Source organism: Leucobacter sp. cx-328 (genome assembly GCF_014530035.1).
Taxonomy (GTDB): Bacteria; Actinomycetota; Actinomycetes; order Actinomycetales; family Microbacteriaceae; genus Leucobacter.
In genome coordinates, this window is record NZ_JACVMX010000004.1 from 1 (window position 1) to 56,973 (window position 56,973).

The following is a 56,973-nucleotide window of genomic DNA, read 5'->3' on the forward strand; positions in this document are numbered from 1 at the left end:
ATCACGCAATGGGTGGTGTTACTGATTTCCGGCACGGTTAATGGTGCCGGGGTAAGACGGTCCTTGTTTAGGGGCGTGTTTATGCGGCTAGATCAGGATTCGTTACACACGTTTTGTCCTATAACCCAGTTCCCGTCCATATGCAACCTGCCTTCGATATGGCATGTAGTGCGAGATTCCGCATATCTACGGCCGATTACATATCCAGGGAAGATCATTGAAATCACGCGCGACACTTCGAAAGCCACGGCCGATTTTGCGCGACTCGAATCGACCGTGTTAGAGTATTCCTCGTTGCCAAATACGGGAACATGCGCCTCTAGCTCAATTGGTTAGAGCATCTGACTCTTAATCAGAGGGTTCGGGGTTCGATTCCCCGGGGGCGCACAAGCAGGGCGAGATCTTCACGATCTCGCCCTTTTTGGTTACTGCCGCGTCCCGGCTGCGAACAATCGCACACCAGACCACCTCACCAAACTTGGAATCAGCCTTGAAGCTGACCAGAACGATGCACGAATGTCGCGGAGCATGCCATGCTCTGATCATGAAGTGCCCGAATGATGGTTCCACCCTGGTGATGTCCGAACGTCGAAACGTTGAAATCGACTACTGCCCTGAATGCCGCGGCATCTGGCTCGACCGTGGCGAGCTCGACAAGATCATCTCCCAGGTTGAGGCCGCAAGCGCATCTGCTCAGCTCACTACTCCTGCACAGTCGCCGCAGCAGCCTCAGTCACAGCCGCAGTCGTACCAACAGCGTCAGCCGACCTACGACGACCGCGGGTACACGAAGCCACGCAAGAAGCAGAGTCCTTTCGAACTGCTTGGTGACATTTTCGGTTAATTCTTCGCCAACCTTCGGTAAACCGAAGATCTTGCATACACAGAGCCTCGTCTGCGGAAACGTCTCGTTTCATGCGCATGACGGGGCTCTGTGCTGCTGCAGGTCAGGTGTCCCAGCGGCATAATTGACTCAGCACTTATACACACCCAAGCAATCAATAACTCCGGCGCGGTAGGCTTCGACCATGACCGCCTACTCCGAAGATCTCGTATTCGCGCTTGAGCTCGCCGACCTCGCTGATGCGATCTCGCACGAGCGTTTCCAGGCCGCTGACCTCACGATCGAAACCAAGCCGGACCGCACGTTCGTCACCGACGCTGACAAAGCTGTCGAAGACGCGATCCGCGCCCGCATTGAGGCAGAGCGCCCTGAGGATAGCTTCTTCGGCGAAGAGTCTGGCCGCACCGAGCGTGGTTCACGCCGCTGGGTGATCGACCCGATTGATGGCACCTCGAACTTCTTGCGCGGAGTCCCCAACTGGGCAACCCTCATCTCACTCGAGGTTGATGGTGTTCCCACGGTTGGCGTCGTTTCGGCACCTGCCTTTGGCCAGCGGTGGTGGGCCGAGACCGGTGGCGGCGCTTGGGGCTGGCGTCGCGGCGAAGAGCCGCGTCGTCTGCAGGTCTCCGGCGTTGAAGGTATCGAGAACGCGTCGCTCAGTTTCCAGAGCATCGAACAGTGGGACCTTGCCGGCTATCTCGATCCTCTGATCGCGCTCACCCGTGCCGTGTGGCGCGACCGTGCGTACGGCGACATGTGGTCGTACATGATGCTCGCAGAGGGCCTCGTTGATGTCGTTGCCGAGTTTGATGTCAAGCCATACGATCTCTCCGCGCTCGTGCCAATCGTGCGCGAGGCTGGCGGCACGTTTACCGATATCACCGGCGCTGATTCCGCGTGGAATGGCAGCTCGCTCGCAACCAACGGCAAGGTACATGAGGCCGTCCTCGACGTCGTGACCCGCGCGAAGGCAGCACAGGCATGAGCCGCACGCCGCAGGCCATCGCTCCCGCGCCGCGTACCGTGATCGCAGCGGCACTGCTCGACGCGACCCTGGTCGTGATCTTCGCCGCGCTCGGGCGTAGCAGTCACTCGCGTGATGCGACCGCGCTCGGGCTCCTAGAGACCGCTTGGCCGTTCCTCGCTGGTCTGGCGATCATGTGGCTGATTGTGCGTGCTTGGCGCGCGCCTGGTGATGTGATCCGCACTGGTGTTCCCATCTGGTCAGGCACCGTGTTGTTCGGCATGCTGCTGCGCGCGCTCACCGGCGCCGGGACAGCGTTCTCCTTCGTGCTCGTTACGATCACTGTGCTCTGCCTGTTCCTCGTCGGATGGCGTCTGATCTCGACGCTCATTCGTCGCCGTCGCGCATAGCCCGCATTCTGGTACTTCCCAGTAGCAAGCTGAAAGAATAGCGATATGCAGCAAACCTCGCGCCTTCCGCACGTCGTGCGTGGGTCTGCTGCTGCCTTTTGCGCAACCTTTGTCGCCTTGCTGTCACACGTTTCTGCTGGCGGCGAGATGCCAGGTCTGCTCGGCGTGGTCGTGCCGCTTGCTTTGTCGCTGTTCGTGAGTGTGCTGCTCGCAGGCAGGCGCTTGTCAGTCATACGACTGGGAGTGTCAGTCATTGCGAGTCAGACGCTCTTCCACTCGCTGTTCGTGCTGGGCACTGAGCAAGCCGGCATGGTTGGCGGATCAGGACACCAGCACTTCGTCACCGCAGACGCGCTCCCCGCGCCGTTCCTGAGCGATGCCACGGTGACCCTGTTACATGGCGATGCTCTGATGTGGGCTTCCCACGGGCTTGGCGCTGTTGCAACCGTGGTATTCCTCACTTTGGGAGAGCGAACTCTCGACGCCCTGCGGTCTCTCACACTCCGCACTGCTCAGTGGCTGCGTCACGCGCTTGTTCCTGCCGTTCGTCCGGTTCTGATCGCCGCACCGATCCGCGCACCGCGCATCGCGACTGCGCGCTGGACCGTGCTTGACGAGCTGCGCGCCTTCGCACTGCACCGCCGTGGACCACCATGCCTCGCGGGGTTCGCAGCGTAAGACTGCGCTCTACCCCGCTCTTCCAGCACTATCATTTTTCGCGCCCGCCAGGTCGGGCGCATTCGGCCTGCCCTTGTGCGGCCGATGATTCGCAGGTTGAAAGGCGAAAACACATGAACAAGTTCAAGACTCGTACCGCTCGCGTATCCGTAGTGATTGGCGCAGCACTGCTCGCGCTGACAGGTTGCAGCGGGACCGGCACTGATGCCAACGCAGATACAAAGCAGGAAGCAACTGCGAAGACCCAGGCCGACGCAGTGAAGCTCCACGATTTCTGGCTCAAGGCGTCAGACAAGGGCATGACCGGCGCATTCGGCACGATTGAGAACACCTCGGGCGAAGAGCTGCAGATCGTTTCAGCGAAGTCCCCGCTGTCAGACGACGTAGAGCTGCACGAGACCGTCGCTGACGGCTCAGGCAACAACGTCATGCAGGAGGTGAAGGGCGGCTACAAGATTGCTGCACACGGCAAGTTTGAGCTCGCTCCCGGTGCCAACCACATTATGCTGATGGACCTCAAGCAGGCTGTCCCGGCTGGCGAAGACGTTGAGTTCACGCTTGTGTTCTCTGACGGCTCCGAGCATACCTTCAACGCAATGGTGAAGGACTACGCGGGCGCTAAGGAAAACTACCGCGACGAAGACGGCACCACCAGCCATGAAGACATGGAGATGGACCACGGCTCGATGGAGCACTAAGTAATCACCGCGGTGGGCGGATCGGCAATTCGATCCGCCCACCAGTGCGGTCCGGTGATAAACCTGAACGCACCCGAAGCTTTCATTGTTACCATCGAAAACCCACGCGCCGCGCCCGCCAGAGCCACGCGCATTCCTCGGAAACAATTTACGGAAGAAGGAGGACGCATTGTCGAAACGTGCACCGCACAAGCTCGTCACCGTGCTGCTCGCCTTTTTCCTGTTTACACCGACGTTCTGGGTCATCGACATTCTTGAAAGTGTCGCGGCCGCGCCGAGTTCCGGTGCTACGACGCAAACGCTGCGTTTCGACGAGTCACGAACTCAGAAAGAGTCGCTCGAGAAGTCGGCAGCGAGCCTGGTTGGTGAGCCAGACGATGCTGACGATGCCCCAGACGCTGAGCCTGCTGACGACAAAGCCTTCTCCGGCCTCACCGAAGATGATCTCGGCTTTATCGCGCCGCAGGCCGATACCGCCGTCGCAGCTTCTGGCTTTGGCGCCCAAGCCCACTCGAACGACCATGGTCCCGTGCACTGGACCACGCCAGAGGTGCGTCTCCCCTACCTCACGCCGGGCGAACGCGTGCAGCTCGGGCGCCTGCTGATGCCGGCGCAGCCCGTCGCTGAAGTTCCCACCACCCCACCGTTGATCGCTGCCTGAGCACCGCGCACGCGCCGCCCAAGCGTCCGTGCGCCCGTTGCTCACACGACAGTCCCTGTCGCGCGGCATTGCCGCAGCATCGAACGGAAATTTATGCACGCCCAGCGTCCAACAGAAACCCTCCACGTCTCTGACATCGACTCGGCACTCACACGCCGCCAGCGCCGCCGCACCCGCCGCCGCCGAGTCACGATTACTATTGCGAGCGTCCTCACCGGCGCACTCGTCCTCACGGGTGCCGGAATCGCACTCGCCTACAAGAATTTCAACGACAACATCTCACGGTCTGACTTCTCGCTCCCCCTCGTCGACGATGTGCTCGACGACGCCGGTGAACAGAACATTCTCATCATGGGTATGGACTCACGTCTCGATCAGAACGGCGACCCACTCCCCGCTGAGGTCTACGATGCGATTCGCGCAGGTGATGAGAGCGACGGCGGATACAACGCAAACGTCCTCATGCTCCTGCACGTCCCAGAAGACCGCTCGAAGGCCGTTGGCATTTCGATCCCCCGCGATGACTACGTTGAGATCGTGGGTGCTCCCCTCGGCGTCGAGAACTCAAAGATCAAGGAGGCGTACGGCCTCGCGCTCCAGCAGCGCATGAATGATCTCTACGAAGAGGATTCCGGCCTCAGCGACGATGAGATCTATCAACAAGCCCGTGCCGCGGGCCGCCAGGCACAGATCGAGACTGTTTCTCACTTCCTTGGCGATGTTCGCATCGATCACTTCGTTGAGATGACGATGGGTGGTTTCTACCACGTCGCGCAAGCTGTCCAACCGCTCACGGTGTGCCTCAACGAGGCGACGGTCGATACCTACTCCGGCGCCGACTTCGGGGCAGGCGTGCAGGAAATCGATGCCGAACAGGCGATGAGCTTTGTACGCCAGCGCCGCGATACGAGCGAGGATGGCCCGTTCCTCACCGACCTTGACCGCTCGCGCCGCCAGCAGGCATTCATGATCTCGCTCGTTGACAAGATCAACACCCAGAGCACGTTCACTAGCCCGAAGAAAATCTCAGCGCTCATGGACGCCACGACGACCCACGTCGCGCTTGACACGAACTTCGACGTACTGAAGTTTGTGAAGATGGCACGCGAGGTGTCAAAGACCGGCGTTGAGTTTGTCACGCTCCCGATCCTTGAGTTTGACATGATCGACGGCTCGTACGTGAACACCGTTGATCAGGAACAGATCCAGCAGATCGTCGCAGCCATCTTCGCTGGCACCTACTTTGATGGCAGCTATCTGGCTGACACGTCATCCGGCGGTGATGATGCCGACGAATCCGCGGCCGACGAGTCGTCAGAAGATGACTCCGCGGTGTCTCCCGTTGAGCCTCCGGCGTCCGCTTCCGCGCCAAAGACCAATGAGACGGGACTTCCGGTGTACGACAGCTGGGACGACCCGATCCGCGCCGGCGCTATTCCCTGCGTGAACTAAGCCGCGCTCAATGGCACCCACGCGTCAGCAGCGGATCTCGCTGCCCGCGGCCCAGCCTTCCCGGTTCGCACTCGTACCGGCGCAGGCTGGGCCGCTGCGCTCGCTCGCAATCGTCCTCGTGGTGGTTGTGCTGCTTCTGGTCGGAATTGGCGTTGCTATGGTCCAATCGGCTGGCCAGGTGGTCGCGATCGCGAACGGCGCAAACCCATGGTCGGGGGCGATCCGGCAGGGAGGGTATGCCCTCGTCGGCATCCTCTGCATGGTCCTGCTCAGCCAGGTCTCGAGCCGCACGATGCGGAGGTACGCGTGGTGGCTCCTCGGCCTCGGATTCCTTCTTCAAATACTCGTCTACACCCCGCTCGGGTACGAGGCGGGTGGCAACCGCAACTGGCTACAGCTTGGACCGCTCTCGACCCAACCAGCGGAGTTCATGAAGTTCGTGCTCCTCATCTGGGTCGCGACCGTCCTCACCGCGAAAGAACCGCTTCTACGCCGCTGGCAACACGTGTGGATCCCCGTTATCCCAATCGTCGCGCTCTCCATGTTCATCAACGTCATCGGTGGCGACCTCGGCACGCTCATGATCCTCGGCGCTTTGATCTTCGGCTGCCTGATCTTCGCGCAAGTTCGCGCGCGGATCCTCGCAGGCATCGCCCTCCTCGGCGTCGCCGGCGTCGCAATCATGACCCTCATCAAGCCAAACCGTGTCTACCGGTTGACCCATTTCTTCGAGGTGGACTGCCTCACCGATCTCGAGCATGCAATGGACATGTGTTGGCAGTCACTCAACGGGTTTTGGGCGCTGTCAGCTGGCGGCATCTTCGGTGCGGGATTCGGGAACTCGAAGGCCAAGTGGCAATGGCTCCCCGAAGCGGAGACCGACTTTATTTACGCAATCATTGGCGAGGAGCTCGGACTCATCGGAACACTCGGTGTGCTCGCCCTGTACCTCGTGCTCGCTGTCGTGTGCATCGCGCTGATCAACCGGTTCACGTCCACTTTCGCGCTGATCCTTACCGGCGGAGCAGTGGTGTGGATCTCCACCCAGATGATCGTCAATATCGCTGTAGTGCTCGGCTATGCACCGGTACTTGGCGTGCCACTGCCGTTCGTCTCTGCCGGCGGTACGTCGCTCATCTCGACGCTGTTGTGCGTGGGTGCGGTGCTTGCCTGCGTTCGGGAGGAGGCCGCGTTAGTCGCTTTTGACGAGCGAGAGGACGGCGAGGACAGCGAGGTGGTCGCTCTCGCCAACGATGAAGGCTTCCCCGCCGCGCGACGCGAGGCCGCGTTCGAAGATGTGGTCGATCCGCGCCACAGGAAATGACGCAGGCCACGTGAAGGAAATTCCCGGAGCTGCTTGCTTCGCTTCCACAAGGTGCTCGCGCACCGGGGCGAGGGCTGGGTCGGTCGTTGCCGAGTTGAAGTCGCCGAGCGCGACAACGCTGTTGGTCTCGTCTGCGGCAATCTCCTCACCTAAAGCGGCAAGCATCCCGTCTCGGTCGGCTTGCTCTCCGGGGCGGAACGACGCGGCGTGCACGACATAGACGCTGACTATTCCGGCATCGGTCTCGAGTTTTGCGTTGAGCGCACGCTGCCAGCCGAGGCCGAGCTCGAGCGGATACGCGTCGATGATCGGGACGGTGCTCCAGAGACCGACTGTACCGACGAGGTATGAGTACGGGTGTGAGTCTTCGAGCGCGTCTACCGCGAGTGCTCGTGAATCTGCGTCGAGTTCGGTGAGGGCGATGACGTCTGCTCCGTGCTCGGCGAGGGTCGTCGCCGACACGTCTGCGGTGCCAGAGCCTGCTTCGACATTCTGGCTCGCAAAAACCAGATCAGTCGCGGGGTCAATGCTTCCTGCGGCTTCGGGTATCCACGTTACCGCGGGCGACACTGCGAGTGCCCAGACCACAACAGGCGCGATCACGAGCCACCACTTCCAGCGGAGCGTGAAGGCAAAGATGAGGAGCAGGGCGACCACGAAGCCGAGCCAGGGCAGGGCAACCGCGATTCCGGCGCCGATGAAGCCAGGCATTCGACCAAGCAGAACGACCGCGATCAATAGCAGGCTGAACACCACGACGAATGCGCCGCCAACGCCGATCCTCTTCCGGCTGCGCTTGCGTCCGCGCGATCGCTTCTCCCCGCTCGGGGCGCCCGGGGCGCCCTGCGGTAGATATAGCGATTGTGCCGACATTTGAGTCAGCCTAGTGGAGCGTGGCTATGATTTTTCTTGGTGCGCGAGGGCTCCGGCAGTTTCTGAGAAAGTTCAATGGGTCAGCTGTAGCCCGACGTACTATTCAGCGCGAAGCGGCACGAGCCCAACGTTCAGAAGCGAAGCAGCGCCAAGAATGGAAATTGCTCGTAGTACCTTCATGTTTCCTCCTGGAGATAGAGATGAATCCAATACTCCGAGGAGCCTAAGTTTCCTCGACTTATGCAAGTCAAGCAGTAGCGAGGAGCGTGACTCGAACTGATCGATTTGGCTGCGAAAGCCCATAGCCAGGCCTAGCGTCAGCGCAAACCGGACATGTGCCCGGAGTTACCCCCTCGAGAAGCACCATTTCTCCCGAAAACCATAGTTTCTACGCGCAGAAAGGGTCGATCTCGGCAGAAAGTGCCGCTTTCGCGGGGTTGGCAGCCCGCCAACCCCGCGAAAACAAAAACCGCCGACGCCCCAAGTTTCCAAGGGGCACCGGCGGTTTCCGCGGTAAATCTGTGCGTGATGCGAGCTCCAGTGGAGCCGCGGGGAATCGAACCCCGGTCCACTTCGACAATTCCATGTCTTCTACGAGCGTAGTTTGTGCAGACGTTCTACTCGGCCCCGTTCTTTGCCACAAACATCTAGAACGACAGGCCCAGCATCAGTGAAAGTCCCGATTCGCCCTGACACTCAACGAACCAGCAAGCCCTCTAAATGACGCCAGGAAACCGGGGCGAAGGCATACCCGGCCTGACGGACTCGGTCTCGTGCTTAGGCAGCGAGAGCGAAGTCGGTGCGCTTAGCGTTTGCACCTGTGTTTTGCGAAGGGCGTTAACGAGATAACTCCGCGTCCTCGGCCCGCTTCCCACGGTCTTAAATCGACGTGTCGAAACCGATCGGCCCCGTATCGATCACGCACCAGGGGCGCGGATCTGAGGCACTCGCATCATGCACTGTTGAATTACCAAGTTCTGGGCAAGGCCCAGGTTTCGGGCCGAAGCCCTGCCGACCGAAGCCGACTCCGAGCAATGCCCGGCATTACAGGATAGCAGCTCGAAGCTACTCCCCCATACGGTTTTTGTCGCGCATTGCGCGATCCGCCTCGCGCTTGTCCTGACGCTCACGGAGCGTCTGGCGCTTGTCGTATTCCTTCTTACCTTTAGCAAGAGCAATCTCGACCTTTGCGCGGCCGTCCAAGAAGTACAGGCGGAGCGGAATGATCGTCATGCCACCCTCGCGGGTCTTCTGGTACAGCTTGTCGATCTGCTGACGGTGCAGCAGCAGCTTGCGCTTACGTCGCGGCGAATGGTTGGTCCACGAGCCGTTCAAGTATTCCGGGATATACGCGGTGTCGAGCCACGCCTCCCCCCGCTCGATGAACACGTAGCCGTCGACAAGCGACGCGCGTCCCATACGAAGCGACTTCACCTCGCTACCGGTGAGGACCATTCCGGCCTCATAGGTATCGATGATGTGATACTCGTGGCGCGCCTTCTTGTTCGAGGCGATGAGCTTCTCGCCAGTCTCCTTAGGCATGGATAAGACCTTATACCTTGAGATAGCGGGTGATTGCGATCTTTGCCGCAATCGCCGAAAGAATCACACCTGCACCGATGAGAATTGGCGGCACAACGAGGGCCTGATCCATCGTGATGTAGCTCGTGAACGGCACCTCGGTAACGAGGAAGCCCTGCACGAAGAACTTCACAATGGCAAGCGAAGCTGCGCTCGCAAGGACCGCACCGATAAGCGATGCGATCACACCCTCAAGGATGAATGGCGTTTGAATAAAGCCGTTTGACGCGCCAACCAAGCGCATGATGCCAATCTCTCGACGTCGTGAGTACGCCGAGAGGCGAATCGTTGTCGAGATCAGCAGCACTGCAGCGACAAGCATCAGACCAGCAATGGCAATCGCTGAGTAGCTCGCGACGCCAAGGAACAGGAAGATCCGGTCGAGCAAACTGCGCTGATCAGAAACGCTCTGCACACCCGGAATGTCCGAGAACGCTTCCTGGATGATGTCCGACTTTGACGGATCACTGAGGCGGATCCAGAAGGTCTGATTCAGCTGGTCCGGGGTCGTGATGTCGACGATCGGGTTGCCCTCAAACTGCTTCGTGAACTCTTCGTATGCCTGATCGTGGTCGACGAAGAACGTCTCCTCGATGTGCGGCGCGAGAATCTCGGAGTCGAGCGCTGCTTGCACGGCATCGATGGTCTCTTCGTTGGCGTCGGTTCCGTCACACGTCGAGCTCTGATCGAACGAGGTACAGAGGTAGACAGCTACCTGCGCACGGTCATACCAGAAGGTCTTCATCTGGCTGATCTGCAGCTGCATGAGCACCGCGGCGCCAACAAAGGTGAGCGACACAAACGTCACGAGCACGACAGAAATCGCGACGGAAAGATTACGGCGGAGGCCACTCCAGACCTCGCCCATTACGAGTCTAAATCTCATCGAACCGGCCCCACATCCCGCTGATCATCTTCATCGCGGAGACCGAGGTGCTCTGCGAGGTTTCCGGTTTCTGCCATCTGCACTGGATCAATGCTGTCACCCGGTTCCAGGAACGCCGGGATACGACGTTTCGGTGCGGGTGGCGCACCTGGCGACCCTGCGCGGATCGTATCGTCAAGCGGATCGGACTCGGGCTGCGCCGCGGGCTGTGCATGGGGCACAACGGGGGCAACCGGAGCAGCGGGCGCTGGCACGATCGGCTGCATTGCCAGATCGGTGTCAGCATCAGCATCCGTAAAGGGTGCGGGAGCGGTAGGCGCCGCAGGCTCCGCACCCGCATCGGGAGCGAGGTCGAGCGCCGGTGCCGGCGTAGCCAACGACTGGAGGTCAAGGTTTGCGTCGGGGCCAAGTGCAGCGCGAACGACCTCTTCGGGGGCGCGCAATGCCTGTGCGGTCTCTGACGAGAGATCCGCGATCGGAATGGATGCAGTTTCGCCGTAGCCGCCACCCATTTCGTCACGGACGAGCACGCCCTGCGAAAGTTCGATCACGCGCTGGCGCATGATGTCAACGAAGGCAGCTTCGTGGGTCGCCATCACCACAGTGGTGCCCGCAGCATTAATCGCTTTGAGGAGCTGCATAATGCCAAGACTCGTTGCCGGGTCGAGGTTACCGGTCGGCTCATCTGCAAGCAGAATCGCAGGCTTGTTCACGATCGCACGCGCAATCGCGACGCGCTGCTGCTCACCACCAGAGAGTTCGTGCGGGTAGCGCTTCGCCTTGCCTGACAGGCCAACCATTTCGAGCGTATCGGGCACGGCTTCCTGAATGAAACCGCGCGACTTTCCAATCACCTGAAGTGAGAAGGCTACGTTGTCGTACACCGTCTTGTTGGCGAGGAGCTGGAAGTCTTGGAAGACCATGCCGAGGCCACGACGGAAGTACGGAACCTTACGCGAGGAGATTCGGCGCAGGTCCTGACCAGCGACATGGATGGAGCCTGACGTTGGCTGGTCCTCACAGAGGATGAGTCGCAAACAGGACGATTTTCCAGAGCCCGATGCGCCCACAATGAACACGAATTCGCCGCGCCCGATATTGATACTCAAGTTATCGAGCGCGGGCTTCTGCGTTCCGCGGTACTTTTTGGTGACGTTCTCAAAGAGGATCATGACGTTCCTGACGATACGCGGAGCTTGCTGGAGGTGGGCTGAGGCGCGCTGTAACTCAGTCGTTTTTCGTCAGCGAGCGCCAACGAATACCTGCGGCGATGAAGCCGTCGAGATCACCATCGAAGACAGCATCTGGCTGCGACGATTCGTGACCTGTGCGCAAGTCTTTCACGAGCTGCTGGCCGTACAGGAAGTATGAGCGAATCTGATCGCCCCAGCTTGCGGTCACTGAACCAGCAAGTTCTTTCTTCTTCGCTGCTTCCTGTTCTTTCTGGAGCAGGAGCAGGCGGGTCTGCAGCAGGCGCATCGCTGCGGCGCGGTTCTGGATCTGCGACTTCTCGTTCTGCATCGAGATCACGATGCCGGTCGGAAGGTGCGTGATGCGGACCGCCGAGTCAGTCGTGTTGACCGACTGCCCGCCGGGACCCGACGACCGGTACACATCAACACGGATGTCGGTTTCGGGAATATCGACCTCGGTTGCTTCTTCAAGCAACGGAATGACCTCGACACCTGCGAAGCTCGTCTGACGCTTATCTGCCGAACCGAACGGGCTAATGCGCGCAAGGCGGTGCGTGCCAGCCTCAACGGACAGCTTGCCGAACGCGTATGGCGCGTCAACCTCGAAGGTCGCAGACTTAATGCCAGCGCCTTCCGCGTACGAGGTGTCAAGCACCTTCGTTGGGAAGTCGTGGTCCTCTGCCCAGCGCAGGTACATGCGCAACAGGATCTCTGCGAAGTCGGTTGCGTCGTCGCCACCTGCACCAGAGCGGATCGTGACAACCGCAGAACGCTCGTCGTACTCGCCAGAGAGCATAGTCTGCACCTCGAGGTCCTGCAGCGCGGTTTCGAGCGCCGCCAGTTCCTTCATGGCTTCCTGCTCGGACTCGGCATCTTCCATCTCGACCGCGAGCTGCGCAAGCACCTCAAGGTCGTCGATCCGCGCTTCGACGCCACGCAACTTCTTCACGCGCGCCTGACGGTGCGAAAGACCACTCGTGACCTTCTGCGCAGCAGCGGGATCGTCCCACAGGCCAGGGGCAACGGCCTGCTCCTCGAGTTCTGCGATCTCGCGATCGAGTTTCTCGAGGTTGGTGACCTCTGCGATGTCTGCATAGGTCGAGCGGATCGCGCGAACGCGTGCGTTGAAGTCAATGTCGAGCATGATTGTTCTAGCTTACCTGCAGCAACGCCCCCGTACTCCTCTGTATATGAGGGGCACGGGGGCGCTTACTGAGCGGGATCCGCCGAATTAGTCGTCGATCGGAACCTTATTAAAGCCCGTGACCGGCTGGATCTCATCGAATGCCTGGACCTTGCGCTTGAATCCGCGCGTCAGCCACAGCAGGTAGATGAAGCCGATCGCAGCCCACGCCAGACCACCAATGAGTGCGTCGACGTGGAGATTTGCCCAGAGGATACCCGTCAGCAGCATGCCGATACCCGGCATCAGGACGAACTTGAAGAAGTCGCCAGGAGTCTTGTAACGCTTCTGGCGGATCGCGAACCACGCGATCACCGAGATGTTGACGAACGAGAATGCGATGAGCGCACCGAAGTTAATGAATGCCGCAATCATCTCCAGCGTGAACGCAATGGCGAGCATGCACACGAGGCCGGTCAGGATGATGTTAAACGTCGGGGTGCTGGTCTTGGGGTTGATGTACCCGAAGACCTTCTTCGGGAGCACGTTGTTACGGCCCATCACGAGGAGCATGCGCGAGACCGATGCGTGCGATGCGAGACCAGATGCGAAGGTCGCTGCGAAGCCCGCTGCAGTGAGGACTGCCTGCAGCATGCCGCCACCGACCTCCTTGCCCATGAGCGGAAGGGTCGAGTCCTCGATGTACTGCATATCGCCACCCGGCGCGAAGACTTCCCAGTCAGGGAATCGGAGCTGCGAGAAATAACCAGCGATGAGGAAGATTGCGCCACCGATGAGCACAGTGAGGAGGATTGCGCGCGGAACAATCTTCGGACTCTTCGCCTCTTCGACATACATGGTGACCGCGTCAAAGCCGATGAACGAGAAGCAGACAATGGTCGCGCCGGTGAGCACAGCGCCCATCTGCACACCGTCGTGGAAGAACGGATCCATCGAAGCAACGGTGCCAACGCCTTCGCCAGCTGCGAGCTGGCCCCAGACCATAGCAACGAAGACAGCCATGACCACGATCGAGAAGACGAGCAGGATCATGTTGAGGTTCGAAGTACCGCGCATCGTGAAGTAGATGACACTGGTGGTGATGATGCAGTACCCAACGACCCAGATCCAGCCGGGGGTGCCTGGGAATACAGCTTCAAGGTAACTACGAATGATGAGGCAGTTCACCATCGGAAGGAGCATGTAGTCGATGAGCGCTGTCCAGCCGACCATGAAGCCGACGTTCGGGTGGATCGATTCGCGCACGTAGGTGTAGGCGGATCCCGCACTCGGAATTGCGCGAGACATCTTGCCGTAGCTCGAAGCGGTAAAGAGCATCACGACAAGCGCTACGAGGTACGCCATCGGCACCACGTTGTTCGTATCACGTGCAACCATGCCGAACGTATCAAAGACCACGGTCGGAGTCATGTAACCAAGGCCGAGACCCACAATGGCCCAGAGGCCGAGGTTCCGCTTCAGGTTTGCTCGCTGCGTCACTGCAGGAGCCAGTCCTTTCGCCATTGTTCTCTCCTTTAAGAACGTGTGCGACATACGTCGCTCAAAATGGGAACAGAGTTACCCTACTCCCAAAAATGAACAGGGCTGGTCGCATCCGATGGATACGCCAGCCCTGCCGAAGATTATTCAGCGACCCGCCGAATGCGTCATGCCATTCTTGCGAGTTTCTTCTTCTTGTTGATGCCAACCAGCTGCACGATGACTACGAGGAGCAGCGCGCCGAGGAAGACAATCGATGCGAGAACGTTCGCCTGTGCGGGAACACCCTTCAACGCCGAGATGTAGATGAACTTCGGGAACGTGGTTGCTGTTCCTGAGTTGAAGTTCGTGATGATGAAGTCATCAAAGGAGAGCGCGAAGGAGAGCAGCGCCGCACCGATGATGCCTGGGAGCAGCATGGGGAAGGTGATCCGCCAAAATACCTGCATGGGCGAGCCATACAGATCGCGGCCGGCTTCCTCGAGCGCGGGATCAAGGCTCGCTACTCGAGCCTTGACCGCCACCACCACGTACGAGATGCAGAACATCGTGTGCGCGAGGATGATTGTGCCAATGCCCTTCTGCACGCCAGCGAGCAGGAACTGCGCTGCAAGGCCCGCGCCAAGAACAACCTCAGGGGTTGCCATTGGGGTGAAGAGCAAGAGGCTAACTGTTGAGCGTCCCTTGAAGTGGTATCGCACGAGCGCAATAGCGATCAGTGTGCCGAGAATGGTCGCAATGACCGTCGCGACGACACCGATCAGAATGCTGTTGCCAAACGCGGTACACACCTGCGGTGCACCACACGGATTCTGCCAGTTCTTCAGCGTGAAGCCACGCCACAGAATATTGTTACGACCAGCGTCGTTGAACGAGAACACAATGACGTGCACGATCGGAACGAGCAAGTAAACCAGCGTGATGGTCGCGATGACCGGCACGAATGCCTTGCCAAGACTGAAGTTTTTCACAGCAGATCCTCCGCCCCGCTCTTACGCACGTAGGTTGCAACAAAGATCAAAATAATCACCATCAGAATGATCGAGAGCGTTGCAGCCATCGGGTAGTTCTGCGTTTGCAGGAAGTTTGACTCGATGACGTTACCGACCATGGTTGTCGAGGTACCACCGAGGAACTCACGCGATGCATTGACATAGTCACCCGACATCGGGATGAAGCTCAGCAGCGTACCCGAAACGATGCCCGGCATCGACAGCGGCAGCGTCACCTTGCGGAACGTCGTCGCCGGCGATGCGTACAGGTCTGAGCCTGCCTCGAGCAGTCGCAGGTCAAGCGCCTGCAGCGACGAGAACATCGGCAGCACCATGAACGGAATGAAGTTGTAGACCAGACCGAAAATCACCGAGAAGTGAGTTCCGATGAGGTCACTCGGGAGAATTGACTTCCACGCGAGGGTACGCAACAGGAAGCTAATGAAGAAGGGCGCCACTACGAGGATGAGCAGGATGCCCTGCAGCATCGGCTTCGAACGCACCTTCACACCAATGAGGTATGCCAGCGGATAGCTGATGATGAGACCGATAATCGTCGCGACGATCGCGTACACGAACGACCGCAACAACTGCGGCCAGTATTCCTGGAGCGCAGCCCAGTAGTTCGAGAACTGCAACGCAGCGACGTATTGACCAATGCCACCGCTGTCGGCAGGAGCCTGCAGTGACGTGATCGCCAATTGGATAAAGGGTGCGACAAAAAAGAGCAGCATGTATGCAATGCCCGGTGCAAGGAGGATCAGGGCGATCCAACCACGCTTCTGCGGGGATTGCTCTACTGCCTTTGTCTCGCCTGAAAACGCGGTAAAGGCCATGGTGAGGAGCTCCTACTCAGCGAGTGCTGCCTGCGTCGCGATTGCTCGCGTCGAGAACTCTGTTGTGAGGGCGCCCGTGTCCAGGCGATCGTCGAGCAGACCAAAGGTGTGTTCGACGAGCCAGCTGAGCCACACGGTGTCACCGAGCGACGCCGCGGGGCCAGCTTCGACGTTTTGCGCGAAGACCTGTACCGATCCGAAGACCCCTGACTCGACCGTGTACTGCGTACTCACGCCGATGAAGGAGACATCGGTGATCACGCCAGGGCCGAGCACGTTGGTTGCAGCGTCGTGGCTCGACGGCTGCTCGCGGTGCAGACGAAGCTTTTCTGGGCGAACGCCAACCGTGATGTCCCCAGCATCGCGTTGGCTGCGATTGCGCGGAACCGAGATTCGACTGCCAGCGAGATCCGTGTGAATCACGGTGTCGGTGGTGCCAGCGACCTTCACGCTGAACAGGTTCGACTGTCCGAGGAAGTTCGCAACAAACACCGTCTTTGGCAGCTCGTAGAGTTCCTCAGGGGCACCCTTCTGTTCGATTCGGCCCTTGTTCATGACGGCGACGGTGTCAGCCATCGTCATCGCTTCTTCCTGGTCATGCGTCACGTGAAGGAAGGTGAGACCGACCTCCTGCTGAATTGACTTCAACTCTTGCTGCATCTGGCGACGGAGCTTCAGATCGAGCGCGCCGAGCGGCTCATCGAGCAACAGCAATGCCGGACGGTTCACCACAGCGCGTGCGAGGGCAACGCGCTGCTGCTGGCCACCCGAGAGCTGTGCCGGCTTGCGATCCTGTACGTGGTCAAGCTCCACTAGGCGCAGGGCGTCCCGTGCCTTTGCGAGCGGATCGCCAATCTTACGTCGACGCAAACCGAACGCGACGTTCTCAAGGATCGTCATGTGCGGGAACAGCGCGTACGACTGGAATACGGTATTGACGGGACGCTTGAACGGCTTCAGGTCGGTGACGTCCTTGCCACCGAGCAGAATCCGGCCTTCCGTCGGGTCCTCGAGACCAGCAACCAGGCGAAGCGTCGTCGTCTTGCCACAACCCGAGGGACCGAGCAGAGCGAAGAACGATCCGGCCGGAATGGTCAGGTCGAGGTTTTCAATCGCGGTGAATCCGGGGAAACGCTTCTGGATCCCGACAAGTTCGAGATCCGCGCCCTTTTCCGCGAAAGTATTGATGTTTGCCATTATGTATGCAGCCCTTACAGCCCCAGGACGTTCTGGAACGCGGTTGAGTATTTCTTGTCTTCTTCAGCTGACAGTGTGCGGAACGAGTGCAGGTGCTTCCAGTCAGTTTCCGTTGGGAAGATGAGCGGGTTTTCTGCATTCTCGGGGTGAAGTTTCCGCATGGCCTCCTGTGTGCCCGCTACCGGGGGCACGAAGGTGACGTAGTTTGCGACGTCGGCCATAACTTCAGGCTGGTAGTAGAAGTTGATGAGTTCTTCCACTCGCTTCTTAGCCTCTGGGTCTGTGCCGTTCGGTACTGTGAACGAATCAGCCGCAATCATGCCACCCGACTCGGGGATCTCCATCGTCCACTTCGGCCCGTCGGGCTCCTCAGTGTTCATCATGATGACGTCACCAGTCCACGCCATCGCAACGAGTGTGTCACCGGTCTGGAGATCCTGCGTGTAGGAGTTACCCTTCACATTCTTGATCTGGCCACTCTGTAGACCGTCGTCGAGCCATGCGAGAGCCTCGTCGTATTCCTTGTCGCCCCAGTCGCCAGAGGGATCGTACCCAAGGCCGGCAAGAATCATGCCCATGGTGTCGCGCATCTCGGTGAGCACGCCCACCTTGCCCTTGAGCTCGGGCCGCATAAAGTCGTTGAGCTCTTTGATCCCCTTCGGCACCGCTTCTGTGTTCCACACCCAGCCGGAGGCGGGAAGCTGCCACGGGATGGTGAACTCACGGCCAGGATCAACGTCGAGCGCATCCCACTGCGCCTCCACCATGTTGCTCTTCACGTTGGGAAGATTCGCGTAATCAAATTCCTGGATCTGATTGGCCTCGAGCAGACGCGCATTCATCCAGTCAGTGAACGTGATGACGTCGTATCCGGTGTACTGGTTCTGCTTGAGCTGATCTTTGATCTTGCCGTAGAAGGTGTTGTTGTCGTCGATGTCCTCGATGTAGGTGACCTTCATACCCGTCTCCTCTGCGAAGCGGTCGAGCGACGCGAAGCCGCCCGTCTCTTCATCGAAGTCGAGGTAGTAGGTCCAGTTGCCCCATGTGACGCCATTTGCGTCATTCCCGCCGGCGCAAGCGGACAAGCCGAGTGTGCCGAGGCCTGCAGCTCCGAGCATCGCTCCTTTGAGCAGGCGGCGACGATCCATTTGTGCGCCGCGGATCATATTGACGACGTTCTTGACCATTGGGTCTTCTGGCATGCGATTCACCATTTGGGTCTCCTTTGACTCATATGTTGTGCACGTCTGTCTCGCTGTATGTGCACTGCGCGAATCAGCATTTTCATTGCTAACTCACGCATGTTGAATATTTCACAGTTCGCAGGCCAATACCAGGGTGGAGTATCGGTGTTGTCGAATTAGACACAAAACAGTTATCAAACTCGCATCTCATGCGTGAAGGAGCGGCATTCTTCCGCAAGTTCCACTCATTCACTTGCGCGTAGGCAAAAAAGGCGCACCCTATAAGTACGGCTCCATTCGGCCAAAGTTCAGGCTGCAGTTTTTCCTGTGAACTTTCCAAATTGCCTGAATTTCTCGGCATCAGCTTCGGATTCCTTTGCTTTTTTGCTTTCCGACTGACAGAATCAGTGGTGTGGGTACTAAACGAGCCACTCTGGCACTCGATTCGACTTCGAAAGCGATCATTGAGCAACTTCAGCTCGATGGTCGACGTTCGTATGCCGAAATCGGAAAGGCAGTAGGTCTCAGCGAGGCCGCTGTCCGTCAGCGTGTGCAGAAACTCACCGATGCCGGCGTCATGCAGATTGTTGCAGTGACAGACCCAATGCGAATCGGCTTCCACCGACAAGCAATGCTCGGCATACGGGTCTCAGGCGACACCAGGGTCGTCGCCGATCGACTCGCAGAAGTGCCAGAAGTGAGTTACGTCGTGCTCAGCGCGGGTTCCTTTGATCTTCTTGCCGAGGTAGTCTGCGAAGACGATGATGCACTTATCGAGTTGCTGAATGACACCATTCGCCAGCTCGAGGGCGTTTCATCGACCGAGACTTTCGTCTATCTCAAACTCAACAAACAGAAATACGACTGGGGAACACGATAACCATGTCTTTCGATCCAACTGCAGCGGTCGACACTGCAGCTCTCCAGGCTTCGGCCCGGAAGCACATGTGGCCGCACTTCACCAACCGTAAGGTGCTCAACGACGGTATCCCCGTCATCACCCGCGCCGAGGGCCACCACATCTACGACGCAGCAGGCAAGGGCTACATTGATGGCCTTGCTGGTCTCTTCGTTGTGAACGCAGGCCACGGCCGCGATCGCATCGTTCAGGCTGCTGCAAAGCAGATGAAGCAGCTCGACTTCATGCCGATCTGGTCGTACGGTCACCCCGCAGCAATTGAGCTGTCGGAGCGTCTCGCATCGTACGCACCCGGCGAAATGAACAAGGTCTTCTTCACCACCGGCGGTGGCGAAGCTGTTGAGTCGGCGTTCAAGCTGGCTAAGCACTTCTGGAAGATCAAGGGCCAGCCGATGAAGCACAAGGTCATCTCGCGCTCGGTTGCCTACCACGGCACGCCGCAGGGTGCTCTTGCTATCACCGGTATCCCCGACATGAAGAAGTTCTACGAGCCGCTGACCCCCGGTGGTCACCGCGTTCCTAACACGAACTTCTACCGTGCCGATGAGATGGGCGCTCCCTCGAACGACATCGAAGCGTTCGGCCAGTGGGCAGCTAACCGCATCGAAGAGGCTATCCTCTTCGAGGGCCCCGAGACTGTTGCTGCAGTCTTCCTCGAGCCCGTACAGAACTCGGGTGGCTGCTTCCCGCCTCCCCCCGGTTACTTCAAGCGCGTTCGCGAGATCTGCGACCAGTACGACGTCCTCCTCGTTTCGGATGAGGTCATCTGTGCTTACGGTCGTATCGGCGACTTCTTCGCTTCGAAGGCACTCGGCTACGAGCCCGACATCATCACCTCGGCAAAGGGCATCACCTCGGGCTACGTGCCCCTCGGTGCAATGATCGTTGCTGACAAGGTGTCGGAGGTCTTCAACAACGAGGACAACACCTTCTACCACGGCTTCACCTTCGCAGGTCACCCTGCGGCAGCTGCAGCAGCACTCGAGAACCTCGACATCTTCGAGGAAGAAGACCTCAACGGCCGCGTACGCGAGAACAGCCCGCTGTTCCGTGCAGAGCTCGAGAAGCTTCTTGACATCGACATCGTCGGTGACGTTCGCGGTGAGGGCTACTTCTTCGGTATTGAGCTTGTCAAGGACAAGGCAACCAAGGAGACCTTCAACGAAGCTGAGTCGGATCGCCTCCTCCGCGATTACCTCTCGCCCGCTCTCTGGGACGCAGGCCTGTACTGCCGCGCAGATGACCGTGGAGACCCCGTCATCCAGCTCGCTCCCCCGCTGACCATTGGTCCGGCAGAGTTCGCTGAGATCGGCGGCATTCTCCGTAGCGTTCTGAAGGACGCTTCGTCGAAGATCTAATGATCTGGAGCTAAATTGGAGTAATCCGATTTGCTGCGCGAGCGCCCCCACCACTTTTGTGGTGGGGGCGCTTTGCTGTATCCACGCAACGCGCTCAAACAGGGAGTCAATAGGGGCTACATATCACTAGGCTAGGTACGTGTTCGGTGAGTTTTCTAGTACCCAGTGGGATGCACTTGCATTTGTGTATCTTGGCTTCGCTCTCATGGCAGGAATGATCGTGCGCAAGCGGGTGCCAGTCCTGCGGCGCTTGTACATCCCAGGCAGCGTCATTGCAGGCTTCTTGATCTTGCTGCTCGGCCCCCAAATCATCGGGCGGTTCACCGGCGGGTGGAGCTTGTTCCCGGAGCGGGCGCTGCACATCATCGAGTTACTCCCCGGCCTACTCATCAACATCGTGTTCGCTGGCATCATGCTGGGCAAGTCTCTACCTTCGTTCAAGCAAGTCTGGAAAGAAGCCGCCCCGCACGTAATTCTGGGCAGCGTGTTTTCCTTCGGCCAGTTTGCGCTTGGAGCACTCGCAGTCGTCTTCATCCTCACTCCGTTCTTCGGCCTCAATCCGGTCGCAGGGTCCATCTTGGAGATGTCGTTTGCGGGCGGCCACGGCACGATCGCAGGCATGGGCGGCATCCTAGAAGAAGCAGGCGCTCCGGAGATCGTCGATGTGGGTCTCGGACTCGCGACCATCAGCATGCTCACCGGAATCATCGGTGGATCGCTGCTCGTCAACTACGCGATCCGCAACCCCAAAATTCCGGTCGCGCGTACTGCGGATGATCGCACCCCAATTACCTCGTCACTGAGCAAGGTCAAGCCGAATTCGGGTGACCAGGTCGACAACAAGGGCGGCCTTGGGTCTCTCTCACGCAGCTTCGGGGCGATCGCCATTGCCATCGCTCTCGCGATCGTGATGCTGTATACGCTTCGTTGGATTTTGAACCTCGCCGGTTCGTCAGCCCTCGATAACTTCCCACTCTTCCCCTTCACCGTTATTGGCGGCTTCCTCGTGCAGCTCGTGCTCTCGAAGGTCGGGCAAGAAGCCATCCTCGATCGCCGTACGATCAATGACATCTCGGGGCTCGCGCTTGATCTCCTCATCGCGGCAGCCATCGGCACCATGTCACTGGCCGCGCTCGGTGCGAACTGGGTGAGCCTCGTGATTCTCACGATCATCGCATTCGCGTGGAGCGTCTTCGGAATGCTCTGGCTTGGACCGAAGATCCACCGCAAGAACTGGTTCGAGCATTCGATCGCTGACTACGGTCAGTCGCAGGGCAATGTGGCGGCCGGGTTCATTCTCGCTGACATGGCGGATCCGGCACATGAGACGACCGCAGCTCGCGCATACGGCTACAAGCAGCTCATCTATGAACCCTTGCTCGGCGGCGGCATTCTCACGGCCTTCGCCGTTCCAGTGATCCTCTCAATCGGATCATTGTGGTTTGGCCTTGCGAGCATCGTGATCACGCTGCTTCTCATTCTCTGGGGCGTAAAGCGCGGTCGCAAGCCCGCACACCTCGCGGCGTAGCACACAGACGTTCAGGCGCTTTCGCAGGGCAGGGGCCGCTCTCATTTGGGAGCAGCCCCTGCCCTGCGTTGGAGCGTCATCAAACGGCGATCACCTCTGCCGATATGAGCAAAACGACCCGAAGATACAACAACGCCCCGGGCTCGGAAGCCACGGGGCGTTGTTCAGACAGTCCGGCGATCACCGGAAGTCAGAAGCTACTTATCGGCGGAGGCCGAGACGCTCGATGAGCGAACGGTAGCGGGTGATGTCAGTCTTCTGGAGGTAGCCCAGGAGACGACGGCGCTGACCAACGAGGAGAAGGAGGCCACGGCGCGAGTGGTGATCGTGCTTGTGGTCCTTGAGGTGCTCGGTGAGATCCTTGATGCGCTTGGTGAGAAGTGCAACCTGGACCTCGGGGGAACCCGTGTCGCCCGGAGTGGTTGCGTATTCTTCCATGATCGCCTTCTTGACGTCTGCTGCGAGTGCCATGGAGATCCCCTTTCGATTGCTGCGCGGCGCTAGTAACAGAATGTTCTAGCTCTCTTAATCCGCGGCCGTTATTACGGCAACCTGACTACCTTACCACTATTTAGCACGCTACTCACCTCACTAGGCTCGAGGCATGGCATACCTGACGCCCACAGCACTCCAAGCCGCCCTTCCCGAGCTTGAATCACTCGCCGCAACACTCGCCCGCGAGGCAGGAATCGAGGCTATGCGTATGCGCGCCGAAGGCGTGAGCGTTGCCGCGACGAAGTCGAGCGACATCGATATCGTGACCTACGCTGATCGTGCGACCGAGGCACGCATCACTGCCGCGCTCCGTGCGGCACGGCCAGATGACGGCATCCTTGGCGAAGAGGGTGCCTCCGCAGAAGGCGCAAGCGGCATCACCTGGGTTATTGACCCGATCGATGGCACCGTGAACTATCTCTACGATCAGCCGGCATACGTGGTGAGCATTGCGGCGACCGTCGCTGATCCGCTCGCCTTCGCTGATGGTCGCCGTGCGGTCGCGGGTGCGGTGTATGCGCCACGCTTTGATGAGCTCTTTTCGGCACACACTGGCGGCGGATCGCGTCTCAACGGTTCCGTTCTCAACGTGAGTGACGTGGCAACGCCCGCCCACGCACTCGTCGCCACTGGCTTTGGCTACACGGTCGAACGAAAGCACGAGCAGCTTGTGCTGCTCACCCGGCTACTCCCAAGGATCCGCGATATTCGACGTCTCGGGGCGGCAGCGTACGATTTGTGCTCACTCGCTGCTGGCCGCGTGGATGCCTTTTACGAGAAGGGACTGCAACCGTGGGACTACGCGGCTGGCGCCCTCATCGCGAGCGAGGCGGGCGCAATGATTCTCGGTGCCGATGAGCAGACGGCTCCTGGCGAACCGCTGTTGTTTGCGGGAAACGAGACACTCGTCACGAAAATACGAGACATCGTTCGCGGTCTCTGAGAGACTGCTTGGGCAGTACAAAGTATCTCCAAAGGAGGAGACATGCGAAGTGAGCCTAACGATCCCATCATCGCCAGCCTGGTGCGGGCAGCAAAGTCCCGGCAGGTCAGCCGTCGCCAGCTGTTCACCGGTCTCGGTGTTGGTGCTGCAGCCCTCGGAGCAACGTCGCTCACGGGTTGCGCGGATGCGAGCGGCAAGGAGGGACAGATTCGCTGGGCGAGCTGGACCTACTACCTGGATTTCGACGAGGACACCCAGGACTACCCCACGCTCAATGCGTTCATCGAGAAGACCGGCATTGATGTCCAGTACTTCGAGGACGTCGACGACAACAAGACCTTCATCGGCAAGATCAAGGATCAGCTGAAGCTCAAGCAGGACACCGGTTACGACCTGTTCACGCTGACCGACTCATCGCTCGTACGCATCTTCGAGCAGGATCAACTGCTGCAGTTTGACCGCGCGCTCATGCCTCACGTCGAGGCTGAGATGATCGACATCTTCAAGCACGCGACGTTTGACCCGAATCGCGAATGGGCTATCCCCTTCCAGGGCGGCATGACCGGCCTCTGCTACAACGCGCAGCTGTACCCGAAGGGTGTCAAGACCGTTTCGGATCTCTGGGCAGCAGACCTCAAGGGCAAGATCAGCCTGCTCTCAGAGCAGGACGACACCCTCGGTCTCATCATGCTCGAGCAGGGCGTCGACATTGCCGGCGAATGGGGTGACGACGAGTTCAACGCTGCGCTCGCTGTCGTTGAGGAGCAGATCGCTCGCGGTCAGGTCTTCAATGTGAAGGGCAACTCGTACACGCAGGACTTGCAGAACGGCAGCGTGCTCGCCGCGATGTGCTGGTCGGGCGATATCGCAATGCTCAATGAGGAAGCCGGCGAGGAGATCTGGAAGTTCGTGGTCCCCGAGTCGGGCTCCCCGCTCTTCATCGACTCGTTCTGCATGCCAGAAACCGCAGTTCCCGTCGACGACATCCACAAGCTCGTCGATTACTACTACGAGCCTGAGGTCGCGGCGCAGGTCGCGGAGTACGTCCAGTACGTGACCCCGGTCAAGGGTGCACGCGACGCGATGGCAAAGCTGAACCCCGAGATGGCAGACAACCCGCTCATCTTCCCGGATGAGGAAATGTCAAAGCGCATCTACGACATGCGTTCGCTCTCCTCACAGGAGGACAACAAGTTCGCCCAGGCCTACCAAAAGGTGCTCGGCAACTAGCATTGCAGGCGCACCAGGATGCGCCTCAGTAGCTACTCGTGCCCGGCTGGGGAGCGTCGTTGCTGTCAGAAGCAGCACGATCCTCCCAGCCGAGCACGAGTTCGCCAAGCTGACCCGCAAGGGCCTTCAGGGCGAGCGGATCGCCAGCAGCCCCAACGGCCACTCCGAGCAGGAATGTGCTCAGCGGCGCCGCAGGACGAGCCACGTTTCGCGCGATGAGCTTCGCCGCGTGCAACACGATACGCGTGGTCTCGGTGTCGAGCTCGACGTTGTCATCGGTCACGCCGATCTCGGCCGCCGCAGCCGCCAACCATTCGTCGAGTGCTGCCGGTGGAAGATGCTTGCTGTCAGACATTCTCTACTCCTCCTGTTGCTGCGGTGCGTTCCGTTTCTGCCGCCCGCTGTGCTGCCGCAAGGTCTGCCGGCGTATCGATGTCGGCCGTGGCCGCCGCCGAAGCATCGAGCCACCGCACGTCGAGCGCGCCGGTCACCGCGCGCAACGGTAGGTTCACGACGCTTCCCTCGCGAGCTTCGACCTCAGCGACTGCGGCATGAAGCGTCCTCACACAGTAGTTTCCGGCGAGCCACTGCGGACGCCCGTCGGGATCTGTGAGGACAACTGCCTCGCCCTCGCCCAAATCCGCGTCTGTGAGCAACGCTACGACCGCTGCCGGCCGCACGAGATCACACGCGAGCACGAGTACCCGATCGGCGGTTACCCGAGGCAGAGCGGCCGCCAGTGCCGCGAGCGGCCCACCAAAGGCTGGCTCCTCACGTACCCCGATGCACCCGTCTGGCACCACTGCTGCCGGACCAGCCACAATGACCTCCGACGTCACCGCACCACCGCGCACGGCAGCAATCACCCGCGCGAGCAGCGTTTCCCCGCCGACCACCACGCGAGCCTTGTCTGCGCCGAGGCGGGATCCGCGCCCACCCGCGAGCACGATCGCACTGAGCGAAGCATGCGCGCTCACACTGCACCTCCGACGAGAATCACGTCCACGACATCGCCCGCGCGCACATCGCCATGTTCGGGTGGCACGAGCGCGTAACCCGCGGCACCGCCGCCGCTGCTAACCGCGTGCGAGACTCGACGCTCATGCACGGCCGGCACGCACTCGAGCCCGGCTTCGCTCGCTTCCAGGCGGATCGGCAGCACCTGCAGCCGGCCACGCGATCCGCGCCAGTCAACGCCAGCGCGCACGGGCACCCGCACGCGATCGACGACCGTCCGCCCCTGCATCCGCAGGAGGGCCGGCCTGACAAACAGTTCGAACGAGGTCGCTGCGCTGCCGGGGTTGCCTGGGAGCGCGAAGATCCATGCACCACCGGCCAGGCGTCCAGCACACTGCGGCTGACCGGGCTTCACAGCAACGCGCACGGCGCGCACTTCGGGTTCGGCAGCAAGCGCAATGCGCACGATGTCGTGCGCGCCTGGACCGACGCCGCCGGTCGTGATGATGACGTCCACCTCGCTGGCGAGGTGGCTGATCCGCGCCCCGAATGAATCTGGGTCGTCTGCACTCACGGCGTGCACGATGGCCCCGATTCCGGCTTCCGCGAGCAGGCTCACGATGAGGAGCGAGTTTGACTCTGAAATCTGGCCTCGGGCGAGCTGGGTTCCCGGCGCCTGTAGCTCCGAGCCAGTCGCAATCACGGCGACCCGGGGCGCGCGGTGCACAGCGACACTCCCCACACCAGCGGCGGCGAGCGCGGCGATGCGCATGGCGGTGAGCGGATCTCCCGCAGCAGCGATGGACATGTCAGCCGTCACGTCTTCACCGCGGCGCCGCACATGAGCGCCCGGCCTTGGGACAGCACTGAACGACACCGAGTCGTGCGCCCACTCGCCTGGCCCGTCTTTGCCAACTCCAGCCTCTACCGGAACGATTGCGTCTGCGTCTGTGGGCAGCGGCGCCCCGGTCATGATGCGGACACACTCCCCCGGTGCGATCGCGGGATCAGCGGCGCTACCCGCTGCCACCTCGCCGATGATGCGCAACCCAACCGGTGCTGTCGCGCTTGCCGCGGCAAGGTCGACGGCGCGCACGGCGTAACCGTCCATGGCCGAGTTGTCCCACAGCGGCAGGTCGTGCTGCGCAGCGACGTCAGCAGCGAGTGTTCGGCCGTGAGCCTCACGGAGCGGGACGGACTCGACGGACAACCGTGGAACCTCAGCGAGGATCCACTTGAGGTGATCCGCCGCCGGAATAAGGGATTCTGTACCCGCCATCGCGTTCTCCGCCCGTTTGAGCCGATATTGGCGCCTGCTGCTGCCCGCGCCTCGTTGCCGTCCGCGCGCCACGCGGCACGGGACTCGTTTCGATGCTATCCAAGAACTGTGTCACGAATCACCGCACGACGTCAGATCACTCGGATTACTGTGGGCGAGCTGCCCAAGCGCCGCAAGGACTTCCTCACCGTCGAGGAGCCGCTCGAGATCCGCGTCGGCAACAAACCACTGGCGGTGACGATGCGCACGCCCGGCCACGATGTCGAGTTGGCCGCTGGCTTCCTCGTCTCCGAGGGCGTGATATCCGCTCCCGAACACTTCTTTACGGCGCAATTCTGCGGGGGCGCGGATCAGCCACCCACCGACGGGCCTGCCCCCAACCGCGTGAATCTGCTGGGTCAGGTCGGCCTCGCGAACCCGTTTGCGGCTCCCCCAACGCTCGGTGACGCGGCGAACACCTACAACGTGCTCGACGTCACGCTCGCCGCTGGTGTTGCACCGCCTGATCCCTCACTCGAACGAAACTTTACGACCACGAGCTCCTGTGGGCTCTGCGGCAAGGCAACCATCGACGCTGTGCATACGCAGTCTCATTTCGGGGTGGCGGATGATCCGCTCACCATCTCGGCTGCAGCGCTCGTGTCGTTCCCTGACAAGCTCCGCGCAGAACAGGCCGTTTTCGAGCGCACTGGCGGCCTCCACGCGGCAGGCCTGTTCGACGGCCGCACGGGTGAGCTACTCGTCCTGCGCGAAGATGTTGGCCGCCACAATGCCGTCGACAAGGTCGTCGGCTGGGCACTCCTCAACGGTCGTCTGCCGCTGCGTTCGTGCGTGCTCATGGTGTCTGGTCGCGCGAGCTTCGAGCTCACGCAGAAATCGATCATGGCTGGCATTCCGATGCTCGCGGCGGTCTCGGCGCCCTCGTCCCTCGCGATGGACCTTGCGCAGGCCGAAGGGCTCACGCTTGTTGGCTTCCTGCGGGGCGAGTCCATGGTGGTCTACAGTCGGGCGGATCGCATTACCAACGAAGCTCCCCCGGTCGCCGAGTAATCGGGTCGCGAGGGAGCTTCGGAGGTACGGCGGGCGAGCCGCTGTTGCTAGCGCTTAGGCGTTCGCGCGCGGTGCACCGATTCCCGGATCGATCTGCACGGGACCCGACGCCGACGGACGAATGTCGAAGTCGAAGATCGCAGTGGGCAGATAGACGGTCGAACACGAGTTCGGAATGTCAACGACGCCCGACAGGCGCCCCTCGATCGGTGCCGCACCGAGCAGGAGGTAGGCCTGCTCAGGGCTGTAGCCGAACTTGGTGAGGTAATCGATTGCGTGGAGGCACGCACGCTGATAGGACAGGTGCGAGTCGAGGTAGCGCTGCTCCCCCTCGAGGGTGACCGACGTACCCGAGAACGCGAGCCACTCGCTGTACTGCGGCTCTACGTTGCCCGGCATAAAGATCGCGTTTTCCTTCACGCCATACGTCTCCATACCGCCGCGGATGATGTCGACGCGCAAGTCAATGAAGCCGCCCATCTCAATCGCGCCGCAGAAGGTGATCTCGCCATCGCCCTGCGAGAAGTGGAGATCACCCACCGAGAAGTTCGCACCGTCAACGAAGACCGGATAGAACACACGAGCGCCCTTGCTGAGATTCTTGATGTCCTGGTTACCACCGTTCTCACGCGGAGGAGCGGTGCGGGCAGCTTCCGAGCCGACGCGCGCCCACTGGTCACGAGGCAGACCACCGAGGATCGCATGCTCTGCCTCAGGTGGCAGTGCGAGCGGTGGAACGCGCAGCGGATCGGTTGCAATGAGGTCGCCCTCACGCTTGTTCCATTTCTGGAGCAGCTGTGCCGAGGGCGCGGTGCCCATGAGACCCGGGTGGATGATGCCGGTGAACGAGACACCGGGAATGTGCCGCGAGGTCGCCGTCTGACCGGCAAAGTCCCATACAGCCTTGTACGCATCAGGGAACTGGTCGGTCAGGAAGCTACCGCCGTTGCGCTTCGCAAAAATGCCGGTGTAACCCCAGCCCTGGCCAGCAAGCGGACCTTCCTCCTGCGGGATCGGGCCGACATCGAGAATGTCAACGATGAGTAGGTCGCCGGGCTTCGCACCCTCAACACGGAACGGGCCGCTGAGCGTGTGCACGGTGAGCAGTGGAGCATCCAGGATGTCTTGCGCGGAGTCATCATTCTTGATCGCACCGTCGAACCACTCACGGCAGTCGACACGGAAGCTGTCACCCGGCTTCACCGTCGCAACCGGCGGGATCTCGGGGTGCCAGCGGTTGTGGCCCAGCTTGTCCTGGTCTACAAACTTCTTATTGGAGTCCAGCTGAAATACATGTTCGGGCATTGAGCTAACCTTCTTCCTCATTCCCCGCGGGCGTCGTTGCACGCGGAAGTCTTCAGTTCACGAAGCCGCCGTTGTATCTAGGGGCGCGGCAGTCTCGCGTGCAGGGGGTTACGCGTCACCGGTTGACGCTTAGGTGGACCAGACGAAGACGTCGGCAACCCCGTCACCACCTGCGGTTCGTGAGCGCTCTGCGTCGCTCGGTCGATGAGTCCATACGCGGAGCTGCCCGCACCCGACAGGTGAGGAGCGGAGACCAGTCGAGTCGCAGTGCTGTCGCATGACCGGCACTCAGTCTCTCGCGGCACATCGGCCATCGCGAACAGGGCATCAAATTCGCACCCTGACTGACAGCGGAATCGGTAGTTCGGCATTCTCACACCCTTCTGCGTGACGCATCGTCGCGCGCACTCGGTGCCCAGCGACGCTGCTGGATAACTCACCTGCTTCGAAGCTATCGACCTCTGCGAGCTGCGTCAATGGTCTGAGGAGCGTGGATATACTGCGAGGCATGACCCAACGTCGTTTCATTTCTCGCCCTGTTCGCCGCGTACTCACCGCCACCGCTGCAATTGCGGTCGCAATCGGGTCGCTTACCGCCTGCGCAAGCACCGAAAAGGGCGCGGATCAGCCAGCAGCAGAATCGACAGATTCACTCACCGGCGAGCTCAACGTCGCCGCGGCAGCATCCCTGCAGCCCGCATTTGAAGAGCTCAGCGAGCAGTTCACCGCCGAACACCCCGATGTAAAGATCACGCTCTCGTTCGATGGCTCCTCGGTGCTCGCCACCCAGATCCTCGAGGGCGCACCAATCGACGTGTTCGCCTCGGCAGACGAAGCAAACATGCTCAAGGTGACAGACGAGAAGCTCAACGCCGTCGATCCCATCACCTTCGCCACCAGCAGCCTCGAAATCGCAGTCGCTCCAGGCAACCCGCTCGGCATCACGGACCTCGCGTCACTCGCACAGCCGACCACCTCCGGTGAGACACCCGTCGTCGTGCTGTGCGCGGCTGAGGTGCCCTGCGGCGCAGCATCGCACAAGCTCCTCGACCGCGACGGTGTCACCCTCTTCCCGGCAAGCGAAGAGCAGAGCGTCACCGCTGTCCTCACGAAGGTTGCAGCTGGCGAAGCCGACGCCGGCCTCATCTACCGTTCCGACGTGCTCCGTTCAGAGGGCGGCGTCGAGGGCATCGAAATCGCAGGCTCGAACGAAGCATCAGGCAGCTACCTCATTGCGCCGCTCACCTCCTCCGCATCACCCGAAGCAGCACTCGCGTTCGCTGAACTCATGAACAGCACAGCAGCACAGCAGCTCTTCGAAAAGCTCGGGTTCGGCCCAGCAGCGTGACCCACCAGCACAGCCGCGCCCGCAAGGATCTGCCTGCGATCATCATCGCGCCGGCAGTGCTTGCGGGCGCGCTCCTGCTGCTGCCCTTCATTGCACTCCTCGCACGGATCAATTGGGCAGCGCTGCCCGAGATCCTCGCACAACCGGAAACGCTCTCCGCGCTGCGCATCTCCATCGTGACCGCGCTCGCCGCAACCGCGTGCTGTCTCGCTCTCGGGGTCCCGCTCGCGATCGTGCTTGCGCGCACCTCCGGACTACTCGCAGCCGGGTTGCGGGCGATTGTCACGCTCCCGCTCGTGTTGCCGCCGCTGGTCGGCGGCCTCGCGCTCCTCTCACTCCTCGGCAGGAACGGTCTCATCGGCGGGTGGCTCGCGGAGCTGGGGATCCGCATCCCCTTCACCATGACCGCGGTCGTGATTGCGCAGACGTTTGTCGCACTGCCGTTCCTGGTGATTTCGGTTGAGGGAGCCCTACGCTCGCTCGATCCTGCCTACGAGGAGGCCGCGTCGACGCTCGGCGCATCCCCCACTGCCGTGCTCTGGCACGTCACCCTGCCGCTCATCGCGCCAGGACTTATTGCCGGCACGATCATGTCGTTCACGCGTGCACTCGGCGAATTCGGCGCAACCGCGCTCTTCGCCGGCAATGCCGAAGGCACCACCCGCACCGTGCCCCTCGCGATCTACACCGCGTTCAACGGCGCCGGTGTGACGCAAGACATCGCCCTCGCGCTATCACTCGTGCTCGTCTCGGTCTCGGTCATTGCGCTTGTCGTGCTGCGCGGTCGCACCACGCCTGACAGGATGGCAACGTGACTTCCCAACGCCGCATCGCTCAGCTGCCCTCAACCGGCCTGGTCGATGCGCGCGGACGTGGGCTGCGCGACCTGCGCATCTCGGTGACGGATCGCTGCAACTTCCGCTGTGTGTACTGCATGCCAAAGGAAATCTTTGGCCGCGACTACCAGTTCATGGAACGCTCAGAGTTGCTCACATTCGAGGAGATCGAACTCGTGGCGCGCGCCGCGGTCGAACTCGGCGTTGACAAGCTGCGCATCACCGGTGGCGAGCCACTGCTACGGCGCGGCATCGAGGGGTTGATTGAGCGGCTTGCCGCGATCCGCACCCCTGACGGACGCAAGCCAGATCTTGCACTGACAACCAATGGCGCCGCCCTGCCGGTGAAGGCCGCGGCGCTCAAGGCCGCCGGGCTCGACCGTGTGACGGTGTCGGTGGATTCGCTCGATGACGCGAAGTTCCGGGAGATGAATGACGTCGGGTTCCCGCTCGACCGCGTCTTTGCTGGCATTGCAGCCGCTGCCGATGCCGGCCTCGGACCGATCAAGATCAATGCCGTCATCAAGCGCGGCGTGAATGAGTCTGAGATTGTTCCGCTCGCCGAACGGTTCCGCGGCACCGGCCACACGCTCCGTTTCATCGAGTACATGGATGTTGGTGCATCCAACGGTTGGAAACTCGATGAGGTCGTGCCTTCGGCCGAGATCGTGCGTGCGATTGACGCGGTGCATCCGCTCGAACGCATCGGACCCGAGCGGCCTGGCGAGACCGCCGTGCGCTGGAAGTACCGTGACGGCGCCGGTGAGATCGGCGTCATCTCGAGCGTCACCGGGGCGTTCTGCGGAACCTGCACGCGCGCCCGCATCTCAGCAGACGGCCAGATCTTCACGTGCCTCTTCGCCGATCACGGATTCGACCTACGCGCACTCGTTCGCGGGGGCGCGGATCACCGCACCATTGTCGCGGCTCTCGCCGAGCTGTGGGCGGTACGTGACGACCGTTACTCAGAGCAGCGCGCCGAACTCTCCGGCAACCGCGACCGCATCGAAATGTCGTACATCGGGGGCTAGCCCGGTGCTACTGAGCGCCGGGTACTTCTTGGGATCGGGTGCGGCCTACAGCCCAACCCACTCAGAAATGCCGTCGGCAAAGTGCTGGCGCTTCCAGATCGGCACCTCGGCCTTAATCCGCTCGACCAGCTCTTCGATCGCGGCGAACGCTTCTGCCCGGTGCGGAGCCGATGCCGCGGCAACGAGCGCCGCATCGCCAATCTTGAGCGCCCCTACGCGGTGAGCTGCTGCGAGCCGCAAGCCTGTGCGGGAAGCTGCCTCAGCGACACACTCTCGCAGGAAACGCTCGGCATCAGGGTGAGCCTGGTAATCGAGCGCGGCAACACCCTTGCCGCCGTCGTGGTCGCGCACAATGCCGTGAAACATGACGAGGGCACCGCACTCATCCGCGTTCACCGCAGCACGGATCGCCGTCTCATCAAGCAAGTCCTCGGTGACGCGAGCGTAGAGCGCTGCTTGAGTTTCTGATGCTGACACGTCAGTAGCCTTTCGTGGGTGTGGCTGATCCGCGCACAATATGGTCGGGGGCGGATCGCGCGAAGGCATCGATTCCGCCGCGCAAATACGTCACGTTCTCCCAGCCTGCTGCGGCGAGCGCGCTGGCTGCGCGGATCGAGCGGGGGTCACGTTCGCAGTAGATGATGGTGACTCGATCTGCAGCGCCTGGCACGGGCAGATCTCCGGCCTCGATGCGGCTGACGTCGTGGTGACGCGCACCGGTGAGGCGGCGGCCCGCAAACTCTGCCACACTGCGGACATCGATGAGGTCGATAGCTGCGCGTTCGTCGGCATCGGAGAGCAGGCGCGCCAGATCAACTGAGTCGACGGAAAGAATTGATGCGTCATCAGGTGCGCTGCCCTGGGATACTCCAGCACGAGTGACGGCACACGCGACATCGAGGTCAACGAGCTCGGTAATCGCTGCCGCCTCTGGGTCACGGCCGTACGGAATCTCTCGGGTACGGGCGCTGAGTGCGTCATACGTGAGCACGCGTCCGATGAGCGGATCACCTACCCCCGCGATGAGCTTCATAGCCTCGGTCGCGAGCAGTGAGCCTACCGTGCCGCAGAGCCCAGGGAGCACGCCGCCCTCTGCGCAGTTGAGTACCTCGTCTGCACCGGGCGGATCAGGAAACAGATCTCGATATCCGGGCCCGTTCGCATGCCACGCAACACTCACCTGCCCCGAGTACTGCAGAATCGCACCCCACACGAGCGGGATGCCCGCGAGATGCGCGGCGTCGTTTACGAGATAACGCGTCGCAAAGTTATCGCTGCCATCGATCACGAGATCGTAATCGGCGAATATCCCGCGGGCGTTCGCCACCGTAAGCCGCAGGTGGTGTTCGTCAACCAAGATTGCGGGATTGAGCGCGTGCACGGTCTCGGCGAGCGAGGTCACCTTCGGGCGGCCGATATCTGCCGTGCCGTGCGAAACCTGGCGGTGCAGGTTCGACAGCTCGACGAGATCATCGTCGATGATCCCGATCCGCCCGATGCCTGCGCCAGCCAGATACGGAACCACCGCGCTGCCAAGGCCACCGGCCCCGACCACGAGCACCCGAGCCGCTGCCAGGCGCCGCTGAGCGAGCTCGCCGAAGCCAGGCAGAATGATCTGACGGTGAGCGCGTGCTCGCGCCTCGTCGGTGAGCGCAGGGGTCGGCTCTACGAGCGGCGCGATCCTTGCGGTGTTCATGTCCCCATCTTAGGTGTGCACGGCACTGCTATTCACACCTGCGGCACACACTGCGGCGAGCGCCAGTGTGACCTGCCAGCACAGTACGATGGCAGCATGTCGAAGATCACCGTCAGATACTTCGCCGCCGCAGCGGAAGCGGCAGGCCGCGATGCAGAGGTCTTGGAGTTTGCGAGCGAACTCCCATCTCTCGATGACCTCCGTTCAGACCTCGTCGCTCGCTACGGCGACGCGATTGCCCGCGTGCTCAAGTCGGGGTCGTTCCTCGTAAACGGCACCGTGCGCCGCGACGGTGGCGCCCTCGTCGCTGCCGGTACAGAAACCGGCCCCAATGACGAGCACACCGTCGACGTCCTCCCCGCGTTTGCAGGCGGGTAATGATGACCGCTGCTGATACCTGCGCCGGCCCGCGGTCGCTCGCCGAGCACACAGAGATTGTGCGGGCCTTGCTGGCCCCCGTGCTCGCTGCCCGTGCGGCCGCGACGCCAGAGTTGCTGTCGGTACTCGACCCCGCGCTCACCGGCCGCGTGATCGCGGAGCCGCTGACGAGCACCCTCCCCTTGCCGCCATTCGATAACTCACAGATGGATGGCTACGCCGTGCGCACGGCTGACTTTGTGGGTCAAGCGCCGTTCACCCTCACAATCGGCCACACGACCGCTGCTGGTGATCCGCCACTCACGCATGTTGCAGGTACCGCTGCGCCGGTCATGACCGGGGCGCCGGTACCGATCGGTGCCGACGCGGTGATCCCGATCGAGGCGGCGGGCCCGCCAGGTTTCACCGAGTTGCAGCGCGCTGGTCACCCCGCGCCGACTGGCACGGTCTCGTTCGCGGAAGCGCCACCTGCCAATCAGTTTGTCAGGCACGCGGGGTCTGATCTCGCGCTCGGCGAGCAGCTTGTTGCTGCGGGGACGCGGATCACGCCCCCAATCATCGGTCTGCTTGCAAACGCGGGCGTTCAGATGGCGCCGGTACGCCAGCGCCCACGGGTTCTTCTTGTGTCGACGGGTGATGAGGTGTCCACGGCCTCGGATATCGCGAAAACCTCGGCAGGCACGCTGCCAGCCGGCGCAATCTTCGATGCGAATACTCCGATGTTGAGCGCCCTGCTCCGCGAAGCAGGAGCCGAGGTGGTGCATCAGCGGGTGCCAGACGACGCCGAGCATCTGCGCGCGGTTGTTGTTGCAAACGCTGCCGAGTGTGATTTGCTGCTCACCTCCGGTGGCATCAGCGCTGGCGCCTACGAGGTCGTGCGCGATGCGTTCACCGGCTTCGGTGTGACCTTCGCTGGCGTCGCGATGCAGCCGGGTGGGCCACAGGGCGCAGGCCAGCTGACGTTGCCGAGCGCGGACGGCGCGACCGCAACCATGACCGCGCTCTGTTTCCCTGGCAACCCGGTGAGCTGTGCCCTTTCGGCAGAGTGCTTCTTGCTGCCCGTACTGCGCGAATATGCTGGCAGGCCTGGCCGGGCCGCGACAGCGGTACGCCAACTCGCACACGATATCGTCTCGCCAGCGCACAAGCATCAGCTGCGCCGCGGGCGACTATTGCCAGATGGCCAGGTGCGCGTCACGCCACCAAGCTCCCATCTGCTCGCGGATCTTGCCGCAGCCGAAGTTCTTGTTCACATCCCGGTGGGAGTCTCTGCGCTCTCGACCGGCGACGACGTCGAAATCTGGAGACTCCATGACTAACGAACCCCAGCAGCACCTCACCCACATTCGTGAGGACGGCAGCGCGCACATGGTCGATGTCACCGAGAAGGCAGTCACCAAGCGCACCGCCCAGGCGGAAGCCATTTTGGAAACCCGCGCAGACGTCATCAAACAGCTCGTCTCTGGCAACCTGCCAAAGGGCGAGGCACTTGGCACCGCTCGCATCGCGGGCATCATGGCGGCAAAGCGCACTTGGGAGCTCATTCCTCTCTGCCACCCGCTTCCCATCACTAAGCTCGCAATCGATTTTGAACCGAGCGAAACAAGTGTGCGGATCATCGCTTCGGCAACCGTTCGCGGCGTCACCGGCGTGGAAATGGAGGCGCTCACCGCCGCAAGCGTTGCTGCGCTTACTCTGTACGACATGATCAAGGCTGTCGACCATCAGGCAGTGATCTCAAGTACCCGTGTGCTGTCGAAGTCGGGTGGCAAGAGCGGCGACTGGTCGGTCGAGTGATCGCCGCAACTGAGCCGGGCGCACGCGCGGCACGCGTCATCGTGGCTTCGACGAGCGCAGCTGCCGGTACTGCCGCGGATCTCACGGGCCCAATCATCGTGCAATGGCTCAACGACCGGGGGTTCAGCACCCCGGTGGCAGCGGTCGTCGCCGACGGTAGGCCCGTTGGCGACGCGGTACGAGCGGCAATTGACGCTGAAGCTGCACTCGTGTTGACCACCGGTGGCACTGGGATCTCACCGTCTGACGGCACCCCTGAGCAGGTTGCACCGTTGCTCGAAGTACAGCTTCCCGGGTTGATCGAGGCACTTCGGGCACGGGGTGCCACTGTCACCCCGAATGCTGCACTTACCCGCGGGGTCGCGGGGTTCGCCGGTAAAACCTTCATCATGACGTTGCCGGGTTCACCAGGCGGCGTACGCGACGGTCTCGCGGTACTTGACGAGGTTCTTGACCACATGCTCGGGCAGCGGTCAGGTAGCCCGCGCGGTCAGCACCCAGCACGTTAGCCCTCAGCCTGCCACTCAGCGCGATGGCTTCAGGTTGAACTCTTCAAGCGCACGTCGCAGAGACACCCCCGACCCGAAGCCTGCGAGGTGCGCGACAAGGCTGCGACTCCAGCTGGGGTACAGGTCCAACCGTGATTTCGCGTATTCCGCACGTGCCCGGCGAATCTCTTGCGCGATCCGGCAGCCGCGCGCAGAGTACGCACGGTCGAGCGTACTGCGAGACACTCCCAAACGCTGGGCCAGCTGCGCGGCATTGAACTCGGGGTTCGTGAACTCGGCCTGCAACACCCACTGCGCCGACTCAAACAGGCATTCCGTGGCTGGATCTACGACCGTTGAGGTGCGTACGATCGCGCGCGCAACCTCTCGCACGAGCGTGCGCAGCGTGGTGGTGTCATCGCCGATCGTGCCACTGTCGCTGTCGAGAATGCCCTTCAGGTAGCCAAATGAGGCTCGCCCCAGCGGCGCCCGGAGCGTCTCTTCTCGCAGTTTCGCGGCCTCGGGCCGCAGCGGCTCGACCTCACTGCGGTGAAATGTGAACAGCATCCCCTCGCAGTACTCGGGCACCATGAAGGTCAAGCGTTCATCCCCTGGTGGAACGACAAAGAACTGTTCGCTGAATGCGGCGAGCGGCTTGCCAGCCATGGAAATATCGAGACGGCCCTTGGTGCACAGAATCAGCCAGAAGCGCTCACCGCTCCCCACTGCACGCCGTTCACGCACCATCGACACCGGTCCGCACTTGAATTGCGCGATGGTAAATGAGTCAAAAAGCAGCGCATTAATTGCTACGCGGCCAGGGTCACCATCACGTGGAAACAGCTGAAACATTCGATGAAAGTCGATCGGGGTCTGAGTCGGCGTACGGGCGCCCCAGTTCAGGCGGTGCCGACTGTGCTGCGTTGCAGACACATCGCCTGTATCAAGCTCGGTATTCATCGTTGTGTAACGGCCTTCCGTCCCGTAAGCAGAAAAGTGGACAGGTGAAAAGTTACTTTCACGCGCGAACGGGAAGAAGCCAATAGCCAGAGTTGCAGTAGAGAATCGGCTGCTTTCCGTGTTCAGCCTTCACATTCCCGCGTACGAGCGGGCCGTTGTGATCTGCATTACGGATCATGCTCCGTGCCTAGCTGCGCCGCTGGCAACACGATCCGCGCCCGAGACGGCAGGAACTCCGCACGTCCCGCCGAATATCTCCACATTCAGAAACGAAAACGGCCCCGGACTCATTGAGTTCGGGGCCGTGATCCGCGATGCCCATACGGGCGCCTGGGTGGTTACAGGCCGATCATCGCTTCGAACGGTGCACGTGCGAAGAAGATCATGAAGCCTACTGCCACGATCCAGAGGAGCCAGTGGATCTTCTTTGCGCGGCCGCTGAACGCGTTCACGAGCACGTATGAGACGAAGCCCGCACCGATGCCGTTTGCGATCGAGTAGGTCATCGGCATCACTGCAGCGGTCAGGAAGACCGGGAGGAGGATGCGGAAGTCGGTGAGATCAATGTTCTTCACCTGTGCCATCATCATCGCGCCGACGATTACGAGTGCCGCTGCAGCAACCTCAGTCGGAACGATACCGGTGAGCGGTGTGAAGAACATCGCAACGAAGAAGAGCAGACCGGTCACGATGTTTGCAAATCCGGTTCGAGCACCCTCGCCGATACCTGCGCCCGACTCGACGAACACGGTGTTCGACGACGACGAGGTGAGGCCACCGGCGATTGCGCCGACACCCTCGACAACGAGTGCCGACTTGAGGCGGGGGAAGTTGCCCTTCTCGTCAGCGAGGTTTGCCTCGCGCGAGAGACCGGTCATGGTGCCCATTGCATCAAAGAAGTTCGTGAAGAGGAGCGTGAAGACCAGCATGATGACGGTGATCGTGCCGACCTTGCTGAAGTCGAAGCTCACTGCGCCAACGAGGCTCAGATCGGGAACGCTGAAGGGTGCCGAGCCAAGCTCGGGAACGGTGAGTCCCCAGCCGCCAGCGTTGAACTCGCCGTCAGCACCAATCTGCGGTCCGAGGTGAGCGACAGCCTCGACGATGACCGCAATGATGGTTCCGGTAACGAGACCGATGAGAAGGCCACCCTTGACCTTTGCCGCGACGAGGACGCCGGTGAGCACGAGGGTGATGACGAAGATCAGTGTCGGGATCGTTGCGATCGAGCCACCCTGACCGAGGCCAACAGGGGGCGAGTTCTGACCGGTTGCGGTCACAAATCCTGCGTTCACAAAGCCGATGAAGGCGATGAAGAAACCAATACCGACGGTGATCGCAAGCTTGAGCTCAACGGGAACCGCGTCGAAGATCATACGTCGCAGGCCAGTAGCCGCGAGGAGCACGATGAGCACACCGTTGATCACTACGATTGCCATTGCCTCGGGCCAGGTGACTTCCTGGACTACCGAGAACGCGAGGAACGCGTTAATGCCCAGGCCGGCTGCGAAGCCGAAAGGCAGTCGCGAAACCAGGCCGAAGAGAATCGTCATGACACCGGCGGTGAGGGCGGTGACCGCGCTGACCTGACCGAAGTCGAGCATGTTGCCTGCGACGTCAGGCTTTCCCGAGAGGATGATCGGGTTGAGGATCACGATGTAGGCCATCGTGACGAACGTCACGAGACCGCCGCGCACCTCGGTGCCGATGGTGGATCCACGCTCGGAAATTTTGAAGAAGCGGTCGAGCGCGCCCTTCGGTTCAGTCTGCTGAGCGGAGGCTTGAGCCACTGCGTACTCCTTGAGTTACTTGGTCAGAACGCTGATGAGCTACGGATTCGGTATATGAATTCGCAACTATTTAACAGACACACGTTATCAGGTAAAACTCAGAATCAACGATCTCTGGTATCGTCTGCCGATTTCAATGCCATAACAAAAACGCCCCGTCCGCGCTCGAACAGAGCGGACGGGGCGTTACGCCACGGGGCTGAGGCTTAGCTCACACCGAGAAGATCGATCACGAAGATCAGAGTCTTACCTGCGAGGGGGTGGCCACCTGCGGTGCCATATGCCTGCGCGGGAGGAACAACGAGCTTGCGGCGGCCGCCGACCTTCATGCCGGGGATGCCGACCTGCCAGCCCTGGATGAGCGCGCGGAGCGGGAAGTTGATCGACTCGCCGCGACCCCACGAGGAGTCGAACTCTTCGCCAGAGTCGTACTCGACGCCAAGGTAGTGAACGTCGACGGTCGAGCTTGCAAGCGCCTCGGCGCCGTCACCCTCGACAAGATCGATGATCTCGAGCGTTGCGGGAGCCGGACCCTCAGGTGCGTCAATTTCAGGCTTGTTGAGCGAATTCGTCATGTCACCATTCTTACTGCATTCGACCTGAACTGCCACCGATTTCGCTGACAGGAGAGCACGAAATTCATGACTTTCACCGGTTCCGTCGAGCCATTCAGCAAGCTGGACCTTCGTCCGATACCCTGGGATGGTGAGATTCGCGCATATAGCTTTGACCCCAGATTCTTCGCCCGTGCTGGTTGTTCAGCACGGCGACCGCTATGTACGTGTCGCAGACTTCGGCTTCGAGGCGAACACTCTGCAGGAGTTCATTGAGCTCGGTGCAGACGCTCAGGCGCGACTTGCTGACGCGATCACAAAGGCTCCCGACGACGCAGGCATCGCAGTTGATGACGCGGTTTACGGCCCCGGCACCATCAATCCTCCAAGCATCCTCGCGGTTGGCCTCAACTACGACGAGCATGCGAGCGAGCTGAGCCTCGATAACGACTCCGGCCCCGTGCTGTTTTCGCTGTTCCCGAACTCGCTCAATGCTCACGAGGCAGAGGTCAAGCTCCCCCTCAACATCAGCCGGGAGGTTGACTACGAGGCCGAGCTCGGTGTCATCATTGGAAAGCCAGCGAAGAATGTCACGCCTGAAGAGGCCCTCGACTACGTCTTTGGCTATACCGCGGTCAACGACATCACGGCACGCAATATCCAGTTCCAGGAGCCCCAGTGGGCGCGTTGCAAGTCGTTCGATACCTTCACCCCGGTGGGCCCGGTCGTCGTGACCGCAGATGAGATCCCAGACCCCCAGGCGCTCGCTATCACGACCGACGTTGACGATCTGCGCGTCCAGGACTCGACCACAGGCTTCATGGTCCGCACCGTGGCAGAGCTGATTGCTTCACTCTCGCAGGAGCTCACGCTGCTGCCAGGAACGCTCATCTCGACCGGTTCGCCAGGCGGAGCAGGCCGTTCGCGCAAGCCACCGCTGTACTTGACCCCCGGTTCAACCGTGACGGTTACGATCGAGAAGATCGGTGAGCTTCGCTCGTACTGCGTCGAAGCAGACTAAGTACGGTATCCATGCGGAATTCCCGCGGTGATAATGGCTCTCGGCATCATGCCGGGGGCCATTTTTCGTTGGCGGATCGGGGCAACGGGTGAACTTCTCATCTTCGCGCAGTGTGTGCGGGCGCAGAGGAAGAGGCGTCAGGGGCGGGGTCGCAAGGTCTGTTCGTAGATCTCACTCACCTGGAACGCGATCACGCGTGCAGGCGAAGAGTCACACCCTCGAGGAGGCCCCTTTCACACAAAACAAGGGGTTTCTGACCGCTGAAAGGGGTGTTTTGTTGGAAACGGTTCTTTTCGCGGGGTTGGGTTTTGATGAGCCGGTCTGAACATGGCAGAGGCTGGCGAAATGCTTTCGGGCTGGCATGACGGCTGCACTCACTGTGGTGCGAGCCTGGCGGCCACCACACGGATCCCTGCGGCGCGCACTTCCCAAAACACGTGTGGGGCCCGGGACATATGCCCCGGACCCCACACGTGGGTGCACCTAGCGCTTGGCTAGTGCGCGCCTGAACTAGTCAGACAGACCAGCAAGCTTTGCTGGCTGAAGCAGCTCGTCGAGCTGCTCCTGATCGAGCAGGCCAGCAGCGAGCACGAGGTCAGAAACCTTTGCGTTGGTTGCGAGTGCTTCCTTCGCGAGCTTTGCTGCCGCTGCGTAGCCGATAACCGGTGCGAGTGCCGTGATGACGGTGACCGAGCGGCCTACGATGTCCTCGAGGCGATCCTCGTTAGCGGTGATGCCATCGACGCAGTTGACGCGGAGCGTCTGGCATGCGCGCTCGAGCCAGACGATCGACTGGAACAGCGAGTGAGCAATGATCGGCTCAAAAGCGTTGAGCTGGAGCTGTCCAGCCTCAACTGCCATTGAAACAGTCACGTCGCAGCCAGCGACCGAGTATGCCACCTGGGTGACCGACTCAGGGATGACGGGGTTGACCTTACCGGGCATGATCGAAGAGCCTGCCTGGCGTGCGGGGAGATTGATCTCACCGAGGCCAGCCTGCGGGCCCGACGAGAGCAGGCGAAGATCGTTCGAGATCTTCGACAGCTTCATCGCGGTGCGCTTGAGCGCACCCGAGAAAGTGATGAATACGCCGGTGTCGCTGGTCGACTCAATGAGGTCGCCTGCGGTGATGAGGTCAAGCCCGGTGATCTCACCAAGGTGCTTGATGACCGATTCCTTGTAACCAACGGGAGCGTTGATACCGGTACCGATTGCGGTTGCGCCCATGTTGACCTCGCGGAGCAGCGAAACTGCTTCCTTCAAGCGGTCAACGTCCTCGCGCAGGGTCACGCCGAACGCGTTGAACTCCTGGCCGAGGGTCATGGGAACGGCGTCCTGCAGCTGGGTGCGGCCAACCTTGACGATGTGCGAGAACTCGCGGCCCTTGTTCTGGAACGAGTCTGCGAGGAGCGTGAGCTCGTCAAGCAGCGACGTCAGCGAGAACGCGAGCGCAATCTTGATTGCGGTCGGGTAGGTGTCGTTGGTCGACTGGCTGTGGTTGGTGTGATCGTTCGGGTTAATGAACGAGTAGTCACCCTTAGTGTGGCCTGCGAGCTCGAGCGCGCGGTTGGTAATAACCTCGTTCGCGTTCATATTCGTCGAGGTGCCTGCGCCACCCTGAACGACACCTACGACGAACTGGTCGTGGAACATGCCGCTCTTGATCTCTTCACACGCCTGGTCGATGAGCTTCGTGCGCTCGTCATCCAGTACGCCAATCTCGTTGTTCGCACGAGCAGCGGCCTGCTTAACGCAAGCAAATGCACGAACGAAATCGGGGTATACCGAGATCGGTCGACGAGCAATCGGGAAGTTCTCGTTTGCACGCGCGGTATGCACACCCCAGTAGGCCTGTGCGGGAATTTCGACGCTGCCGAGAGAATCGGTCTCGGTACGCGTCTCAGATGCGAGGAAATCGCTCACTTGTATCGCTCCGGTGTATTCGAAGAATCAGACGGCGGAGACCCGCCGAAGTACCACGGATAACCTTACTCCCGTCATCGTAAAAAGCAGTCATAAATCAACGGAATCATCTGCGAGTCGCAGGAACCTCAGGTTTATTCGCGAAAGTCACTATTTTTTACCGGGCGCGCCAGGGTCTTCAACGTCGGGTTCTGGCAATTTCGGGAGTGAAATCGGCCCAGTCAGACCATCTGCCAGCGGTCCATTCTCTGGGACGGAACTCACATCTCCCACTGGGAGCGGCTGGCGACGGAGCACCTGGAGTGGTGCAGTGAGTGTCTCATCCTGCACCGCACTTGGTTCGGCTGTCGTTGGTCGCCCTGCGTGGGTGACAACAAAGTGGGGCGCGGATCCGATCCGCACTCGAACCCGCAGCCCACGACCGATAAACCACCAGCCAACGCCAATCAAGCATGCAAGCAAGCCTGCGATCGCTGCGACGCCAAGCGCCCAACGCGGACCGAAATGGTCCGCGACGGCTCCCGCCACAGGCGCCCCGAGCGGGGTACCGCCCATGAGCACGGCAAAGTAGAGGGAGAGCACTCTGCCCCGCATCGATGGATCTGTCGTGGTTTGCACGAAGCCGTTCGCGGTTGAGAGCAGCGTAGAGGTGCAGTAGCCAAGCAGCACGAGAGAAAGCGCAAACGTCCAGAACGTGGGCATCAGCGCCGCGATGAGGGCTGCAAGCCCCAGACCACCCGCTGACAGCACGACCACACGCATCCTCGCGGCTGGCCGCCGCGCCACGAGCAAGGCGCCAGATAGCGACCCGATCGCCAGCACCGAAGAAAGCACTCCGTACTCACCGGCGCCGCGGCCGAACTCCACGGCCATCGTCGAGGAATACACCGGGAAGTTCATCGCAAATGCTCCCACGAGGAACACGATGATAAAGATCACCAGCAGATCGCGCCGCATCCACACATATTTGAAACCGGCAATGAGCTGGTTTCCCTCTGCGGGCTGCGCCTGCACGGTCGCCTCTGACGCTGCGGTGACGCGGATCGCGGCAAGCGCGAGCAGCATCGCAACGAAGGAGGCCGAGTTAATGATGAAGACCCAGCCGGAGCCCACTCCAGCAATGAGTAGACCGGCAACTGCAGGCCCCACCAGGCGAGCCGAGTTGAAGGAGGCGGAATTGAGCGCGACCGCGTTTGAGAGCTCTGTCTGATCGACCAGATTCGATACAAAAGCCTGACGTGAAGGGGTGTCGAACGCATTGACGATGCCGAGCCCGAGCGCGAAGAGATACAGATGCCAAAGCTCAGCTGTGCCAAGTACGAGCAGCAGGCCAAGGGCGCAGGCAAGCACCATTAACAGCGACTGCGTAACGAAGAGCACCTTGCGGCGGTCACAGCGGTCTGCCACTGCCCCACTGAGCGGAACGAGCAGGAGTTGTGGCCCGAATTGCAGCGCCATCGTGATGCCCACAGCGGTCGCATCGTTTTCTGTCAGCTCGGTCAGGACCACCCAGTTCTGAGCGGTCGCTTGCATCCACGCGCCAATATTCGAGACCAGGGCTCCGATGAACCAGATCCGATAGTTCCGAATCGAAAGTGATCTGAACATCGTTGACACGTCGTTGGGCTCCTTCGGTTGCCCACCACCTTACGCCTGCGACGTACCTGGTATCTAGACCTAACGGTGGTTTAGAACTTGTCGCCCATGTCGAGCAGGCGGCGAATGCGATCGGGAATCGGCGGGTGCGTCGCGAAGAGCCGCTGGGTGAGGCCGGGCTTCAGCGGATCCGCGATCCATAGATGCGCCATGCTGGAGTTTTGCTTCTGCATCGGCTGGCCGTAGGTGGACAGTTTGTGCAGGGCACTCGCGAGCGCCTCCGGGTGGCGGGTCGTCAGTGCGCCCGTCGCGTCTGCGAGGTACTCGCGCTGGCGCGAGACAGCGAGCTGCACCATGCTCGCCACCAGCGGAGCAACGAGCATCGCCAATACTCCAAAGATCATCACCACAGGATTGTTGTTGTTATTGTTCCGGCTGAAGAACACCATACGAACGAGCATGTCGCTGATCATGCCGACAGCGACCACAAGACCGTACACAATCATCGAGACACGGATGTCGTAATTGCGCACGTGTCCGAGTTCGTGCGCCATAACGCCTTCGAGTTCGGAGTCCGTCATCATGTCGAGCAGGCCCGTCGTTGCAGCCACCATCGCATGGTTGGGATCACGACCGGTCGCGAACGCGTTCGGTGCAGGATCATGCACGATATACACCTCGGGCATCGGAGTGCCAGTGGTGATCGCAAGGTTCTCAACGATCCGGTATAGCCGGGGGTTGTCTGCCTGCGTGATGCGCTGGGCACCACTCATCATGATCGCTTGCTTGCCAGCTGCGAAGTACTGGAACAACGCGAAACCGCAGGCGAAGACCATCACCCAAATGACGATCGTCCACGAGTTATAGATATAGGAGGCGAGCCAACCAAGACCGCCGATTACTGCCAAGAACAACAGAATAATGAGCACACTGTTGATCTTGTTCTTTCGAATTGCGCTGTACACGCGGGTGCCCTCTTAGCCCTTCAGAGTGCGGTGATTAGAACTGAATACGCGGGGGCTCCGAGATTGCAGCAACGTCTTGTACCTCAAAGAACTCGCGCTGCTTGAATCCCATACCGCCTGCAAAGACGTTGTTCGGGAACACCTGAATCTTGGTGTTGTACTCACGCACTCCACCGTTGTAGAAGCGGCGCGAAGCCTGAATCTTGTTCTCAGTGTCGACAAGCTCAGACTGTAGCTGTAGGAAGTTCTGGCTGGCCTGCAGCTGCGGGTACGCCTCTGCAACCGCGAAGATGCTCTTCAGCGCATTCTGCATGTGGCCTTCGGCGACCGATGCTTCAGCGGGTCCCTGAGCCGAAATGGTCTCAGCACGCGCCTTTGTGACAGCAGAGAAAACGCCTTCCTCGTGCGCGGCATAGCCCTTCACCGATTCAACGAGCGAGGGGATCAGATCAGCACGGCGCTTCAGCTGCACCGTGATGTCACTCCAAGCCTCGTCAACGCGAACCTTGAGCGTGACGAGCGAGTTGTAGGTCGCCCACACGTAGATACCAAGGACCACCACGAGGCCCACTGCGATGAGGAGTGCAATCATTCCGCCGTTCATAGGGTCAGTCTATCCACCGAGTCCATGAATCAGCTGTGTCGATTTGGCTAGTTGTAGACAACTTGCAGAAATCGGGTCTTACAGTTCTCGCAGATCGCGTTCCAACTCGGCCTGAAACGCAGCACGAACGCGAGCGCGCTCCCTGAGTGAGGCGCGGATCCGCAAAAACAACCCGAGGCCAGCCGCAATGAGCAGGGCAACAATCAGAACCATCTTCGCAAACGCCACGCAGCCACAGTACACCTTGCCTCTGGAAGGACTATGCTTTGGTGGTTGCGAGAGGTTGCTCGCACTCCCCCTATAGCCCAACTGGCAGAGGCAGCTGACTTAAAATCAGCAAAGTCTGGGTTCGAATCCCAGTGGGGGGACAAGAAACGTGAGATCCGGGTAGATTTCCTCAAGTTCTCATCCACATACGCATCGCGCAATCCGGCGTTTATTCGACGCTTTCACCGGCACGCCTGGTGCATTTCGCACGTATCCCGCATAGGGCAGCACCGGCTTAAGCATTAGATTTCTTATGCATTTGCTGCGAGAATGTGAGGCGTGAACAATAACGAATCAACGTCTACGCCAGAGCAGCCAACGCAGGCCGTCCCTGCCCCAGAACTCGAGCCTGCCGCGAATGAGACGCCGGTCACATACGCGCCACCAACCCAGGCCACCGGCACCGCACAGTATGCACCGACACCTACCGTGGCAGCAACGGCCTTTCCGGCTGCACCCGCAGCAAAAGGCCTCGCAATCTCTGCGTTGATCGTTGGTATCGCTGGCTTCCTCACAGGCCTGATGCCGATTGTCGGCATCATTATTGGCGCCGCAGGCATTGTGCTTGGCATTATGGCACTCGTGAAGAAGCAGCCGAAGGCGCTCGCGCTTACAGGCTTGATCCTCGCTGCGGTCGGATTCGTCACCTCATGCGTCACCACCATTGGTGTTGGCGCTGCGGTCAATGTTCTTGCAGAATCGCCAGCGATTCAATCACCGGAGCTCGTCACCCCAGAGCCGGTCATCCCTGAGAACGACACAGAAGCACCCTCCGACACACCTGCGCCTGCACCGACAGACGTTCCCGTCGAGTTCACTTCGGCGCTCACCAAGGCCGACCTGTACGCAAACACTATGCATATGAGCAAGGCTGGCCTCTATGATCAGCTCACCTCGGAGTACGGCGAGCAGTTCTCCGCCGAAGCAGGCCAGTATGCGGTTGACAACGTCAAGACAGACTGGAACCGTAACGCCCTTGAAAAAGCGAAGGAATACCAGGACCTGATGGCTATGTCCCCAAATGCGATCCGGGATCAGCTTGTCAGCGAATACGGCGAACAGTTCACCGCTGAAGAGGCCGATTACGCGCTCGCAAATTTGAACAGCTAGGTTCACAACCCAAACTTGCCTGGGGCCGGGACTGATTCACGCTAACGAGAATCAATTCCGGCTCCTTGCTCTGGAAGGCTTGATCCCCCCCTATCTACATCGCAATACAAGTTGCATATCAGTTGCGCGCAACACCCGTTGTTTGCCGATGCCTTTCATACCCCGGTGGCGGAAACCGGCCAAGTTCCCCCGCTCGGCTAAACCTCGGGTAATGATTAGGGCATGAACGAAACGCACGTAACCCCAAGCCCCGCGACAGTCGCCACAAGCGCACCACTCGCACAGGCTGATGTGCCGGCGTCACAGCGAAAGGCCCCCGAGGTCGTCGCATTCCGCTTCGGCCTCATCGCATTCAGCGCAACTGTTGTTGCCATGATCTCGCCGTTCATCCCCGGCATAGGAATGCTCGTGAGCGGCCTGATCTTCATCATGCCGTTCGCAGCCATGGCCGCTGGTATCGTCGGCATCGTTCTGGCGACCAAGGCGCTGAAAGCCACGACGCACCCGCGCCCAGCACGCGTCGGCTTGGGCTTCTCAATCGCTACCGTCGCGATTCCATGCATCACCCTCGGCTTCTCGATCTTCGCGATGATCGCCCTCACGATGTAACGTTTGCCGGTCACCGCGCGCACGGCACACAAACGTAGGAGGCCCCCACCGGTTGGTGGGGGCCTCCTACGTTGTACTGAGACTTAGTTGCTCAGGCGGTCACGCAGACCGTTGAGCTGATCATTCAGCGCTGCGGGAACACGATCGCCGAACTGAGCGAAGAACTCTTCGGTCAGGTCTGCCTCTGCGAGCCACGACTTGGGATCGATAGCGAACAGCTCCTCGAGGTCAGCCTCGGGCACATCGATGCCGTCAAGGTTGAGTTCGCCCTCTGCAGGGACGGTGCCAATTGCGGTCTTACGGCCGGTGTGCTCACCCTCAACGCGGCGAATGATCCAGTCGATCACACGCGAGTTGTCACCGAAGCCAGGCCACAGGAAGCGACCGTCGTCACCCTTACGGAACCAGTTGACCTGGAAGATCTTGGGAGCGTTCTCACCAAGGATCTCGCCCATCTCGAGCCAGTGACCCCAGTAGTCAGCCATGTTGTAGCCGCAGAAGGGAAGCATCGCGAAGGGATCGCGGCGAAGCTCGCCAACGGTGCCCTCCTGTGCAGCGGTCTTCTCAGACGAAATCGTTGCGCCAACGAATACGCCGTGCTCCCACGAGAGCGACTGAGCTACGAGGGGAACGTTGGTCGCGCGGCGACCGCCGAAGAGGATGGCGTCGAGCGGAACGCCGTCCTGCTCGTACCAGTCCTGCGCGAGGGTCGGGGTCTGCTGGATAGGCACAGTGAAGCGCGAGTTTGGGTGCGCAGCCACACGGCCTGAGTCGGGAGTCCAGTCGTTGCCGAGCCAATCGATGAGGTGATCGGGAACCTCGTCGGTCTTGCCCTCCCACCACACGTCACCGTCATCGGTGAGCGCAACATTGGTGTAGATGGTGTGGCCCCAGAGGGTCTCCATTGCAACAGGGTTGGTCGATTCACCGGTGCCGGGAGCAACACCGAAGAAGCCAGCCTCTGGGTTGATCGCGTAGAGGCGACCGTCCTTGCCGGGGCGGAGCCATGCAATGTCATCACCAATGGTCTCGACCTTCCAGCCGGGAATGGTGGGCTGAAGCATTGCGAGGTTCGTCTTGCCACATGCCGAGGGGAATGCCGCAGACAGGTGATATGCCTTGTCGGTCTCGGTGTTCGTGAGCTTCAGGAGGAGCATGTGCTCTGCGAGCCAGCCCTCGTTCTTGCCCATAACCGATGCGATACGGAGCGCGAAGCACTTCTTCGAGAGCAGCGCGTTTCCGCCGTAGCCCGAACCGTACGACCACACCTCGAGGGTTTCAGGGAAGTGCGTGATGTACTTCGTGTCGTTGCTGGGCCACGCGACGTCTTCAGCGCCGTCAACGAGCGGTGCACCTACCGAGTGAACGGTACGGACCCACTCCGAACCCGGGGTGATGCCATCAAGCGCAGCCTGACCCATGCGGGTCATGATGCGCATATTCAGCACAGCGTAGGGCGAATCGGTGATCTCGATACCAAGCTGCGTGATTGCGCCACCAACGGGACCCATCGAGAACGGTACAACGTACATCGTGCGACCGCGCATCGAGCCTTCGAAGAGGGGCATGAGCTCCGCCTTCATAGCATCGGGAGCAGCCCAGTTGTTCGTGGGGCCTGCGTCTACTTCGTTTTCCGAGCAGATGAAGGTCCGATCCTCAACGCGAGCGACATCGTTCGGGTTCGAACGCGCAAGGAAGCTTCCGGGGCGGATGTCCTTGTTCAGTGCAATGAGCGTGCCGGCCTCAACCATTTCCGAGGTGATGCGGTTCCATTCGTCCTGCGAACCATCGCACCACAGCACAGCATCTGGCTGAGTCAGCTCGGCGACCTCAGTCACCCAGCTCAGTACCTCTTCATTGCCGGTCTTCGCTTCTGCACGTACGAGCGCTGCGTAGTTCAGGTCATTACCCATGAGTGATGTATCTCCTTGGAGTGAAACCGCACCTTATTCAGGCGTGTACAACCATCTTCCCCCACAAGTTCACCCGCTATTTTCCAAATCGGCTGTAAAAATTCAGCTTTTTTGACGTACAGTGAATTTCATGGCACCTCAGGATACTCCGACACTTTCTGGCGCGGATATGGACCGAATGATCCTTGGCAAGCGACTTCGGCACTATCGCACGCATGCGGGCTTCACGCTGGAGCAACTTGGTGAGCGTGTAGGTGTCGTGGCGAGCCAGATCTCGCACATCGAAAACGGTCGTCGCGAGCCAAAACTTGTATTGATTCAGGCTCTTGCACGAGAACTCAAGATTGAGCCGGGAGATTTGCTGTCTCGTGAGGCCCCTGACGAGCGCAGCCGACTCGAGATTGAGTTGGAACGCGCGCAATCAACACCGTCATACCAGCGGCTTGGTCTCCCCCATGTCCGCGCACCACGCAGTCTGAGTGACGAAACCCTTGCAACCCTCGTCGGCATGCATCAGGAACTTGCGCGACGCAGCCGTGCTGCGGCCTCCACCTCTGAGGAGGCACGTCGTGCGAACACCGTGATCCGCACTCAAATGCAAGAACGCAACAACTACTTGCCCGATGTTGAACTGCTTGCTTCTGACCTCATGCGCCGAATCGGGCACGGCAATGGCGCCGTGACGCACCGGGAAGTGGCGATGCTCGGTGAACTCTTGGGGTTCACCCTGATCTTCGTCGACGATCTTCCCGAGAACACCCGCAGCATGACCGACCTTGAGAACGGCCGTATCTATCTGCCACCTGCATCGATTCCAGGCGGCCACGGCCTTCGCTCGCTTGCGCTGCAGGCGATGGGACACCGCGTGCTCGGTCATGGCAAGCCCGCAAGCTACGCAGAATTCCTCCAGCAGCGACTGCAGATCAACTACTTCGCTTCAGCCTGCCTCATTCCCGAAGCACGCGCGGTCGAGTTCTTGCAGTACGCGAAGCGGAACCGCAACCTCGCGATTGAAGATTTCCGCGACGCCTTCGGCGTCACACACGAGGCAGCGGCGCACCGCTTCTCGAACCTCGCCACACGCCACCTTGATTTGCGCGTGCATCACTATCGCACCGATGCAGTGGGCGCCCTCCAGCGCGGATACGCGAATGACGGTCTTCCCTTCCCCACGGATGAGGACGGCTCCATCGAGGGCGAGCTGCTCTGCGCGAAGTGGGGTGGCCGCACGGCATTCAATCGCACTGACCGTACGAGTGAGTTCTATCAGTACACGGATACCCCGAACGGGACGTTCTGGACGAGCGTGCAGACTGGCCAAGCTGACGCAGGGAACTTCGCGATCGCCTGTGGCGTCTCGTTCGACGACTCACGCTGGTTCCGCGGCCGAGACACCAGCATGCGCGAGGCGTCAACGTGCCCGGATCCGGCGTGCTGCCGGACCGCACCTACTGACCTCCGTGCCCGCTGGGAAGGAAAGGCGTGGCCAAGCGCGCGCATGCACGCGCACGTGCTCTCTCCCCTGCCGACCGGTACGTTCCCCGGCGTCGATGACACCGCAATGTTTGAGTTCTTGTCGCGACACTCGCCCTCAGATGCATAGGGGACACTCTCGGCGCGGATCCGCCAATCACAGAAAAGCCGCCGGTCTGAGGCAAAAACTCAGCCCAGTAACACCCCTCCTTCGCTACGCTAGATAAGTAGTACAAGCCCTGGAAAGGACTCGACCACCACAATGAGCAATCCCGCCTTCTCGAAGAACCCCGCGCTGAATGGCAAGCAGAACCTCACCGCTGATGAACTGCGCCGTATCTATGATCAGCCTGCAGCCGAGGTGAACCGTCCTGGCGTCGATACGCCGGCAGGCGCGGCACCCGGTGCTGGCGTACCCGCAGGTGCGCCCACAATGCCCGCGTCATCTTCACCGATGACCTACGAGAACACCATCTCCAAGACGGTGTTCCTCTTCATCCTGACTGTTGCGTTCGCGGCAGTTGGCTGGATGGCAACGCCAACCATGCCATTCATCCCGTTTGTTGGCGCGATCGTAGGCCTCGTGCTCGGTCTCGTGAACTCGTTCAAGAAGCAGCCGAGTGTGCCGCTCATCATCGGTTACGCCGCGTTCCAGGGTCTGTTCCTTGGCGGCATCTCGATGATCTTCGAAGCGCAGTGGGCGGGCATCGTCTCGCAGGCCGTCATCGGCACGTTTGCCGTATTCGGCGTTACCCTGTTGCTCTTCCGCAGCGGTAAGGTTCGCACCAGCCCGCGTATGACCAAGATCGTCCTGATCGCAATGGTCGGCTACGGCGTCTTCTCGCTCATCAACTTCATCCTCATGCTGACCGGCATCAACGACAACCCCTGGGGCCTGCGTGGTGTAACCATCTTCGGCTTCCCCCTCGGTGTCGTCATCGGTCTGCTTGCTGTCGCCCTCGCCGCGTACTCGCTCGTCATGGACTTCGAGATGATTCAGAACGGTGTGCAGAACCGCGTCCCCGAGAAGTGGGGCTGGAGCGCAGCATTCGGCATTATGGTCACGCTGATCTGGCTCTACGTTGAGATCCTCCGCATCATCGCGATCTTGCGAGGCAACGACTAACAGTCGGCTACACAGCTAGCTACTGACGCTCTCAGGAGCGCGGATCAGGGGTGGAGCACCATTCGGTGCTCCACCCCTTTTGCTGTGTCTTGGGGTGGGCGGCTGGCGTGCTCGCGGACCAGCGGATCCCAGCTCGCGGGGCCCTGTGCGCGGATCCCGGCTCACAAAGCTCAACATCGCGAGAACAGCACGTTCTGACACAGACAGGCCTTTCATACGCATGAAAAGGGCCTTCTCGGCAGAAACGCCCCTTTTCGCGAGGTAGGAGTCCACAAGCACGCGCACAAAAAAGAGGAGCCGCACCAATTAGGTGCGGCTCCTCAATTCACTCAGCGGTTAGCCAAGCATGCGGGTGAGATTACTCCCACTCGATGGTCCCGGGCGGCTTCGAGGTCACGTCGAGTACAACTCGGTTGACCTCAGGCACCTGGTTGGTGATCTTGTTCGAGATGCGCGCGAGCACATCGTACGGAACACGGGTCCAGTCTGCGGTCATCGCGTCTTCCGACGAGACAGGACGCAGCACGATGGGGTGACCGTAGGTACGGTGATCACCCTGGACGCCAACCGAACGAACGTCAGCGAGCAGAACAACCGGGCACTGCCAGATTGTCTGATCGAGACCAGCAGCGGTGAGCTCCTCGCGGGCAATCGCGTCAGCCTCGCGAAGCACCTCAAGGCGATCACGGGTCACCTCGCCAACGATGCGGATACCCAGGCCTGGGCCGGGGAACGGCTGACGGCCGACGATTTCTTCGGGGATACCAAGTTCGCGACCAATCGCACGAACCTCATCCTTGAAGAGCGCGCGAAGCGGCTCGATGAGTTCGAAGTCGAGATCCTCTGGGAGGCCACCGACGTTGTGGTGCGACTTGATGTTTGCGGTGCCTGATCCGCCACCCGACTCAACGACGTCGGGGTACAGGGTGCCCTGCACGAGGAACTTCACCTTTTCGCCAGAAGCCTTCGCCTCTGCGACGAGATCAAGCTGTACCTTTTCGAACGCGCGAATGAACTCGCGGCCGATGATCTTGCGCTTGGTCTCAGGATCGGTGACGCCCTCGAGGTGGCCGAGGAATGTGTCAGCCGCGTCAACGGTGATGAGCTTCACACCGGTCGATGCAACGTAGTCGCGCTCAACCTGCTCGCGCTCACCCTTGCGCAGGAGGCCGTGGTCGACGAACACAGCGGTGAGCTGGTCGCCGATTGCCTTGTGCACGAGTGCGGTCGAGACTGCCGAATCAACGCCACCCGAGAGTGCCGAGATAACGCGTGCATCGCCAACCTGTGCGCGGATCGACTCGATCTGCTCAGCGATGACATTGCCGGGGGTCCAGTCCGAGGGAATCTCTGCAACTTCGTGCAGGAACTTCTCGATCATTGCCTGGCCGAATTCTGAGTGCTTCACCTCGGGGTGCCACTGCACACCGTACATCCGCTTCTCGGGCGAACCGAATGCGGCGACGGGAGTGAGAGCTGTGCTTGCGAGCACCTCAAAGCCTTCGGGAGCCTGCGAAACGGAGTCGCCGTGGCTCATCCAGACGTTCTGAGTCTCGGGAAGGCCGCCAAGAATTGCGCCGCCGCCTGCGAGGAGGTCAGCCTCGACACGACCGTACTCACGGTCACCGGTCTCGGTGACAACGCCGCCGAGGGTGTGAGCCATGATCTGGAAGCCGTAGCACATGCCGAACATCGGGACGCCGAGCTCGAAGATCGCGGGATCGAACTGGGGTGCGCCCTCTTCGTACACCGACGAGGGGCCACCCGACATCAGGATTGCGAGAGGCTGCTTTTCAGCGACCTCGGCAGCCGTGATCGAGTGAGGAACGAGCTCGGAGTACACTCCGGCCTCGCGCACACGGCGGGCGATCAGCTGCGCATACTGCGCGCCGAAGTCGACCACCAGCACCGGACGGTGCGCAGTGCTTGCCTGTTCTGTCATTACTGACCTTCCGTGGTAGTCGCGGTCGAAGCCGCGATTGATGAATTCTGAGGAGCCGCACTATCGGCGTCCTGCAATCTGGTGAGTGCGTCTCGCACCTGGCGTGCCACGCGTGCTTCGAGGAAGAACGAGAGCAGCGGAATGACGCCACCGAGGGCGATCAGCAGGAACTTGCTGAAGCCCCAGCGCATTGGGCTCCAGAGCATGAAGTCCGACACGAGGTAGATCACGTAGAACCAACCGTGCGCGATCAGGATCGCCTTAAACAGGTCGAACCCGGGCTGCACGAAGTCAGCTTCGACGCCCTCAGGTGCGATCTCGCGGAAGACCGCGAACCCGTCTGGGGTGAAGAGGTAGAGCTGTACTCCGACCGCGTACTTCATGACCATCACTGCGCATAGCAGGAGGAGCATGAAGCCCGTGATCACCGACGTCACCTTGTAGATCGACAGCGCACGCTTGATACGCGGGAAATCTTCGGGCTTCGGCTGCAGTTGCATGATGTCCATTCTATTCGGCGTCGGCGGCTGCTTTTTCAGCGAGCGCCTTGAGTTCGTGTTCTTTCTCCCATGCATCACGAGTGAGGCGGAACCAGAAGAAGACTGCAAATCCGCCAAACACCACCCATTCGACTGCGTAGAAGAGGTTCAGCCAGTTGACCTGCTCCGGTTCCGAGGGCGGTACCGAATCGATCGCATCGAGCCCCGCTGCATCGAGCAGCGGCGCAATATCAGCGTCTGGGTGCAGCACCATGTAGCCGGCATACACCGGCTCCGTCAGTTCACTCCACGTGTTAATGAGGTGAGCGGGAACCATCGAGGTCATGGTGTTCGGATCGGCGTCAGAACCGGGACGCGCGGGCGCCTCTGCCGGCATCATGCGCCCCTCGAGCGCGAAGACCTGTGACGGATCTACCTGCGCGTTCAGCAGTTCAATTGCTTGTTCTGCGTCAGATGCAGTGGGCGCCCAGCCGATGGCGGCCGAGATATTGCTCGCTGGGTCCTCGGTTGCGAACCGGCCAACGACCCAAGAGCCTTCGACGCCACCGTTCTGACGCTGCTCGACAACGTTGAAATCGCCAGGCACGAGCGTGCCATCGATCTCAACTACCGAGCCAGCTGCGAGCTCATTCAGCCCGCCACCGGGCTTCGCAAGCTCGGTCAGCGACGTGACAGTCTCAGTATCTGCGAGATCCGAGATGTCCATGCGGATCGCACTTCCAAGCTGCCACCGACCGAGCCACGCGAATGTCGCGGCGATAACCATCACGAGCAGGAGAGCGAGGATCCACTGGGGACGCCGCATCACCTGCCCGAGCGTAGGCTCACCGAGGTATTCAGGTGTTTTGCGAGGCACTGTTTAGCGCTCTGCGTAGACGACACCGACGCGCTGGAACTCCTTGACGTCGGAGTAGCCCGTGGTTGCCATCGAACGGCGCAATGCGCCAATGAGGTTCGAGTGCCCGTCGGCACCGTGTGCCGGGCCGTTGATGATCTCTGAGAACGGTGCAATCTGCTCAACCGAGATGCGCTTACCACGGGGCAGGTCCTCGTGGTGAGCTTCCTGACCCCAGTGACGGCCGCGGCCCGGTGCGTCAGTTGCGCGGGCAAGTGCGCCACCGAGCATGACTGCGTCTGCGCCACATGCGATTGCCTTGACAAGGTCGCCGGAGGTGCCGAGGCCACCATCAGCGATGACGTGGACGTAGCGTCCACCCGACTCGTCGAGGTAGTCAGTGCGTGCACCAGCTACGTCAGCGATTGCGCTTGCCATCGGTGCGCGAACGCCAAGAGTTGCGCGGGTGGTCGACGATGCGCCACCACCGAAGCCGACGAGAACGCCAGCTGCACCGGTACGCATGAGGTGCAGGGCCGACTGGTAGGTCGCAACGCCACCGACGATGACGGGCACGTCGAGCTCGTAGATGAATTCCTTGAGGTTGAGCGGCTCGCGGCCTGCAACCGAAACGTGTTCTGCCGAGACCGTGTTGCCACGGATCACGAACATATCGACGCCCGACTTCACGACGGTGTCAGCGAACTCGGCGGTGCGGTGCGGCGAAAGAGCGCCAGCCACGGTGACACCC

At 60.8% G+C, this 56,973-nt stretch carries 56 protein-coding genes, 2 tRNA genes, 1 other RNA gene and 1 pseudogene (1 of these 60 only partly in view); 28 read left to right on the plus strand and 32 right to left on the minus strand.

Features of this window, described 5'->3' with window-relative positions:
- The first annotated feature begins 313 nt into the window (after positions 1-313).
- The 9 genes and pseudogenes from ICL81_RS06705 to ICL81_RS06745 form a co-directional block, all read left to right on the plus strand.
- Positions 314-387 (plus strand) — tRNA-Lys (locus ICL81_RS06705).
- Between the two features lie 190 nt (positions 388-577).
- Positions 578-844: a zf-TFIIB domain-containing protein gene (locus ICL81_RS06710; protein WP_251381907.1), complete on the plus strand. Its 267-nt coding sequence runs from the start codon at positions 578-580 to the stop codon at positions 842-844.
- Positions 845-1,028: 184 nt separating this feature from the next.
- Positions 1,029-1,829 carry an inositol monophosphatase family protein gene (locus tag ICL81_RS06715; protein ID WP_188034173.1) on the plus strand — a complete coding sequence of 267 codons (801 nt, stop codon included), beginning with the start codon at positions 1,029-1,031 and terminating at the stop codon, positions 1,827-1,829.
- Positions 1,826-2,218, plus strand: coding sequence for a DUF3054 domain-containing protein (locus ICL81_RS06720; RefSeq protein ID WP_188034174.1), 393 nt, complete (start codon positions 1,826-1,828; stop codon positions 2,216-2,218). The genes ICL81_RS06715 and ICL81_RS06720 overlap by 4 nt, the downstream gene beginning before the upstream one ends.
- A 45-nt stretch (positions 2,219-2,263) precedes the next feature.
- Positions 2,264-2,896: a hypothetical protein gene (locus tag ICL81_RS06725; RefSeq protein ID WP_188034175.1), complete on the plus strand. Its 633-nt coding sequence runs from the start codon at positions 2,264-2,266 to the stop codon at positions 2,894-2,896.
- Positions 2,897-3,009: 113 nt separating this feature from the next.
- Positions 3,010-3,594: a copper chaperone PCu(A)C gene (locus ICL81_RS06730; RefSeq protein ID WP_188034176.1), complete on the plus strand. Its 585-nt coding sequence runs from the start codon at positions 3,010-3,012 to the stop codon at positions 3,592-3,594.
- A gap of 169 nt (positions 3,595-3,763) precedes the next feature.
- A complete protein-coding gene (locus ICL81_RS06735) occupies positions 3,764-4,255 on the plus strand; it encodes a hypothetical protein (RefSeq protein ID WP_188034177.1) in 492 nt (163 codons plus the stop codon).
- A 93-nt stretch (positions 4,256-4,348) separates the two neighbouring features.
- On the plus strand, positions 4,349-5,707 hold the full coding sequence (locus ICL81_RS06740; protein ID WP_188034178.1) for an LCP family protein: 1,359 nt from the start codon (positions 4,349-4,351) through the stop codon (positions 5,705-5,707).
- A 10-nt stretch (positions 5,708-5,717) separates the two neighbouring features.
- Positions 5,718-6,878: pseudogene (locus tag ICL81_RS06745) on the plus strand (FtsW/RodA/SpoVE family cell cycle protein); the annotation flags it as partial.
- A 21-nt stretch (positions 6,879-6,899) separates the two neighbouring features.
- Here the strand turns inward: ICL81_RS06745 and ICL81_RS11985 are convergent.
- The 11 genes from ICL81_RS11985 to ICL81_RS06795 form a co-directional block, all read right to left on the minus strand.
- Positions 6,900-7,904, minus strand: coding sequence for an endonuclease/exonuclease/phosphatase family protein (locus ICL81_RS11985; RefSeq protein WP_251381909.1), 1,005 nt, complete (start codon positions 7,902-7,904; stop codon positions 6,900-6,902).
- Between the two features lie 538 nt (positions 7,905-8,442).
- Positions 8,443-8,814: a transfer-messenger RNA gene (ssrA, locus tag ICL81_RS06750) on the minus strand.
- Positions 8,815-8,969: 155 nt separating this feature from the next.
- Positions 8,970-9,446 carry an SsrA-binding protein SmpB gene (gene smpB, locus ICL81_RS06755; RefSeq protein WP_188023763.1) on the minus strand — a complete coding sequence of 159 codons (477 nt, stop codon included), beginning with the start codon at positions 9,444-9,446 and terminating at the stop codon, positions 8,970-8,972.
- 10 nt (positions 9,447-9,456) lie between these two features.
- Entirely contained in the window at positions 9,457-10,371 is a 915-nt protein-coding gene (gene ftsX / locus ICL81_RS06760; RefSeq protein ID WP_188034180.1) for a permease-like cell division protein FtsX, read from the minus strand.
- Positions 10,368-11,543: a cell division ATP-binding protein FtsE gene (gene ftsE, locus ICL81_RS06765; protein WP_188034181.1), complete on the minus strand. Its 1,176-nt coding sequence runs from the start codon at positions 11,541-11,543 to the stop codon at positions 10,368-10,370. The genes ftsX and ftsE overlap by 4 nt, the downstream gene beginning before the upstream one ends.
- A 55-nt stretch (positions 11,544-11,598) precedes the next feature.
- A complete protein-coding gene (gene prfB, locus ICL81_RS06770; RefSeq protein WP_188034182.1) occupies positions 11,599-12,708 on the minus strand; it encodes a peptide chain release factor 2 in 1,110 nt (369 codons plus the stop codon).
- 87 nt (positions 12,709-12,795) lie between these two features.
- Positions 12,796-14,211, minus strand: a complete 1,416-nt coding sequence (locus tag ICL81_RS06775) for an APC family permease (RefSeq protein ID WP_188034183.1) — start codon at positions 14,209-14,211, stop codon at positions 12,796-12,798.
- 143 nt (positions 14,212-14,354) lie between these two features.
- The gene (locus ICL81_RS06780; RefSeq protein ID WP_188023768.1) at positions 14,355-15,158 is read right to left on the minus strand and encodes an ABC transporter permease; all 804 of its coding nucleotides are present in this window, start codon (positions 15,156-15,158) and stop codon (positions 14,355-14,357) included.
- Positions 15,155-16,015, minus strand: coding sequence for an ABC transporter permease (locus tag ICL81_RS06785; protein WP_188034184.1), 861 nt, complete (start codon positions 16,013-16,015; stop codon positions 15,155-15,157). Before ICL81_RS06785 ends, ICL81_RS06780 begins: the two co-directional genes overlap by 4 nt.
- Positions 16,016-16,027: 12 nt before the next feature.
- A complete protein-coding gene (locus ICL81_RS06790) occupies positions 16,028-17,212 on the minus strand; it encodes an ABC transporter ATP-binding protein (RefSeq protein ID WP_188034185.1) in 1,185 nt (394 codons plus the stop codon).
- A 14-nt stretch (positions 17,213-17,226) separates the two neighbouring features.
- Positions 17,227-18,426, minus strand: coding sequence for a PotD/PotF family extracellular solute-binding protein (locus ICL81_RS06795; protein WP_188034186.1), 1,200 nt, complete (start codon positions 18,424-18,426; stop codon positions 17,227-17,229).
- 382 nt (positions 18,427-18,808) lie between these two features.
- On the opposite strand from ICL81_RS06795, the gene ICL81_RS06800 reads away from it, so the two are divergent.
- The 3 genes from ICL81_RS06800 to ICL81_RS06810 all read left to right on the plus strand — a co-directional run bounded on the left by ICL81_RS06800 (position 18,809) and on the right by ICL81_RS06810 (position 22,201).
- Entirely contained in the window at positions 18,809-19,276 is a 468-nt protein-coding gene (locus tag ICL81_RS06800; protein WP_188023772.1) for an Lrp/AsnC family transcriptional regulator, read from the plus strand.
- 2 nt (positions 19,277-19,278) lie between these two features.
- A complete protein-coding gene (locus ICL81_RS06805; RefSeq protein WP_188034187.1) occupies positions 19,279-20,673 on the plus strand; it encodes an aspartate aminotransferase family protein in 1,395 nt (464 codons plus the stop codon).
- A gap of 139 nt (positions 20,674-20,812) precedes the next feature.
- Entirely contained in the window at positions 20,813-22,201 is a 1,389-nt protein-coding gene (locus tag ICL81_RS06810; RefSeq protein ID WP_353055450.1) for a sodium/glutamate symporter, read from the plus strand.
- A gap of 201 nt (positions 22,202-22,402) precedes the next feature.
- On the opposite strand, the gene rpsO is transcribed toward ICL81_RS06810, so the two are convergent.
- A complete protein-coding gene (rpsO, locus tag ICL81_RS06815; protein WP_188023774.1) occupies positions 22,403-22,672 on the minus strand; it encodes a 30S ribosomal protein S15 in 270 nt (89 codons plus the stop codon).
- A gap of 133 nt (positions 22,673-22,805) precedes the next feature.
- Here rpsO and ICL81_RS06820 point away from each other — a divergent pair, with 133 nt between their 5' ends.
- Complete coding sequence (locus ICL81_RS06820) at positions 22,806-23,639, plus strand: inositol monophosphatase family protein (RefSeq protein ID WP_188034188.1); 834 nt, start codon at positions 22,806-22,808, stop codon at positions 23,637-23,639.
- A gap of 42 nt (positions 23,640-23,681) precedes the next feature.
- Positions 23,682-24,869: a PotD/PotF family extracellular solute-binding protein gene (locus ICL81_RS06825; protein ID WP_188034189.1), complete on the plus strand. Its 1,188-nt coding sequence runs from the start codon at positions 23,682-23,684 to the stop codon at positions 24,867-24,869.
- Positions 24,870-24,894: 25 nt separating this feature from the next.
- Here the strand turns inward: ICL81_RS06825 and ICL81_RS06830 are convergent, their stop codons facing one another.
- Genes ICL81_RS06830 through glp (ICL81_RS06840) form a run of 3 tightly spaced genes read right to left on the minus strand, consistent with a single transcriptional unit; the run spans position 24,895 to position 27,105 of the window.
- Positions 24,895-25,224, minus strand: coding sequence for a DUF6457 domain-containing protein (locus tag ICL81_RS06830; protein WP_188034190.1), 330 nt, complete (start codon positions 25,222-25,224; stop codon positions 24,895-24,897).
- The gene (locus ICL81_RS06835; RefSeq protein ID WP_188034191.1) at positions 25,217-25,846 is read right to left on the minus strand and encodes an NTP transferase domain-containing protein; all 630 of its coding nucleotides are present in this window, start codon (positions 25,844-25,846) and stop codon (positions 25,217-25,219) included. The genes ICL81_RS06830 and ICL81_RS06835 overlap by 8 nt, the downstream gene beginning before the upstream one ends.
- A complete protein-coding gene (gene glp / locus ICL81_RS06840; protein ID WP_188034192.1) occupies positions 25,843-27,105 on the minus strand; it encodes a gephyrin-like molybdotransferase Glp in 1,263 nt (420 codons plus the stop codon). The genes ICL81_RS06835 and glp (ICL81_RS06840) overlap by 4 nt, the downstream gene beginning before the upstream one ends.
- 108 nt (positions 27,106-27,213) lie before the next feature.
- Between glp (ICL81_RS06840) and fdhD the strand changes: the two genes are divergently transcribed.
- A complete protein-coding gene (gene fdhD / locus ICL81_RS06845; protein ID WP_188034193.1) occupies positions 27,214-28,155 on the plus strand; it encodes a formate dehydrogenase accessory sulfurtransferase FdhD in 942 nt (313 codons plus the stop codon).
- A gap of 54 nt (positions 28,156-28,209) precedes the next feature.
- On the opposite strand, the gene fmdA is transcribed toward fdhD, so the two are convergent.
- Both fmdA and ICL81_RS06855 read right to left on the minus strand, forming a co-directional pair.
- Positions 28,210-29,460, minus strand: coding sequence for a formamidase (fmdA, locus tag ICL81_RS06850; protein WP_188034194.1), 1,251 nt, complete (start codon positions 29,458-29,460; stop codon positions 28,210-28,212).
- A 77-nt stretch (positions 29,461-29,537) separates the two neighbouring features.
- Complete coding sequence (locus tag ICL81_RS06855; protein WP_188034195.1) at positions 29,538-29,831, minus strand: FmdB family zinc ribbon protein; 294 nt, start codon at positions 29,829-29,831, stop codon at positions 29,538-29,540.
- A gap of 137 nt (positions 29,832-29,968) precedes the next feature.
- Between ICL81_RS06855 and modA the strand changes: the two genes are divergently transcribed.
- The 3 genes from modA to moaA are packed head-to-tail and all read left to right on the plus strand — an operon-like array spanning position 29,969 to position 32,675.
- A complete protein-coding gene (gene modA, locus ICL81_RS06860) occupies positions 29,969-30,808 on the plus strand; it encodes a molybdate ABC transporter substrate-binding protein (RefSeq protein ID WP_188034196.1) in 840 nt (279 codons plus the stop codon).
- Entirely contained in the window at positions 30,805-31,623 is an 819-nt protein-coding gene (locus ICL81_RS06865) for an ABC transporter permease (protein WP_353055451.1), read from the plus strand. Before modA ends, ICL81_RS06865 begins: the two co-directional genes overlap by 4 nt.
- Complete coding sequence (gene moaA, locus ICL81_RS06870; protein WP_353055452.1) at positions 31,620-32,675, plus strand: GTP 3',8-cyclase MoaA; 1,056 nt, start codon at positions 31,620-31,622, stop codon at positions 32,673-32,675. Before ICL81_RS06865 ends, moaA begins: the two co-directional genes overlap by 4 nt.
- Before the next feature lie 45 nt (positions 32,676-32,720).
- Here moaA and ICL81_RS06875 read toward each other — a convergent pair whose 3' ends face one another.
- Positions 32,721-33,152, minus strand: coding sequence for a molybdenum cofactor biosynthesis protein MoaE (locus ICL81_RS06875; protein ID WP_353055453.1), 432 nt, complete (start codon positions 33,150-33,152; stop codon positions 32,721-32,723).
- Position 33,153: 1 nt separating this feature from the next.
- Positions 33,154-34,371 (minus strand): ThiF family adenylyltransferase, encoded by a 1,218-nt coding sequence (locus tag ICL81_RS06880; RefSeq protein ID WP_188034198.1) that lies wholly within the window; start codon positions 34,369-34,371, stop codon positions 33,154-33,156.
- Positions 34,372-34,467: 96 nt separating this feature from the next.
- Here ICL81_RS06880 and ICL81_RS06885 point away from each other — a divergent pair, with 96 nt between their 5' ends.
- The 4 genes from ICL81_RS06885 to ICL81_RS06900 are packed head-to-tail and all read left to right on the plus strand — an operon-like array spanning position 34,468 to position 37,055.
- Positions 34,468-34,749, plus strand: coding sequence for a MoaD/ThiS family protein (locus ICL81_RS06885; protein WP_188034199.1), 282 nt, complete (start codon positions 34,468-34,470; stop codon positions 34,747-34,749).
- Positions 34,749-36,068, plus strand: coding sequence for a gephyrin-like molybdotransferase Glp (gene glp / locus ICL81_RS06890; protein ID WP_188034200.1), 1,320 nt, complete (start codon positions 34,749-34,751; stop codon positions 36,066-36,068). The genes ICL81_RS06885 and glp (ICL81_RS06890) overlap by 1 nt, the downstream gene beginning before the upstream one ends.
- Positions 36,061-36,546 carry a cyclic pyranopterin monophosphate synthase MoaC gene (gene moaC / locus ICL81_RS06895; RefSeq protein ID WP_188034201.1) on the plus strand — a complete coding sequence of 162 codons (486 nt, stop codon included), beginning with the start codon at positions 36,061-36,063 and terminating at the stop codon, positions 36,544-36,546. Before glp (ICL81_RS06890) ends, moaC begins: the two co-directional genes overlap by 8 nt.
- Complete coding sequence (locus ICL81_RS06900; protein ID WP_188034202.1) at positions 36,543-37,055, plus strand: MogA/MoaB family molybdenum cofactor biosynthesis protein; 513 nt, start codon at positions 36,543-36,545, stop codon at positions 37,053-37,055. The genes moaC and ICL81_RS06900 overlap by 4 nt, the downstream gene beginning before the upstream one ends.
- A gap of 15 nt (positions 37,056-37,070) precedes the next feature.
- Here ICL81_RS06900 and ICL81_RS06905 read toward each other — a convergent pair whose 3' ends face one another.
- The 3 genes from ICL81_RS06905 to ICL81_RS06915 all read right to left on the minus strand — a co-directional run bounded on the left by ICL81_RS06905 (position 37,071) and on the right by ICL81_RS06915 (position 40,359).
- On the minus strand, positions 37,071-37,967 hold the full coding sequence (locus tag ICL81_RS06905) for a hypothetical protein (RefSeq protein ID WP_215394764.1): 897 nt from the start codon (positions 37,965-37,967) through the stop codon (positions 37,071-37,073).
- 365 nt (positions 37,968-38,332) lie between these two features.
- Positions 38,333-39,784, minus strand: coding sequence for an NCS2 family permease (locus ICL81_RS06910; protein WP_188034204.1), 1,452 nt, complete (start codon positions 39,782-39,784; stop codon positions 38,333-38,335).
- Between the two features lie 206 nt (positions 39,785-39,990).
- The gene (locus ICL81_RS06915; RefSeq protein WP_188034205.1) at positions 39,991-40,359 is read right to left on the minus strand and encodes an FKBP-type peptidyl-prolyl cis-trans isomerase; all 369 of its coding nucleotides are present in this window, start codon (positions 40,357-40,359) and stop codon (positions 39,991-39,993) included.
- A gap of 130 nt (positions 40,360-40,489) precedes the next feature.
- Between ICL81_RS06915 and ICL81_RS06920 the strand changes: the two genes are divergently transcribed.
- Positions 40,490-41,359, plus strand: a complete 870-nt coding sequence (locus tag ICL81_RS06920) for a fumarylacetoacetate hydrolase family protein (RefSeq protein WP_370566861.1) — start codon at positions 40,490-40,492, stop codon at positions 41,357-41,359.
- A gap of 510 nt (positions 41,360-41,869) precedes the next feature.
- Here ICL81_RS06920 and ICL81_RS06925 read toward each other — a convergent pair.
- From ICL81_RS06925 to ICL81_RS06945, 5 genes are all read right to left on the minus strand, one after another.
- Positions 41,870-43,282, minus strand: coding sequence for an aspartate ammonia-lyase (locus tag ICL81_RS06925; protein WP_188034207.1), 1,413 nt, complete (start codon positions 43,280-43,282; stop codon positions 41,870-41,872).
- Between the two features lie 150 nt (positions 43,283-43,432).
- Entirely contained in the window at positions 43,433-44,890 is a 1,458-nt protein-coding gene (locus tag ICL81_RS06930) for an MFS transporter (protein WP_188034332.1), read from the minus strand.
- 80 nt (positions 44,891-44,970) lie between these two features.
- Positions 44,971-45,843, minus strand: coding sequence for a M48 family metalloprotease (locus tag ICL81_RS06935; protein WP_188034208.1), 873 nt, complete (start codon positions 45,841-45,843; stop codon positions 44,971-44,973).
- A 34-nt stretch (positions 45,844-45,877) separates the two neighbouring features.
- Complete coding sequence (locus ICL81_RS06940; protein ID WP_251381911.1) at positions 45,878-46,447, minus strand: LemA family protein; 570 nt, start codon at positions 46,445-46,447, stop codon at positions 45,878-45,880.
- A gap of 78 nt (positions 46,448-46,525) precedes the next feature.
- On the minus strand, positions 46,526-46,675 hold the full coding sequence (locus ICL81_RS06945) for a hypothetical protein (RefSeq protein WP_188034209.1): 150 nt from the start codon (positions 46,673-46,675) through the stop codon (positions 46,526-46,528).
- Between the two features lie 66 nt (positions 46,676-46,741).
- Between ICL81_RS06945 and ICL81_RS06950 the strand changes: the two genes are divergently transcribed.
- From ICL81_RS06950 to ICL81_RS06960, 3 genes are all read left to right on the plus strand, one after another.
- Positions 46,742-46,815: transfer RNA gene (locus ICL81_RS06950), tRNA-Leu, on the plus strand.
- 178 nt (positions 46,816-46,993) lie between these two features.
- Positions 46,994-47,824 carry an Ltp family lipoprotein gene (locus ICL81_RS06955; RefSeq protein WP_353055455.1) on the plus strand — a complete coding sequence of 277 codons (831 nt, stop codon included), beginning with the start codon at positions 46,994-46,996 and terminating at the stop codon, positions 47,822-47,824.
- A gap of 222 nt (positions 47,825-48,046) precedes the next feature.
- The gene (locus ICL81_RS06960; protein ID WP_188034210.1) at positions 48,047-48,433 is read left to right on the plus strand and encodes a hypothetical protein; all 387 of its coding nucleotides are present in this window, start codon (positions 48,047-48,049) and stop codon (positions 48,431-48,433) included.
- A gap of 83 nt (positions 48,434-48,516) precedes the next feature.
- On the opposite strand, the gene ICL81_RS06965 is transcribed toward ICL81_RS06960, so the two are convergent.
- Positions 48,517-50,346, minus strand: coding sequence for a phosphoenolpyruvate carboxykinase (GTP) (locus ICL81_RS06965; RefSeq protein WP_188034211.1), 1,830 nt, complete (start codon positions 50,344-50,346; stop codon positions 48,517-48,519).
- Between the two features lie 130 nt (positions 50,347-50,476).
- Here ICL81_RS06965 and ICL81_RS06970 point away from each other — a divergent pair, with 130 nt between their 5' ends.
- Together ICL81_RS06970 and ICL81_RS06975 are read left to right on the plus strand one after the other, a co-directional pair.
- The gene (locus ICL81_RS06970; protein ID WP_188034212.1) at positions 50,477-51,949 is read left to right on the plus strand and encodes a helix-turn-helix domain-containing protein; all 1,473 of its coding nucleotides are present in this window, start codon (positions 50,477-50,479) and stop codon (positions 51,947-51,949) included.
- A 132-nt stretch (positions 51,950-52,081) separates the two neighbouring features.
- On the plus strand, positions 52,082-52,945 hold the full coding sequence (locus ICL81_RS06975; protein WP_188034213.1) for a Bax inhibitor-1/YccA family protein: 864 nt from the start codon (positions 52,082-52,084) through the stop codon (positions 52,943-52,945).
- A gap of 358 nt (positions 52,946-53,303) precedes the next feature.
- On the opposite strand, the gene guaA is transcribed toward ICL81_RS06975, so the two are convergent.
- The 4 genes in view from guaA to ICL81_RS06995 are tightly spaced (at most 54 nt apart) and all read right to left on the minus strand, a layout consistent with a single transcriptional unit that may run on beyond the window.
- On the minus strand, positions 53,304-54,887 hold the full coding sequence (guaA, locus tag ICL81_RS06980; RefSeq protein WP_188034214.1) for a glutamine-hydrolyzing GMP synthase: 1,584 nt from the start codon (positions 54,885-54,887) through the stop codon (positions 53,304-53,306).
- Positions 54,887-55,387 (minus strand): DUF3817 domain-containing protein, encoded by a 501-nt coding sequence (locus ICL81_RS06985; RefSeq protein ID WP_188034215.1) that lies wholly within the window; start codon positions 55,385-55,387, stop codon positions 54,887-54,889. The genes guaA and ICL81_RS06985 overlap by 1 nt, the downstream gene beginning before the upstream one ends.
- Positions 55,388-55,397: 10 nt before the next feature.
- Positions 55,398-56,192 carry an SURF1 family cytochrome oxidase biogenesis protein gene (locus ICL81_RS06990; protein ID WP_188034216.1) on the minus strand — a complete coding sequence of 265 codons (795 nt, stop codon included), beginning with the start codon at positions 56,190-56,192 and terminating at the stop codon, positions 55,398-55,400.
- 54 nt (positions 56,193-56,246) lie between these two features.
- Positions 56,247-56,973 carry the 3' portion of a GuaB3 family IMP dehydrogenase-related protein gene (locus tag ICL81_RS06995; protein ID WP_188034217.1) on the minus strand. Its footprint extends 395 nt past the window's final position, so only the last 727 of its 1,122 coding nucleotides appear in the window; its start codon lies off the right edge, out of view — the gene reads right to left on this strand; the stop codon is at positions 56,247-56,249.

Coding starts and splice junctions, on each gene's coding strand:
- ICL81_RS06720 (WP_188034174.1), top strand. CDS start 1,826: ATGAGCCGCACGCCGCAGGCCATCGCTCCCGCGCCGCGTACCGTGATC.
- ICL81_RS06855 (WP_188034195.1), bottom strand. CDS start 29,831: ATGCCGAACTACCGATTCCGCTGTCAGTCAGGGTGCGAATTTGATGCC.
- prfB (WP_188034182.1), bottom strand. CDS start 12,708: ATGCTCGACATTGACTTCAACGCACGCGTTCGCGCGATCCGCTCGACC.
- ICL81_RS06725 (WP_188034175.1), top strand. CDS start 2,264: ATGCAGCAAACCTCGCGCCTTCCGCACGTCGTGCGTGGGTCTGCTGCT.
- ICL81_RS06915 (WP_188034205.1), bottom strand. CDS start 40,359: ATGACGAATTCGCTCAACAAGCCTGAAATTGACGCACCTGAGGGTCCG.
- modA (WP_188034196.1), top strand. CDS start 29,969: ATGACCCAACGTCGTTTCATTTCTCGCCCTGTTCGCCGCGTACTCACC.
- smpB (WP_188023763.1), bottom strand. CDS start 9,446: ATGCCTAAGGAGACTGGCGAGAAGCTCATCGCCTCGAACAAGAAGGCG.
- ICL81_RS06970 (WP_188034212.1), top strand. CDS start 50,477: ATGGCACCTCAGGATACTCCGACACTTTCTGGCGCGGATATGGACCGA.
- moaC (WP_188034201.1), top strand. CDS start 36,061: ATGACTAACGAACCCCAGCAGCACCTCACCCACATTCGTGAGGACGGC.
- ICL81_RS06830 (WP_188034190.1), bottom strand. CDS start 25,224: ATGTCTGACAGCAAGCATCTTCCACCGGCAGCACTCGACGAATGGTTG.
- ICL81_RS06940 (WP_251381911.1), bottom strand. CDS start 46,447: ATGAACGGCGGAATGATTGCACTCCTCATCGCAGTGGGCCTCGTGGTG.
- ICL81_RS06730 (WP_188034176.1), top strand. CDS start 3,010: ATGAACAAGTTCAAGACTCGTACCGCTCGCGTATCCGTAGTGATTGGC.
- guaA (WP_188034214.1), bottom strand. CDS start 54,887: ATGACAGAACAGGCAAGCACTGCGCACCGTCCGGTGCTGGTGGTCGAC.
- ICL81_RS06805 (WP_188034187.1), top strand. CDS start 19,279: ATGTCTTTCGATCCAACTGCAGCGGTCGACACTGCAGCTCTCCAGGCT.
- ICL81_RS06790 (WP_188034185.1), bottom strand. CDS start 17,212: ATGGCAAACATCAATACTTTCGCGGAAAAGGGCGCGGATCTCGAACTT.
- ICL81_RS06990 (WP_188034216.1), bottom strand. CDS start 56,192: ATGCGGCGTCCCCAGTGGATCCTCGCTCTCCTGCTCGTGATGGTTATC.
- fmdA (WP_188034194.1), bottom strand. CDS start 29,460: ATGCCCGAACATGTATTTCAGCTGGACTCCAATAAGAAGTTTGTAGAC.
- ICL81_RS06880 (WP_188034198.1), bottom strand. CDS start 34,371: ATGAACACCGCAAGGATCGCGCCGCTCGTAGAGCCGACCCCTGCGCTC.
- ICL81_RS06715 (WP_188034173.1), top strand. CDS start 1,029: ATGACCGCCTACTCCGAAGATCTCGTATTCGCGCTTGAGCTCGCCGAC.
- ICL81_RS06825 (WP_188034189.1), top strand. CDS start 23,682: ATGCGAAGTGAGCCTAACGATCCCATCATCGCCAGCCTGGTGCGGGCA.
- glp (WP_188034192.1), bottom strand. CDS start 27,105: ATGGCGGGTACAGAATCCCTTATTCCGGCGGCGGATCACCTCAAGTGG.
- ICL81_RS06930 (WP_188034332.1), bottom strand. CDS start 44,890: ATGTTCAGATCACTTTCGATTCGGAACTATCGGATCTGGTTCATCGGA.
- ICL81_RS11985 (WP_251381909.1), bottom strand. CDS start 7,904: ATGTCGGCACAATCGCTATATCTACCGCAGGGCGCCCCGGGCGCCCCG.
- ICL81_RS06740 (WP_188034178.1), top strand. CDS start 4,349: ATGCACGCCCAGCGTCCAACAGAAACCCTCCACGTCTCTGACATCGAC.
- ICL81_RS06885 (WP_188034199.1), top strand. CDS start 34,468: ATGTCGAAGATCACCGTCAGATACTTCGCCGCCGCAGCGGAAGCGGCA.
- ICL81_RS06710 (WP_251381907.1), top strand. CDS start 578: ATGTCCGAACGTCGAAACGTTGAAATCGACTACTGCCCTGAATGCCGC.
- ICL81_RS06785 (WP_188034184.1), bottom strand. CDS start 16,015: ATGGCCTTTACCGCGTTTTCAGGCGAGACAAAGGCAGTAGAGCAATCC.
- ICL81_RS06775 (WP_188034183.1), bottom strand. CDS start 14,211: ATGGCGAAAGGACTGGCTCCTGCAGTGACGCAGCGAGCAAACCTGAAG.
- ICL81_RS06965 (WP_188034211.1), bottom strand. CDS start 50,346: ATGGGTAATGACCTGAACTACGCAGCGCTCGTACGTGCAGAAGCGAAG.
- ICL81_RS06795 (WP_188034186.1), bottom strand. CDS start 18,426: ATGGTGAATCGCATGCCAGAAGACCCAATGGTCAAGAACGTCGTCAAT.
- ICL81_RS06975 (WP_188034213.1), top strand. CDS start 52,082: ATGAGCAATCCCGCCTTCTCGAAGAACCCCGCGCTGAATGGCAAGCAG.
- ICL81_RS06985 (WP_188034215.1), bottom strand. CDS start 55,387: ATGCAACTGCAGCCGAAGCCCGAAGATTTCCCGCGTATCAAGCGTGCG.
- ftsE (WP_188034181.1), bottom strand. CDS start 11,543: ATGATCCTCTTTGAGAACGTCACCAAAAAGTACCGCGGAACGCAGAAG.
- ftsX (WP_188034180.1), bottom strand. CDS start 10,371: ATGAGATTTAGACTCGTAATGGGCGAGGTCTGGAGTGGCCTCCGCCGT.
- ICL81_RS06960 (WP_188034210.1), top strand. CDS start 48,047: ATGAACGAAACGCACGTAACCCCAAGCCCCGCGACAGTCGCCACAAGC.
- glp (WP_188034200.1), top strand. CDS start 34,749: ATGATGACCGCTGCTGATACCTGCGCCGGCCCGCGGTCGCTCGCCGAG.
- ICL81_RS06820 (WP_188034188.1), top strand. CDS start 22,806: ATGGCATACCTGACGCCCACAGCACTCCAAGCCGCCCTTCCCGAGCTT.
- rpsO (WP_188023774.1), bottom strand. CDS start 22,672: ATGGCACTCGCAGCAGACGTCAAGAAGGCGATCATGGAAGAATACGCA.